The 57,671-nt window shown below is 64.8% G+C and carries 43 protein-coding genes and 3 pseudogenes (1 of these 46 running past the window's edge); 19 read left to right on the plus strand and 27 right to left on the minus strand.

All coding sequences use genetic code 11. The annotated features are described in order from the left end of the window. Positions 1 to 329: 329 nt before the first annotated feature. The 6 genes from BO1_RS19630 to BO1_RS57700 form a co-directional block, all read right to left on the minus strand. Positions 330 to 659: a DUF4148 domain-containing protein gene (locus BO1_RS19630; RefSeq protein ID WP_028219013.1), complete on the minus strand. Its 330-nt coding sequence runs from the start codon at positions 657 to 659 to the stop codon at positions 330 to 332. Positions 660 to 884: 225 nt separating this feature from the next. Then, on the minus strand, positions 885 to 2,294 hold the full coding sequence (gndA, locus tag BO1_RS19635) for an NADP-dependent phosphogluconate dehydrogenase (RefSeq protein WP_028219014.1): 1,410 nt from the start codon (positions 2,292 to 2,294) through the stop codon (positions 885 to 887). Between the two features lie 245 nt (positions 2,295 to 2,539). Then, positions 2,540 to 3,178: a DUF938 domain-containing protein gene (locus BO1_RS19640; RefSeq protein WP_043285508.1), complete on the minus strand. Its 639-nt coding sequence runs from the start codon at positions 3,176 to 3,178 to the stop codon at positions 2,540 to 2,542. Positions 3,179 to 3,208: 30 nt separating this feature from the next. Next, a complete protein-coding gene (locus tag BO1_RS19645) occupies positions 3,209 to 3,826 on the minus strand; it encodes a pyridoxamine 5'-phosphate oxidase family protein (RefSeq protein WP_028219016.1) in 618 nt (205 codons plus the stop codon). 113 nt (positions 3,827 to 3,939) lie between these two features. After that, positions 3,940 to 4,806: an NAD-dependent protein deacetylase gene (locus BO1_RS19650; protein ID WP_028219017.1), complete on the minus strand. Its 867-nt coding sequence runs from the start codon at positions 4,804 to 4,806 to the stop codon at positions 3,940 to 3,942. Between the two features lie 86 nt (positions 4,807 to 4,892). Beyond that, complete coding sequence (locus BO1_RS57700; RefSeq protein ID WP_084688055.1) at positions 4,893 to 5,243, minus strand: oxidoreductase-like domain-containing protein; 351 nt, start codon at positions 5,241 to 5,243, stop codon at positions 4,893 to 4,895. Positions 5,244 to 5,774: 531 nt separating this feature from the next. Here BO1_RS57700 and BO1_RS19655 point away from each other — a divergent pair. Then, on the plus strand, positions 5,775 to 7,247 hold the full coding sequence (locus BO1_RS19655) for a tetratricopeptide repeat protein (RefSeq protein WP_043285510.1): 1,473 nt from the start codon (positions 5,775 to 5,777) through the stop codon (positions 7,245 to 7,247). 48 nt (positions 7,248 to 7,295) lie between these two features. Here the strand turns inward: BO1_RS19655 and BO1_RS51835 are convergent. The 3 genes and pseudogenes from BO1_RS51835 to BO1_RS19675 form a co-directional block, all read right to left on the minus strand. Beyond that, a pseudogene (locus BO1_RS51835) lies at positions 7,296 to 8,354 on the minus strand (IS5 family transposase); the annotation flags it as partial. Positions 8,355 to 8,412: 58 nt separating this feature from the next. After that, the gene (gene ltrA / locus BO1_RS19665) at positions 8,413 to 9,906 is read right to left on the minus strand and encodes a group II intron reverse transcriptase/maturase (RefSeq protein ID WP_028219084.1); all 1,494 of its coding nucleotides are present in this window, start codon (positions 9,904 to 9,906) and stop codon (positions 8,413 to 8,415) included. 362 nt (positions 9,907 to 10,268) lie between these two features. Next, a pseudogene (locus tag BO1_RS19675) lies at positions 10,269 to 10,532 on the minus strand (transposase); the annotation flags it as partial. On the opposite strand from BO1_RS19675, the gene BO1_RS61875 reads away from it, so the two are divergent. Beyond that, on the plus strand, positions 10,488 to 10,832 hold the full coding sequence (locus BO1_RS61875) for a SymE family type I addiction module toxin (RefSeq protein ID WP_084688059.1): 345 nt from the start codon (positions 10,488 to 10,490) through the stop codon (positions 10,830 to 10,832). The pseudogene BO1_RS19675 and the gene BO1_RS61875 overlap by 45 nt on opposite strands. Positions 10,833 to 10,885: 53 nt before the next feature. Here the strand turns inward: BO1_RS61875 and BO1_RS19680 are convergent, their stop codons facing one another. The 6 genes and pseudogenes from BO1_RS19680 to BO1_RS19700 all read right to left on the minus strand — a co-directional run bounded on the left by BO1_RS19680 (position 10,886) and on the right by BO1_RS19700 (position 25,168). After that, on the minus strand, positions 10,886 to 11,386 hold the full coding sequence (locus tag BO1_RS19680; RefSeq protein ID WP_028219020.1) for a hypothetical protein: 501 nt from the start codon (positions 11,384 to 11,386) through the stop codon (positions 10,886 to 10,888). Between the two features lie 1,424 nt (positions 11,387 to 12,810). Next, positions 12,811 to 16,245, minus strand: a pseudogene (locus BO1_RS62290) (hemagglutinin repeat-containing protein); the annotation flags it as partial. 1,314 nt (positions 16,246 to 17,559) lie between these two features. After that, entirely contained in the window at positions 17,560 to 21,699 is a 4,140-nt protein-coding gene (locus BO1_RS62295) for a beta strand repeat-containing protein (protein WP_156992324.1), read from the minus strand. Positions 21,700 to 21,949: 250 nt separating this feature from the next. Continuing rightward, positions 21,950 to 22,753: an SDR family oxidoreductase gene (locus BO1_RS19690; protein WP_043285534.1), complete on the minus strand. Its 804-nt coding sequence runs from the start codon at positions 22,751 to 22,753 to the stop codon at positions 21,950 to 21,952. An 85-nt stretch (positions 22,754 to 22,838) separates the two neighbouring features. After that, entirely contained in the window at positions 22,839 to 23,723 is an 885-nt protein-coding gene (locus BO1_RS19695; protein ID WP_028219022.1) for a LysR family transcriptional regulator, read from the minus strand. A gap of 17 nt (positions 23,724 to 23,740) precedes the next feature. Beyond that, positions 23,741 to 25,168, minus strand: coding sequence for a DUF2252 domain-containing protein (locus BO1_RS19700; RefSeq protein ID WP_028219023.1), 1,428 nt, complete (start codon positions 25,166 to 25,168; stop codon positions 23,741 to 23,743). Positions 25,169 to 25,427: 259 nt separating this feature from the next. On the opposite strand from BO1_RS19700, the gene gltS reads away from it, so the two are divergent. From gltS to BO1_RS19715, 3 genes are all read left to right on the plus strand, one after another. Next, positions 25,428 to 26,675, plus strand: a complete 1,248-nt coding sequence (gltS, locus tag BO1_RS19705) for a sodium/glutamate symporter (RefSeq protein ID WP_028219024.1) — start codon at positions 25,428 to 25,430, stop codon at positions 26,673 to 26,675. A 109-nt stretch (positions 26,676 to 26,784) separates the two neighbouring features. Continuing rightward, the gene (locus tag BO1_RS19710) at positions 26,785 to 27,405 is read left to right on the plus strand and encodes a LysE family translocator (RefSeq protein WP_028219025.1); all 621 of its coding nucleotides are present in this window, start codon (positions 26,785 to 26,787) and stop codon (positions 27,403 to 27,405) included. Between the two features lie 177 nt (positions 27,406 to 27,582). Next, positions 27,583 to 28,560, plus strand: a complete 978-nt coding sequence (locus tag BO1_RS19715) for a 2-dehydropantoate 2-reductase (protein ID WP_028219026.1) — start codon at positions 27,583 to 27,585, stop codon at positions 28,558 to 28,560. Positions 28,561 to 28,702: 142 nt separating this feature from the next. Here the strand turns inward: BO1_RS19715 and BO1_RS51850 are convergent, their stop codons facing one another. Next, positions 28,703 to 29,746 carry a LysR family transcriptional regulator gene (locus BO1_RS51850; RefSeq protein WP_063744694.1) on the minus strand — a complete coding sequence of 348 codons (1,044 nt, stop codon included), beginning with the start codon at positions 29,744 to 29,746 and terminating at the stop codon, positions 28,703 to 28,705. 28 nt (positions 29,747 to 29,774) lie between these two features. Beyond that, entirely contained in the window at positions 29,775 to 31,103 is a 1,329-nt protein-coding gene (oxlT, locus tag BO1_RS19725; protein WP_028219027.1) for an oxalate/formate MFS antiporter, read from the minus strand. 371 nt (positions 31,104 to 31,474) lie between these two features. Here oxlT and BO1_RS19730 point away from each other — a divergent pair, with 371 nt between their 5' ends. Further along, a complete protein-coding gene (locus BO1_RS19730) occupies positions 31,475 to 32,419 on the plus strand; it encodes a LysR family transcriptional regulator (RefSeq protein WP_028219028.1) in 945 nt (314 codons plus the stop codon). A gap of 140 nt (positions 32,420 to 32,559) precedes the next feature. Here the strand turns inward: BO1_RS19730 and BO1_RS19735 are convergent, their stop codons facing one another. The 5 genes from BO1_RS19735 to BO1_RS19755 all read right to left on the minus strand — a co-directional run bounded on the left by BO1_RS19735 (position 32,560) and on the right by BO1_RS19755 (position 37,351). Beyond that, positions 32,560 to 33,561 carry a hypothetical protein gene (locus BO1_RS19735; RefSeq protein ID WP_028219029.1) on the minus strand — a complete coding sequence of 334 codons (1,002 nt, stop codon included), beginning with the start codon at positions 33,559 to 33,561 and terminating at the stop codon, positions 32,560 to 32,562. Positions 33,562 to 33,741: 180 nt separating this feature from the next. Beyond that, positions 33,742 to 34,575, minus strand: a complete 834-nt coding sequence (locus BO1_RS51855; RefSeq protein ID WP_043285516.1) for a fumarylacetoacetate hydrolase family protein — start codon at positions 34,573 to 34,575, stop codon at positions 33,742 to 33,744. A 159-nt stretch (positions 34,576 to 34,734) separates the two neighbouring features. Continuing rightward, on the minus strand, positions 34,735 to 35,982 hold the full coding sequence (gene frc / locus BO1_RS19745; RefSeq protein ID WP_028219030.1) for a formyl-CoA transferase: 1,248 nt from the start codon (positions 35,980 to 35,982) through the stop codon (positions 34,735 to 34,737). Between the two features lie 423 nt (positions 35,983 to 36,405). Beyond that, positions 36,406 to 37,134 carry a GntR family transcriptional regulator gene (locus tag BO1_RS19750; protein ID WP_028219031.1) on the minus strand — a complete coding sequence of 243 codons (729 nt, stop codon included), beginning with the start codon at positions 37,132 to 37,134 and terminating at the stop codon, positions 36,406 to 36,408. Then, entirely contained in the window at positions 37,115 to 37,351 is a 237-nt protein-coding gene (locus BO1_RS19755; protein ID WP_028219032.1) for a hypothetical protein, read from the minus strand. Before BO1_RS19755 ends, BO1_RS19750 begins: the two co-directional genes overlap by 20 nt. 478 nt (positions 37,352 to 37,829) lie before the next feature. Here BO1_RS19755 and BO1_RS51860 point away from each other — a divergent pair, with 478 nt between their 5' ends. Further along, the gene (locus tag BO1_RS51860; protein ID WP_043285518.1) at positions 37,830 to 38,216 is read left to right on the plus strand and encodes a DUF2917 domain-containing protein; all 387 of its coding nucleotides are present in this window, start codon (positions 37,830 to 37,832) and stop codon (positions 38,214 to 38,216) included. A gap of 168 nt (positions 38,217 to 38,384) precedes the next feature. Here the strand turns inward: BO1_RS51860 and BO1_RS19770 are convergent, their stop codons facing one another. Beyond that, complete coding sequence (locus tag BO1_RS19770; protein WP_028219033.1) at positions 38,385 to 39,548, minus strand: porin; 1,164 nt, start codon at positions 39,546 to 39,548, stop codon at positions 38,385 to 38,387. A 570-nt stretch (positions 39,549 to 40,118) separates the two neighbouring features. On the opposite strand from BO1_RS19770, the gene mprF reads away from it, so the two are divergent. The 3 genes from mprF (at position 40,119) to BO1_RS19785 (ending at position 44,520) form a co-directional block, all read left to right on the plus strand. Further along, positions 40,119 to 42,731 carry a bifunctional lysylphosphatidylglycerol flippase/synthetase MprF gene (mprF, locus tag BO1_RS19775; RefSeq protein ID WP_043285520.1) on the plus strand — a complete coding sequence of 871 codons (2,613 nt, stop codon included), beginning with the start codon at positions 40,119 to 40,121 and terminating at the stop codon, positions 42,729 to 42,731. Next, entirely contained in the window at positions 42,728 to 44,113 is a 1,386-nt protein-coding gene (locus BO1_RS19780; RefSeq protein WP_043285522.1) for a virulence factor family protein, read from the plus strand. Before mprF ends, BO1_RS19780 begins: the two co-directional genes overlap by 4 nt. A 122-nt stretch (positions 44,114 to 44,235) precedes the next feature. Further along, positions 44,236 to 44,520, plus strand: coding sequence for a HigA family addiction module antitoxin (locus BO1_RS19785; protein WP_028219036.1), 285 nt, complete (start codon positions 44,236 to 44,238; stop codon positions 44,518 to 44,520). Between the two features lie 94 nt (positions 44,521 to 44,614). Here BO1_RS19785 and ahpF read toward each other — a convergent pair whose 3' ends face one another. The 3 genes from ahpF to BO1_RS19800 all read right to left on the minus strand — a co-directional run bounded on the left by ahpF (position 44,615) and on the right by BO1_RS19800 (position 48,272). Continuing rightward, positions 44,615 to 46,216 (minus strand): alkyl hydroperoxide reductase subunit F, encoded by a 1,602-nt coding sequence (gene ahpF / locus BO1_RS19790; RefSeq protein WP_028219037.1) that lies wholly within the window; start codon positions 46,214 to 46,216, stop codon positions 44,615 to 44,617. Between the two features lie 180 nt (positions 46,217 to 46,396). Beyond that, the gene (gene ahpC, locus BO1_RS19795) at positions 46,397 to 46,960 is read right to left on the minus strand and encodes an alkyl hydroperoxide reductase subunit C (protein ID WP_028219038.1); all 564 of its coding nucleotides are present in this window, start codon (positions 46,958 to 46,960) and stop codon (positions 46,397 to 46,399) included. 403 nt (positions 46,961 to 47,363) lie between these two features. Next, positions 47,364 to 48,272, minus strand: a complete 909-nt coding sequence (locus BO1_RS19800; RefSeq protein ID WP_028219039.1) for a LysR family transcriptional regulator — start codon at positions 48,270 to 48,272, stop codon at positions 47,364 to 47,366. Positions 48,273 to 48,422: 150 nt separating this feature from the next. Between BO1_RS19800 and BO1_RS19805 the strand changes: the two genes are divergently transcribed. The 6 genes from BO1_RS19805 (at position 48,423) to BO1_RS57715 (ending at position 52,853) form a co-directional block, all read left to right on the plus strand. Then, entirely contained in the window at positions 48,423 to 49,148 is a 726-nt protein-coding gene (locus tag BO1_RS19805) for a pirin family protein (protein WP_028219040.1), read from the plus strand. Positions 49,149 to 49,281: 133 nt separating this feature from the next. Beyond that, positions 49,282 to 49,695 (plus strand): DoxX family protein, encoded by a 414-nt coding sequence (locus BO1_RS19810; protein WP_028219041.1) that lies wholly within the window; start codon positions 49,282 to 49,284, stop codon positions 49,693 to 49,695. A gap of 254 nt (positions 49,696 to 49,949) precedes the next feature. Continuing rightward, positions 49,950 to 51,314: an aspartate aminotransferase family protein gene (locus BO1_RS19815; RefSeq protein ID WP_028219042.1), complete on the plus strand. Its 1,365-nt coding sequence runs from the start codon at positions 49,950 to 49,952 to the stop codon at positions 51,312 to 51,314. Between the two features lie 102 nt (positions 51,315 to 51,416). Further along, complete coding sequence (locus BO1_RS51865; protein WP_052409524.1) at positions 51,417 to 51,974, plus strand: FUSC family protein; 558 nt, start codon at positions 51,417 to 51,419, stop codon at positions 51,972 to 51,974. Positions 51,975 to 52,252: 278 nt separating this feature from the next. Next, positions 52,253 to 52,390 carry a hypothetical protein gene (locus BO1_RS59310; protein WP_156992325.1) on the plus strand — a complete coding sequence of 46 codons (138 nt, stop codon included), beginning with the start codon at positions 52,253 to 52,255 and terminating at the stop codon, positions 52,388 to 52,390. Between the two features lie 43 nt (positions 52,391 to 52,433). Next, positions 52,434 to 52,853, plus strand: coding sequence for a rubredoxin (locus tag BO1_RS57715; protein ID WP_084688056.1), 420 nt, complete (start codon positions 52,434 to 52,436; stop codon positions 52,851 to 52,853). A 77-nt stretch (positions 52,854 to 52,930) separates the two neighbouring features. Here the strand turns inward: BO1_RS57715 and BO1_RS19835 are convergent, their stop codons facing one another. Further along, on the minus strand, positions 52,931 to 53,794 hold the full coding sequence (locus BO1_RS19835) for a helix-turn-helix transcriptional regulator (RefSeq protein ID WP_028219045.1): 864 nt from the start codon (positions 53,792 to 53,794) through the stop codon (positions 52,931 to 52,933). 176 nt (positions 53,795 to 53,970) lie between these two features. Here BO1_RS19835 and BO1_RS19840 point away from each other — a divergent pair, with 176 nt between their 5' ends. From BO1_RS19840 to BO1_RS51875, 3 genes are all read left to right on the plus strand, one after another. Next, positions 53,971 to 54,804, plus strand: coding sequence for a carbon-nitrogen hydrolase family protein (locus BO1_RS19840; protein ID WP_028219046.1), 834 nt, complete (start codon positions 53,971 to 53,973; stop codon positions 54,802 to 54,804). A 201-nt stretch (positions 54,805 to 55,005) separates the two neighbouring features. Further along, entirely contained in the window at positions 55,006 to 56,379 is a 1,374-nt protein-coding gene (locus BO1_RS19845; RefSeq protein WP_028219047.1) for an APC family permease, read from the plus strand. Between the two features lie 445 nt (positions 56,380 to 56,824). Further along, positions 56,825 to 57,671, plus strand: the 5' portion of a protein-coding gene (locus BO1_RS51875; protein ID WP_245643847.1) for a DUF2242 domain-containing protein. The gene runs 269 nt beyond the window's last position; only the first 847 of its 1,116 coding nucleotides appear in the window; it begins with the start codon at positions 56,825 to 56,827; the stop codon falls past the right edge of the window.

A 57,671-nucleotide genomic window follows, 5' to 3' on the forward strand; every position in this document is an offset into this window, starting at 1 on the left:
ATGCACCTTCTACTGCGTACCGCAACTTCTACTACCGACTGCGTACTGCAACTGCCTACTGCATAAAGCAACAACCACTGCAACTTCTACTGCGCACTGCAACTGCCAGCTACAACCGCTTTGCTTACTGCACCTTCAACTGCTCACTACAACCGTTTCAACCGACTGCGTACTGCCACCACCTACTGCGCAAAGCAACAACCACTGCAACGTCTACTGCGCACAGCCAACTGCAACTTCCACTACCCACTACTCACAACGACTTCCAACCGCCACAGGCGCGGAGCCGCTCGATGCGACTTCGCTTCAACCAGCGGCCACTGCGCGGCTTAGTGGCCGAAATAGACCGATTGCGACGGGGCCACTTGCTGCGGCTGCAGCACCGGTGCACCCGACTGCGACGTGCCAACAGCCGGCGCGCCATAACCGCTCGTATCGCCGTTCGCCAGCTTTTCCTGGGTCACGCGAGCCTGTGCGGCCTGAATGTTCTGCGGATAATTCAAATCATCGCCCGACGGGTTGTAACCCGCCTGCTCGAGCTGGACGAGCTCTGCGCGCACCTGGGCGCGGGTCAGGCCTTGCTGGCTCGACTGGGCAAACGAAACGGCCGGGATAGCGAGTGCTGCGGCCACGATAACTGCGGGGAAGAGCTTCTTCATGATCCGACCTCCATCTGTTTATGTCCGCTTCGAACTCGGTGTTCGTTAGCGCTTGATGAAAGTCTAGGCGTTAACCCTGACCAGGGAAAACCCTAATTACGCAATAGATCGTTGCAAAACGGGTAATAAAAAAAGGGGAACTCGGTGGTTCCCCTTTTTATTCGAGCTCGACCTGTAACTGCAATGCGGTCGAGCGCCGCAGTAAGCACTAACTTCGTGCGCGTCTTACGACCAGTCAGCGTGGAAGCTGCCCGGCTTGTCGATGCGCTCGAAGGTGTGCGCGCCGAAGAAGTCGCGCTGCGCCTGCACGAGGTTCGCGGGCACGCGCTCCGAGCGATAGCCATCGAAATACGCGATCGCCGACGAGAATGCCGGCACCGGCACGCCCGCGCTCACCGCCTGGATCACCACTTCGCGCAGCGCGGCCTGATAGTCCGCAGCGATGTCGCGGAAGTAGGGATCGAGCAGCAGATTGTCGAGCTGTGGGTTCTTTGCATAGGCGTCCGTGATCTTCTGCAGGAAGCGCGCGCGGATGATGCAGCCCGCGCGGAAGATCTTGGCGATCGTGCCGTACTGGAGATCCCACTTGTACTCGTCCGAGGCCGCGCGCAGCTGCGCGAAGCCCTGCGCGTACGAGATCACCTTCGAGAAGTACAGCGCACGGCGCACCGCTTCGATGAACGCCTTGCGATCGCCCGCGAACGGCTTGGCGTCCGGGCCCGCGAGCACCTTGCTTGCCGCCACGCGCTGCGTCTTGAGCGATGAGAGCACGCGTGCGAACACGGCCTCGGTGATGAGCGGCAGCGGCGCGCCCAGATCGAGCGCGTTCTGGCTCGTCCACTTGCCGGTGCCCTTCTGCGCGGCGCGGTCGAGAATCACGTCGACGAGATACTTGCCCGTCTCCTCGTCCTTCTTGGCGAAGATCTTCGAGGTGATCTCGATCAGGTAGCTGTCGAGCTCGCCCTGATTCCACTCGGTGTAGACCTGGCCCAGCTCGTCGTTCGAGAGGCCGAGCACCTGCTTGAGCACCGCGTAGCTTTCGGCGATCAGTTGCATGTCGCCGTACTCGATGCCGTTGTGGACCATCTTCACGTAGTGGCCCGCGCCGTCCGGACCCATGTAGGCGACGCACGGCTCGCCATCCGGCGCCTTCGCGGCGATCTCGGTGAGGATCGGCGCAACCAGATCGTAAGCATCGCGCGGGCCGCCCGGCATGATCGAGGGGCCCTTGAGCGCGCCTTCCTCGCCACCCGAAACGCCCGTGCCGATGAAGTGCAGGCCCGCCTTCGCGAGCTCCTGATTGCGGCGGATGGTGTCGGTGAAGTGCGTGTTGCCCCCGTCGATCAGGATGTCGCCCTGATCCAGCAGCGGCTTGAGCGCCGCGATGGTGGCATCGGTGGGCTCGCCCGCCTTCACCATCATCAGGATACGGCGCGGCTTCTCGAGCGACTCGACGAACTCTTCGAGCGTGTACGTCGGCACGAGCTTGCGCTCGGGATACTCAGCGATCAGCTCATCGGTTTTCTCGCGCGTGCGGTTGAACACCGACACCGCATGGCCGCGGCTTTCGATGTTGAGCGCGAGATTGCGCCCCATCACGGCCAGACCCACCACGCCGATTGCCTGTTTGCTCATGTTGAATCTCCACTTCAATCGATTGGGGCAATGCCGCGCGGCTACGCGCGCGGCATCGATCGTGCAAGGATAAGGGAAACGTTCTCGCGGCGTGCCGCAGCGTACATTTTGCGCGCACCGGCTTGTGGCGGACCCCGGCGGCAACCGGAGTTCGCCCGCGTGTTCGTTTCCATGCGCGCATTATTGCGCGCTTGCGTCTACTTCCCTGGTCTCCCCCGCACCTCCTCGAGGGCCGCGATTATCGCTTACTCGCCAGCCGCCGCTGGCTGCTTGCGAAAAACCACGCTGAAATTGTTGGCCGGCATCGGCACGACCGCCTCGCAGACGAAGCCTTCGGCCTGCGCGAGCGCCTCGACTGCTTCCAGATCGCGCACGCCCCACGCCGGGTCGCGCGCGCGCAAATCGGCGTCGAAGGCCTCATTCGAGGGGGCCGTATGCGCGCCGCCGCGCCGGTACGGACCATAGAGGACCAGTGCACCGCCTGCAGCAATGCGCGCGCCCGCACCTTTCATCAATGCAACAGCCGCCTCCCAGGGCGCGATGTGAATCATGTTGATGCAGACGATGGCGTCCACGGCGGCCACCGGCCAGGGCTCGCGGCGCACGTCGAGATCGAGCGGCTCGCGCAGGTTCGCAAAGCCCGTGTGGGCACGCCACGCGGCAATGGACGCGCGGGCGCGCGGGTCGGCATCGCTCGGCTGCCACTCGATGCCGGGCAGCGCCGCCGCGAAATGCGCGGCGTGCTGGCCCGTGCCGCTCGCGATCTCCAGCACCGTGCCGCGCGCGGGCAGCGCGCCGCGCAGCACCTCGAGGATCGGCGCCGCATTGCGCGCGGCGGCGGGCGCCGTGAGGCGGTGGATATCCGGGTCTTGGGGATCGTTCATCGTGTCGTGGGTTTGAGTCGCGTGGATCGGTCAGTACAGGCTCTTTTTCATGCGCTCGGCGAGGTCGGCCTCGTAGCGTTCGACGTCGAAGGTCTCGCCGTATTGCTCCGTGTTGACTCGCTTCAGCATCTCGCCCGCGCTCGGCAGCTGCGAGCGCTCGACGTGGCGCGCCGGGTCCCAGAGGTTCGAGCGCGCGATCGCCTTCGCGCAGTGGAAATACACGCTTTGCACCTCGATCAGCAGCACCGAGCGCGGCGGCTTGCCGTCCACGGCGAAGCTCGCGAGCAGTTCGGGATCGAGGCTCACGCGCGCGCGGCCGTTCACGCGCAGCGTTTCGCCCACGCCAGGCACCATGAATAGCAGGCCGATTTGCGGCGCGGCCACTACGTTGTGCAGGCTGTCGACGCGGTTGTTGCCGGGACGGTCGGGCAACGCGAGCGTGCGCGAGTCGAGGATGCGCACGAAGCCGGGCGCGTCGCCGCGCGGCGAGCAGTCGAGACCTTCGGGGCCACCCGTCGCGAGCACCACGAACGGCGAAAGCTCGATGAAGCGGCGGTAATCCGCGTTCACGTAATCGATTTCCTTGCGCAGCGAGCGCTCGTTCGGCGCACCGTAGTGCGCTTCGAGCTCGGCGGTCGTGTTCGGCATGGGGTTTTCCTTGGGGTTACGTTAGGGCTTCGTTGTTGGTGCGTTGCGGATTCGTTGGTGCTTCGTGATCGGTGACGTGGCGGGTTGCCCGAAATCGCGGCGCTTGCGCTGCCTCACGCCGAAAGGCGCGCGGCCAGTGCTTCGAGCGTGGCCGCGCACGGCGCCGCCACTTTGAGCGCGAGCAGCGGATCGGCGCGCGTCTTGCCGAGGTTGATCGCCGCCACGGGCTTGCCACGCTGCTGCGCCCAGGCGCAGAAGCGGTACCCCGAATACACCATCAGCGACGAGCCGACTACCAGCACCGCATCCGCTTCGTCGAGCGCCGTCGAGGCCGCCGCCACGCGCTCGCGTGGCACGTTCTCGCCGAAGAACACCACCGACGGCTTGAGCGTGCCGCCGCACGACTCGCAGGCAGGAATCTCGAAGGCCTGCTCGCCGTCGAAGTCGAGGTGCGCGTCGCCATCGGCGGCGGGCTCGGCGTTCGCGCCCGCGAGCGCAGGGTTGCCCGCTTCGAGACGCGGCTGCAGCGACGCGCGCGTGTATTGCGCGCCGCAGTCGAGGCAGTGCACGTGGCCGATGCTGCCGTGCAGCTCGATGACATCGGGGCTGCCCGCACGCTGATGCAGACCGTCGACGTTTTGCGTGACGAGCGCTCCTACGCGCTGCGCCGCGCCGAGCTGCGCGAGCGCGCGATGCGCGCCGTTGGGCTGCGCGAGGCCGACCGTCGGCCAGCCGATCATGCTGCGCGCCCAGTAGCGCCGCCGCGCGCTTTCGGATCCGAGGAATTCCTGCAGCGTGATGGGCGGCGAGCGCTTCCAGGTGCCGTTTTCGTCGCGGTAGCCGGGAATGCCCGAGTCTGTGCTGATGCCGGCGCCGGTCAGTAGGAAGAGGCGCGGATGGCGTTCGGCGAATGCGTGCAGCGCGTCGAGCGCGGCAGGGTCGGGTTGGGTGGCGGCGAGGGGCAAGGCGGGATCGGACATGACGGGGCGGTGGGGATTCGGGGTACGAAGGTCGTCGATGTTGACGATGGCGGTATTGCTGGCGCGATGGCGCGCAATTTCAGGCGCTATCCGGGTGTTTCGGCGGGGCGCTTCGTGGATGTTCCGGCATGTGCTTTCGCTTTGGTGGATCCGGCGGGTTGACCCGATCCGTGCGTCTTCGTCCTGGCGGCTCCGCTCGCCGGTGCCTTCGCTGCCGAGGCTTGCTTGTGGCCCTTCTCGTGACCCTGCGCAGCCGCCGCCTGGCGCGCGGCCTCGCGAGTTTCCCAAGCCGTTAAGGCGGCGCGCCAGCGGTCCACCTCTTCGTCGTAGAGATCGAAGATGCAGGGACTGCAACCGCTCTGGCAGCAGTCTTCGTTACTGGGCCGCTCGGGCGGCAAGGGACGCGGGTCGTCCTCGGGACGTGGGGGCAAAGACATGGAGGCGCGGACGTTGTGGCGGTTTGGCGCGTTCAGTATACGGGAGCATGAGAACGCGCGTGCGGTGGCGCGGCGGTGTTGATCTGGCCACACGCGATGCAGTCGCGCCGCTGGCCGGGCGCCACGGGCTTCTGCAGGACCGCGCTCTTCGACTTGTGTCGAGATGTAGATGCGCACCGAGCCCTTCGAAACGAGTTTGCAGTCCGGCGTTTAGACAAGGACAGCTTTGACCGTCTTCAGGTCCCGCGCGAGAGGTTTTGGATCCGTCGGATCCCTCACACGCTTTATCGATGCGCTGCGGAACATCGAAGTCTCGCGGCTGAGATATGCGTGTTTTTGGGACGAGAACAGTTACTGCAATGCTAGATTGCAGGCGCTCTCCGCTCAGGGGCACGAGAGCTCGCAGTTGTGAGATAAAGCGACTCGCCTCTACGTCCGCCGCCCTGAACGGTCTGGACAAAGCCGCCCGCTTTTCCCACCGGTCCAACGTATCCGCTGAAAACCCGGTCTACCTGCATGAAGATATCTCGCTTGAAACAATCCTGCCTGTGCGTGCTTGCCACGTTGACTGCCAGCTATTTTGCGAATGCCGCTCTGTTGCCTGGGGACACGGGTACTGCCGCGAAACAGAATGTGCAACGCGCCTTGTTGGGGAGCGCAGTTGCTCCAGAGTGTCAGAGCGCAAAGGATTTCAAATTCGAGTGCCAAGCCACCGCGCTGGGCCAATACTCGGATGCGCGCCAGTACCTCGACCAAGCGATAGCGAAGAAAGGCGATGCTGCAGCGGGCATGGTTTCCCGAGGTAACGTTGAGTTTCGGCTTCATGAATACGATAAAGCGGTGAACGATTACACTTCAGCGCTGGAACTCCGGCCACACGACGCCGGCGTTTTGTCTCAACGTGGGGTCGCGTTCTTCAAACTGCACGACTATGCGCGTGCTTTAGCAGATTTCAACGCGGCTCTTGCGATCGACTCAAGTTTGATGGACGCTTTTCTTGGGCGCGGCCTCATCTACTACGACCAGCAAGAGTATGGCAAAGCCGCAGACAATTACGTGAAGCTAGCCAGCCTGAGGGCCGCCGCGAATCGGGAAGACGCTATCGCGTCTTACAAGACCGCAGCATGGTTATATGGTCAGGTCAACCGCGAGGCAAATGCTAGGGCCAGTATTAACGCCGCACTCGCACTTGCACCTGATAGCGCTGCGCTGTACGCGACGCGGGGTCGGCTCGAGCGCGAACAGGGTGATCTGGTCGCCAGCTTTCATGACTACTCCCGCGCAGTACAACTGGATCCGGACGATGTTGATATACGCGATGGGCGCTCGGCGGTACTGGAACAAATGGGACAGTACGAGGCCGCGCTCGACGAGATGGACAGGATTCTGCTGACGCCACGTCAGGATCCCGAGTTGTACATCGACCGTGCAAACATCCTGATGGACTTGGGGCGTGATGAGCAGGCTCGTGCAGATTTTGAAACGGCGGCGCAACTAAATCCGGACTCCCCTCGCCTTCTGAATCAGCGGATGCGACTATGGTTTTATCTCGGAGATTATGGCGCTGCTGCAAGTGATGCAGATCTGTGGCTGGCGACAAAGGGGAAAGTGGATTCCGACAAGAATGTGCAGTACATCCTCTTGTGGCGCCACATTGTCATGCAACGCCAAGGGGTTGACGACAGGGAATACATGTCGGCTGCGATGGCGCGCCTGTACAACCGTGACGTGTGGCCCTATCCGTTGATGGAGTATTCGATTGGCCGGCTGGACGAGCGACAAATGAAGCGCGCTGCGTTGTGGGGTGATCCGCAGAAGCAAAATGAGCGCGATTGCGAGGCCGCGGCGTATGTCGGTGAAAAATACCTGGCACACGATCTACCGGACCAGGCAGCCGAAAATTTTCGCATCGCACTTCAAATCTGCCCATTCGACTTCGTTGAGCGCAAACTTGCCACGCACGGGCTGCGACAGATCACTACTGCTACCGAAAAGCATCGGTGAGCGCCAGTTAGTCCGGCCTGAATAATTCGTTTTGCGCGGCGCTAGCCGTCATACCTTGAAGACGACAGTGGTCGAGCGGTTGAGCAAAGCCAACAGAACAAGGGCGCAAAAAAGCCGCAGCTTTCTGAGGATCATGCGCAGGTTGTGGCCGGCACCACACAGCACAGCGTGAATCGCATCACCGAGCGCGCCTTTGAGCCAGTTTCGATCGAGTTTACCGTCCGTCTTCATGTGGCCAATGGCAGGCTCGATTGCGCTTCGTCGCCGGATCATTGCGCGCAGCTGGCGCGTGATACCGCGCCGCAATCCCGGGTGATAGATCTTCACTCCCTCGACAGCGACACCCTTGTAACCGCGATCCACGATGGCGACTTCAGGCTTCACATCGCTCAGGATCGCCGCCTGCTCCAACGCTTCAGCCAGCGTGTGACCGTCGTATGGGTTACCCGGCATCGAGCGGGCGCCAACCACAAGCCCTTCCTTGTGGGTCGTCGTGATCGACACTTTCACACCGAATTCGTAGGGTGTGCGAGCCTTGCCTTTCGCCAAACATTCGACTTCTGGCGCATACAGTGCGTACAGCTTGTTTTTGTCCTTCTGCTTTTGCGACAGGATCCGCTTCGTGCGACCGATCAACTCCTGCAGCGCGATGCGCTCAGTGTTGGCGACTGAATCAAGCTGGCGCTCCACATCACGCATCACCCGCCCGACGCGCGAGCGCAACGTGCGAAGCGCCTTTTTCATGCGCTTGTACTGCTTCGCATGCGCGTAGCGGCCAATTTGACGCGCCAGGTGCGGCGCCTCGCGATTGTAATTCTGCCGCAGCTTCAATCCGTGCCGTGCCGCGGCCTTCACCAGATGTTCGCGACACCGCTCAAGCAGGCGCGAATCGGTTGGATGGGCGATCGCCTTTTGCATGACCGTCGTGTCAACGATTACGCGTTTTGCACTTGAGGCCTTGATCACGCCGGCGCGCTTCGCCGCTTCGATCGTCTCGGCCAGCAGTTCTTCTACTCCGGCTTCGCCCAGACGCTTGCGCCAGCAGGTCAGGCTCGACGGATCAATCGGCGGCTCAGTCTGCAAAAATGTTTCGCCAGTGAAGACCTGATTGCGGTAGGAATACCAGTTACCCGATACCCCCCGCTTAGATCCGAACGTGCCCAATTCAGGCATTCGGCTCCCACCTCGGGTGATTGACGGCAAATCGGTGATCTGGCCAGGCATGAAGAATCTGCGGTTGAGGCAACCACTCGTCTGCCAGACGCTGAATACGCTGCCACGTCATCGTGTCCTTCTGACTGCGACGCCGGAGCGTCCGCCGCCAGATGTTCATAATGCCGTGCCTGAACGCACGCAGCGACCGGATATTGGTCGGAACGGCATGGTACGCAAAGTAGCCCCGAACGATCTGCGCCAGCCAGCGCCCTTGTGAGGCGATCGGCTCGTGCATACGCAGGCGCATTTGCTCCTTGACCTGCTTGAGCTTCGCGCGCAGCCGGTCCTTGCGGCTCTTGCGCTTGAGCTGGAAACTGCCGTTGAGTGACGTTCCACTTATGTGGGTGAAACCCAGATAAGCAAACGTCTCCGGCTTGCCCATGCCCTTACGCCTTCGCCGCTCGGCTGCATACCGACCAAACTCGAGCAGACGGGTCTTCTCCGGGTGCAGCGTGAGGTCGAATTCCTCCATGCGTTGCCGCAGTTCCTTCATCGGCAGCAGCGCATCTGCTTCGTACTGGAAGCCCACTACCGTATCGTCCGCGTACCGCGACACAATCACCGTGCCGCGGGCCCGCTGACGCCGCCAACGCTCTATCCACAAATCAAAGACATAGTGCAGATAGATGTTGGCGAGTAATGGGGAGATCACTGAACCCTGGGGCGTACCGGCCTGTACGGACATCAGCCTGCCATTGTCCAGCACCCCAGCATCAAGCCATTTGCCGATCAGGCGAATGACTCTCGGGTCCGCCACCCGATGCTTTACGAAACGGATCAACCATTGCCTGTTGACGGTGTCGAAAAAGCTTCGAATGTCGGCGTCCAGAATCCAGTTCACCGGTCGCCACTGAATCGCGGCAGCCAATGCGTCGAGCGCATCATGCTGGTTACGACCCGGGCGAAACCCGTACGAGAAGCCGAGGAAGTCTTCCTCATAAATGGCGTTCAGAACATCAATCATTACGCTCTGCACAAGCTTGTCTTCCAGTGCAGCTATACCCAACGGCCTGAGACCTCCGTCGCCCTTGGGAATATAACGGCGCAGCACTGGCAGGGCACGGTAGCTCCCTGTGTGAACCCGCCTGTGCAGGTCCCGGAGATTGCTCTCCAGTCCCGCTTCATAGCTTTGCCACGTCATGCCATCAACTCCCGGCGCCGCCTTACGTTTGAGCGCATAGAACGCAGCGCTCAGCCGCTCGACTGTGACGTGGTGCAGCAACGTCGTGAAACGCATCTTCTTATGCTGTCTCGCCAACTGCCGTACGCGATCCAGTCCCTGTGACACGCTTCCCCGGTTCTGCGCCCGGCGCGTGTGATTCTGGTTCGCGTTTCCCTCGGTCCCCGCCCTTGGCTCCACCCACTCCGCAGCCGGTTTCCCGACCTTGTTCGCAGGCTTCTTCGCTACTACGGCGGAGTCTGACTTCTCACGTCCGTACATCATCGGCTTCGGCTCCTCACCTTCCCGACGCGGGCCTGGCTAATACCGCTACAACGCCAGGTCAGACGTGAGATCTCCCGGTTCCCGTGCAAGGCGCTTGCGTGCATGCCAGGTTCTGCGACCACGCCGGATCGGCAGGCACTCGCGATGTCGCGCCCGCTCGTATTGCCTTCCACGTACTGGAGCGCGTCGGCATCCGGGATATAAACCATTTCGTGGCTCCATGGCTGGCCTACACATTCCCCTGCCGACGCTTCGCTGACCTCCTCACGGATGCCCGCGCACGGCTCGGGGGCGATGTGGCTCGCTATGCCTTCATCGTAGTGGACTCTCACCACCTACGCCTTGCCGGTCTCCCGGCGCACCCAATAAGGATTCTCCACCCATTGCCAGACCACTTCCTCGTCCGACAGATCGAACGCATGCTGGAGATACAACAAACCAGCAATCAGCCTCGGTGATGTGGCCGGCCGACCTTTGTGTGAGACGAAGCTCGCGCTCATCGACGCATTCAATCCATCCCAGTTGATCAGATCGGCCAGACGCACCAGCGGATGCTTCAGGTTGATCTGCTCGCGCAGAGGATGCCGGAACAAATCGCCTTCGCTCACCGCTGTCTTCGGACCCATCCAGACCTCGACAGAATTTGCAGGAAACCACCCATAATCTGCCAGGATCCTGCAAATCCATCAACAACTTTCCGCTCTAAACCCTTGCCGCACAGGGCTCTTCGAATTTTTCAGACCCGACCAGTTAGCATCCAGCAGTCGCGGCGATACCGGCGCATCAATGCGCGCGCCCGCAGCGAGCCACCGCTTTATCCGTGGATCAAGCTCTTGGGACGGTGGCTTGAGCTTGCAGGCTTTGCAGCCGGGCAGCGCGTGAGGATCGAGGTCCACCACGGCAGGCTCGTCATCACGCACGATTGAAGTGCGCTGCAAACAATAAACCCAGCTCGAAGCTGGGTTTATTGTTCATGGCACTACCGGAGCCAGAATGGCTTGCCCTCCAAAGCGTCATACTCCGCGAGCGGCTTGTTCTTGTCCCGTGCAAAGCCGGCAAGGTCGGAGATCACCACTCGAACCGGCTGGTAAATATTAAAAGCATCGAAGAATGACTTCGCAGAACCGCAGGCGCCCGCGAAGTTCTCGAAGTACTTGCTGAACACATCAGCCAATGTCGACTGCTCAGGATTCAGCCAGCTTTTCTCCGGGTTCGCAAGCATTGCCGCGTCCCACTCAACCGATGTCTTGGCTGGCCGTTTTGCAAATATCTCTCGCACTTGATCCATCATCGCCAATGCGGGCCCCAACTCCTCCCAGCGAAGGTAGCGCCGGTATAGGCGATCCGTCAGCAGGCTCCAGTCTTGCTCGTGGTTGGCCTCTTCCGTGTATGCATTCAGGCAGTCGAAGAACAACGCAACATCTGGTGCGGGTCCGAGTTCATATATCGAATGCCCTCCATCAAATCCAATCTTTCTCATCACTTAAACCTTATGGATGTAGGACTAATAATCCCATTGGACTTCTGCACAATGCCTTGGATGATGGATATTTTCTGCGCATCTGTCACCACCTGACCACGCGTATCAATCACCACCTGCTGCTGCATTCCATCAGGCAAGTTGGCTTGGCGCTGAATCACCTGCTTCGCAACGTTATCAACCAATCCGCTCGAATTCGTAGCGATATTGTAGTTCTTAACCTCGAAGCTCGAGCTTCCATCCTGCGCCACGAAGTCCGGCCGCACACTGCCTGAGGTGCCATAGGACACCTGCTTGCCGTCCTTGTAGCTCACTTGCGGATCGTGCCCCGGACCAAGGTCCGAACCCACATCATTTTCCGACTGGCGCGGTGACGGGCGGTCACCACCACCGTCAGCGAACGTCGCATTACCCGGCCCATACCCCGCCACCGAACTGCTGGACGACATGCCCGCGTCCGTTGCCTGGCCCACCGCCGAATCAACCAGCACCGCTCCCGGACTCGCCGCCGGCGGCTTGCCGCCTCCTATGCCAACAACGGCGTTTGCACCGTTCGCAATACCCTGGGCTACCTGATCCGAATGCGGTTGCGCGATCTTGGCGTTTGCATCGGCTGCCGCCTGCGAACCGAACTGCCCGGCCCATCGCATCACGTCATCAACCGGATGACCGTAAGTATCCGCGAACCAGCCCGTCACGCTGTCGAGCAACTGGCTGCCCGTGCCGCCCTGGCCGCTGGCATTGCCAGAGCTCCGGTTATACAGGTCCGCATTCGACGCCGCCGCCGCACCCGCTCCGCCTCCAACCAGCGCACCACCCAGCCCCGCCAGTACGTTCGCCGCTATATTTCCGGCCGTCATCGAACCGGTCGCACCACCAATATCGTCGGCCAGACCGTTCAGCTTGCCCGCAAACGCCGACGCCACCCCAGCGCCCGCCGCTCCGGCCGCCGCCGATCCAATCCCGCCACCACCAAGACCACCAATCAGCGCGCCACCCGCAATATGCAGCTCCGTGCGGTTCGTCCCTCCCTCATCCCACGACTTCGCATCAGCCATCGCCGCGTTGTAGGCGTCCATGTCGCCCGCGTCCTTCGCCGTTTTCGCCGCATCCAGCGCATCGTCGCGCTTCTTGTCCGCATACGCCCCAATCCCCTGCGCCACCACCTGACCCGCCGCCTGCGCCGCCGCCATCGTGTCCGCCTGCTGGTTCAGGATGGCGTTCACGTCCGGCGTCTTCGACACCTGCCCGTTCGTGTCCGTCGTATCCCGGCTCAGGGTGGAGATGTCCTGCGTCTGGTGCGTCGGGTCCGTGAGGCTGATCGTCCCGGCACTGATGGCGCTACGCGTGGTGGCGCTCTGGTCCCCACTGTCGTTCTGCGCCATCATCGGCACCACGCCACCACTTCCCGGCACCGACGCAGGACCCACCGCCTTGTCCGACACAGCGCCAGGCGACAGCCCATACGACCCGCCCATGCTGTTCGCGCTGTAGTGGCTCTTGTTCCCGATATCGCTGAACGTCAGCGTGCCCGTCGTCAGGCTGTTCTTTTCCGCATCCGCCGTGCTCGATATCACCGCTCCCGTCAGCCCCGTGTTCCCCTTCACGTTGACGTTAAAGCCACCGTCGCCCGCGTAAATCCCCGCCTGTTCGCCCACCTGTGCGTAATCGCCGTCCGCGTGACCCTTCTGCGCCGTCACGCTCGCATTCGCTCCGCCGTACTGGCTGATCGAGAACCCACCGCCTGCGCTGCTCTGATGCGCCGCGCTCGTGGTCGTATCCTGAATCGAGCTGATATTCAGGTTACCGCCAACATCGGCCGTCACCTGTTTTCCGGCTATTTGCGAACCCGTAATGTTCGTGTCGCCACCGCTTATGATCGTCGCGCTGTTCGCCGCGTTCACATGCGACGCGTTCTGCATCTGCGCATCGCTGTTCGCATCTCCGTGCGCGTTGCTCATCGCCGCCGACACACCAAACCCACCGCCCGTCGTCCACTGCACACCCACGCTCGCACTACTGCTGCTGTTCGAACTGCGGGTTTGATCAGTATCCGTCGCGTTTCTTATGTCGACCTGATTCTTCGCCGCCAGCACCACGTCGTTTGCGCTGACATTCGAACCGGCAACCGTCAGGTCACCCTGGGTTGCCACGAACGTGGCCGTACCGCCAGCCTGCACGTTCGAACCGCGGTTGATCGTCTGGTCTTCCGACGACTGGCTCTGACTTTGGCTCGAGCCCACGCTGACCTGCACACCGATATCCGGCTTGCCCTTGCCGGTGATGGCGTTCTTCGCCCCGATGCCCGCGAGCGTCGCATCGCCCGCCGCCGCAATGGCGTGCAGGGCGCCCGCACGGTCATTGCCGCTGTCCACCGAGCGGCCAACGGCTTGCCCCTCCGAATACGCGTTGTTGATTGCATTGCCCATGCTGCCTGCGAGACCAATCGTCAGTCCGCTGCTGCTCGTCTTCTGCGTCTGCGCCTGATGCGCCGTATCGGTCGCCGCATCAATGATCACGTTCGCCGCAGTGCCCGTGACATTACCGCCCGCCACAAGATCACTACCCGTGACATGCAGGTTGTTCCCCGCCTGAATCGAAAGATTGCCGTCAATCGACCCAACCGTGCTCGCATTGTTCGTGACGCTCGATTGCCGGTCGGTCGTCGCAAGCTTGTTGCTGCCAACCGTCACCGTCAGGCCGCTCGTGCCAAGCCCCGTCGACTTTTCCTGATACGTGCCCGACGACTGCATGGTGTCCTGCGTCGTGGTGATGTTCACGTCATGCGCTGCGCTGAGCGCAACATCGTTCGTGCCGACGATGGTGCTGCCCGCCACGTTGATGTCGTTGCCGCTCGCAATCGACACGGCATCGGCCGAAACCAGGCTGCCCTGCGAGAGGGTCGTCGTGGTATCGCGCGAGCTCGACACCTCCTTGCCGCTCACCACATTGCTGTGGCTATGCTGCTCCTGCGAATTATCGACATGCGTTTCGCTAGCCGCCCCAATATTCACATTACCCGTTGCCGCCAGCGTCGCCGTTCCCTTGTCGAGACTGATCGCGCTGCCCGTAACGTTGATATCCTTGCCCGACACCACGGTGAGCGAATTGCCTGCATTCAGCGTGGTCGCCGTAAGCGTGTCGTCGGACCGGTGCAGCGAGTCCGAATAACTGCCGTGGCTGTCGCTACCCGAACTGTTGCTGTCGATGGTCGAGGTGGCCTTCGCCGCCTCGAGCGTCACGTTGCCGTTCGCCGCGAGCGTGCCACCACCGCCCAGGTTGAGCTTCGCGCCCGTCGCCGTCAGGTCGCCGCCCACGCCGATCTGCGACACGCCGCCAACGGTCACCGAACTGCCCGTCACCTGGTTGATGTTCGTGTTCGACACCCCGTTCGCGCGCTCGACCACCTTCTGCTCGCCGGTCTGCACCGTGCCCAGATCCCAGTTGCCACCCACGGCCATGCCCAGGTTGCCGCCCACGTTCAGGCTGCCCGCGTGCTGCTCGAAGTTGCCGCCCGTCACGATTGCGGCGTCGCCCGCCACATTCACGCTCGCGAGGGAGCCGAGCGTGGTCATGGTCCGCGTCGCGCCTGTCGCGCTGATCTGGTCGACGCTCTTCGCGGCGGTATTGAGTATCAGGTCCCCGCCCGCGTTCAGCGCGAGGCTGCCGGCCCTCACGCTGGCCGACGTCAGGTCGATATTGCCGCTGGTCGTCAGCGACATCAGTCCGCCGCTTTGCAGCGCGCCGAACGCGTTGTCGATGGACTTGCCGTCGATCGACAGCGTGTTGCCCGCCTGCACCGTGCCGCTGTTCGTGAAGACCTGCGCGTTCTTGAGATCGATGTCGGTCGCCGCGATCAGCGGCCCGTTCATGTTCTGCTGGCTGGCCTTCGCGAGATAGACGACCGGCACCAGCACGGACTGCCCGTCGACGATCTCGGTCTGCATGATGACGACGTTGCTCGTGAGCGCCGCCACCTGCTCGGCCGACAGGCCCACGCCAAATGGCAGATTGAGCGATTGCGCGAGCGATGCGCCCGCGGCGAGCAGCGCCTGGTACATCGCCTGGGTGTCGGTGTACGGGCCGAGCACCGCCTTGCCGGTGAGCGACGTGATCTGGTTGCGCACGAGCTGCTGCTCGTAGAAGCCATCGCCAAGGCGCTTTTCGGTGGTCTGCGGATTCAGGCCGATCTGCTGGAGGTAGTAGTCGCTCGAAATGAACGTCTTCTGGTTCGTGAAGGCCGGATTCGTCTCGATCAGGTAATCGGCCCCCGGAGTGCTCACAGGACGGAACAGGCCGCCCTGCGGGATCGTGAGGTTTTGCAGGACGTTCTGCGCCGTCGCGCTGGCAATGACCGGGTTGACCATGCCCGAGCCGCCGCCGACCGTGGCCGTCCCGGCGCTCGTGCCACCCGCATTGCCCTGGACTGAGGAGGCGCCGCCCGTATTCGTGCCGCTCGCGCTGCCCTGGATCGAGGACGTCCCTCCCGTCGTCGTACCGCTCGCGCTGCCGCCCGGCCCGCTGATCACCACTCCGGAGAGCGCCTGGCCGGGGGCGAGACCGAGTGACGGAATGCCCGCATTGCCGGCCGTGTTGTCGATACTGATGCCGGTGCCGGAAAGCGTGCCGCCCGCCACAAAGGTCGATTCATACCCCGGAAGCCCGTAATCGCGGATATCGGCCGGCGCCGCCTGCGTGTAGCCACCGGGCCGCGAGCCGATGAACGGCGCGTCGCCGAACGGGAGGGTCCAGTCCGCAATGCTGTGGTCGTAGTTCGTGTAGTGGTAGTAGCCGGAATACGTCACCTGAACTTCGGGCGCGGTTTGTCCCTGCCAGCTGTTCTGGTCGAGCGTGACCGGTGCCGTGATGTTGCCGACTGACGCGACCGCGCTCCAGTAGTTCTGGAACAGGCCCACGTTCGTGGCGTCCAGGTTGCCGCCGGCAATGATCTGAGCCTGCGGACTGATCGACGCGATCAGGTTCGCCACCGCCACGCCCGTGTAGGTCGTGTACTGGTAGCCGCTGTTCCACTGGCCGCCGTGTGGCGGCGTAGTGAAAACGCCACCGATGGCATTGGGATCGCCGGTCAAGACCCAGCCGACATAGGGATGACCTGGATCGCATGCCGCCGCGACAATGGCCGTACACCCCGACATGCTGATGCCAAGCTGCTCCAGCAGCGCCGGATCGACCGGCTGCGTCAAGCCGGTCGTGGTCACAGCCGTCCGCGTGTTCGTCACCTGGGCGGCGTCGAGCTTCATGTCGCCCGCCGATTCGATCAGCCCCGACTGGTTACGGATCAGGTTGGCGCGGGTGTAGTTGCCGTTTGCATCCTTGCCGCCCGCCAGCACCACGTTACCCAGACCGTAGATCGCGGTGCTCGCCTGCGTATCGGTCATCGTGGTGTCGTCGCGGTTCTCGATATCGGCCGCGAGCAGCTCGAGCGTCCCGTTGCTGTCCGTTGCGCCAATCAGCGCGGTCGGCCCGAGATTCGTGATCGATTGCGTGGCATTGAGCGAGACGCTGCCCCCCACTATCACGCCCGTATTCTCCAGCGTGTTCGAGTGCGTGGTGAGCGTGCCGCCCGCCATCATCGTGCCACTGTTTTCGATATCGCCCGCGTTGATGCCGAGGTTGTTCACCGCCTCCAGCAGCGCGCCATTGCTGAACGTGCCGGGCAGCGTAAAGGTGAGATCGTGGCCGGCGGCGAACTGCAGATCCGGCGTGGGCGCGAAATCGCCCTGGACGCTCACCGCGACGTCGTTGGCCGCGCTGTATGCGCCGCCGCCCGTGAGTGCCGCCGCATTGACGGACAGGTCATGTGTCGCGCCGATCTGCCCGCTCGTGTTCGTGACCGCACCGGTCGTCGTAATCGCGACGTCACCGTTCGAGCCGGTCAGGTTGCCAATCTGGCCACTGCTGTTGTCGACGGTATCGCCTCGCACCGTGACGTTCGCGCCGCTCAACTGGCCGCCCTGCATATTCAGGAATGCAGAGGTATTGACGGTGACATTCCCGTTGCCAGTAATCACGCCACCTCGGTTGACGGTCTGACTGCCACCCTGCACGGTCGCATCGCCGCTGCCGAGGTCACTGATGAGGCCGTCCGTATTGTCGACGGACGCGGCCTGAACGACGAGTGTGCTCGTTTCGTCCGCCGTACCCGTGCCGGACTAGATCTGTCCGTTCGTGTTCGTGAGCGCGCCGCCGCTCGCGAGCGTCAAGGACGAGAGCGAGCGTATCGCGCCCTGCGTATTGTTCACGTCGCCCGACACGTTAGCCGCAATGTTCCCCTGTGCGGCGAGTACGCCATTCGCGTTGTTCAGGGTCCCGGCCCACGCCGCGATCTGGCCGGCGGCAATGATCTTGCCGCCCACGTTCGAGAAGGTGCCCGCACCACTGCCTGGTGCGATCGTCAGCGTGCCCGTTCCGGCGTCGAGGATCGTGCCACCGTCATTGATGAGCGCACCCGGCGCGAGAGTAAGGTCAGTGCTGTTGGTCTGAAGCGCACCGCCGTTCGAGTTGTCGAATGTGCCGCTGACGTTGAACCCCATCGTGGGGGTGCCATACTGTGTAATTGCACCGCCATGATTGATCAGGTCCGTCGCGCTCAACACAAGCTGGTTCGCCTCGATATCGCCACTGCTGTTGTCGAGCGTGGAGTCAATCATGAGCGCCAGATTCGGCGCGACGATCGAGCCGCCGTTGTTCGTGAGCGAGCCGCTGTGAATGGTTTCGTCCGAGCCCGCGCCGATCTGGCCGCCATCGTTGTTCAGCATGCCGCTGACGAGGCTCAGGTCCGTATTCGATAGCAGCTTGCCGCTGGTGTTGTTCAGCGCGCCGCCGACCGTAGCCGTCAAGCCGTTCTGGCCGATGATTGAACCCGCCGCGTTGTTGAGCGCACCGGCCTGCGCCACGATCTGCCCGTTGCTCTGGATTGTGCCGCCAGCGTTCGAGAGCGATCCCGCGCCGCTGTCTGCATCGATCGTCATCGTGCCGTGACCGGCGTGCGTAATCGTGCCGCCGTCATTGACGAGTGAACCCGGGGCAAGCGTGAGGTCCGTGCTGTTGGCCTGGAGCGTGCCACCGTTCGAGTTGTCGAACGTGCCGCTGACATTGAAGCCCATCGCCGACGTGTCGTACTGCGTAATCACGCCGCCGCGGTTCAGTACGTTCGCCGCGGCCAGTGCAAGCTGGTTCGCCTCGATATCGCCGCCGCTGTTGTCGAGCGTGCCGCTTGCCGCTACCGTGAGGTTCGGTGCGACGATCGAGCCGTCATGGTTCGTCAGCGAGCCGCTATGGATCGCTACGTTCGAGCCCGCGCCAACCTGGCCGCCATCATTGTTCAGCATGCCGCTGGCGAGGTTCAGGTCCGTGTTCGAGAGCAGCTTGCCGTTGCTATTGTCGAGCGCGCCACCGACCGTCGCCGCAAGACCCTTCTGGCCGATGACCGAACCGGCCGCGTTATTGAGCGTTCCGGCCTGGGCCACGACCTGCCCGTTGCTCTGGATCGTGCCGCCGGCGTTCGAGAGCGATCCTGCGCCGCCACCCGCGTTGATCGTCAGTTTACCGTTGCCGGCGTGCGTGATCGTGCCACCATCGTTGTCGAGCGAGCCGGACGCGAGCGTGAGGTCCGTACTGTTGGCCTGGAGCATGCCACCGTTCGAATTGTCGAACGTGCCGCTGACATTGAAGCCCATCGCCGACGTGCCGTACTGCGTAATCACGCCGCCGTGGTTCAGCACGTTCGTCGCGGCCAGTGCGATCTGGTTCGCCTCGATGTCGCCACCGCTGTTATCGAGCGTCGAGCCGATTGTGAGGGCGAGATCAGGCGCGACGATCGAACCGCCATGATTGGTCATCGATCCGCTGTGGACCGTCACGTTCGAACCCGCGCCAATCTTGCCGCCATCATTGTTCAGCGTGCCGGTGGCAAGGCTCAGGCCGGTATTCGAGACCACGTTGCCGTTCGTGTTGTTGAACGCGCCGCCAACCGTTGCCGCAAGACCGTTCTGCCCGATGATCGAACCCGATGCGTTGTCGAGCGCACCGGCCTGCGCCACAACCTGCCCGTTGCTCTGGATGGTGCCGCCAGCGTTCGAGAGTGATCCCGCGCCACCGCCCGCGTTTATAGCGAGCGTGCCGCTACCGGCGTGCGTGATCGTGCCGTGGTCGTTGACTAGCGTGCCAGGCGCGAGCGTAAGGTCCGTGCTATTGGTCTCGAGCGTGCCGCCCGCCGAGTTGTCGAGCGTACCCGATACCGCAACGCTCATCGCCCCCGAGCCCGTCTGCGTAATCTTGCCGCCTTCGTTCACGAGGTTACCCGGCGTCGAGACGGCGACCGTGGCCCCGTCGATCTCGCCCTTCGTGTTGTCGATGGACGCGCCGCTAGCGGTTGTCAACGTACTCGAGAGCGTGCCGCCAGCGTTGTTCAGTGCGCCAGTCGCGTTCGCCGTGAGCGAACCGCCCGCGGTAATCTGCCCGCTGTTGGCGAGGTTCCACGCCTGCAATACCGCGTTGGAAAGCGCCGAGATCTGCCCGGCGTTCGTGAACGAGTAGGCGCTCGCACTGATGTTGCCGTTACCACCGATTACGCCGCCCATGCCATTGAGCAGCGTTCCGGTCAGCCCCAGGTTCAGACCGTCGCCGTTCAGCGAGAGGATATGACCGCCCGTATTGTCGAGCGACGCCCCTGACACCGAGAGACCGGCAGCACTCTGCATCGTCCCCTGGTAGTTGGCGATGGCGCCGCCGCGCACCTGCATCGCGCCCTGCGAGACGAACGTGCCCCCCTGGTTCGCAATCTGCCCGGCTACCTGCGCGACGAGCGGCCCATGTGCGGAGACTGCGCCGCCCTGGTTCGACAGGTTACCCGCGCTGAGCGTCACGCTATTGCCGCCGGTTAGCGTGCCGCGGTCGTTCAAAAGCGTACCCGCAGCGTTTGCCGTCACCGCGCCCCCGGCGCTCGTCGTCGCACCCGCGAGATTCAGGTCGCCTGCGTTCGCCGTCATCGACAGATTGCCGTTGGCCGCCGTCTCGCTGCCCGCGAGATTCACGCTGCTGCCCGAGAGGTTCGCGTCGCCGCCCGATACGTTCTGGCCGGTGGCGGTCAGCGCGCCCGCGGCGGTCAAGTTCAGGTTGGCTCGCTGCGTGACGTTGCCGTTGCTGTCCACGCCCGAAGCGAGCGATCCCGTCGATGACACAGCACCCGCGCCCACATTCACGGCCTGCTGCGCGGCCAGTGTGCCGCTGTTGACCAGTGTTCCTGCCGTGTTGGCCGAGAGCGCCTGCTGTGCGTACGTGGTGCCGGTGTTCTCGATGCCCTGCGAGGCGTTGAGCGCCACATTGCCGCTCGCGCTGGTCCTGCCCGAGAGCACGAGCTTGCCGTCCGCCTGCAAGGTCAGGTCGCCCGACTGTGCCGCGAGCGTTCCGGCATTGCCGACCCCCACCCCGTGCTCGTTGCTCACGAGCAGGATTCTCCCGGCGTACATCCCTCCCAGCTGGCTGACGTCAATCGAGACGGGCGAAGGGACGCCGTTGCCCGCGATGGGCGTGGCCGCGAGCGTGTCGTGGTTGACGTTGTTCGCACCCGCGATGACGTTCAGGGTGTTCGCATAGATCGCCGCATTGACCTGCACGGCTCGCGTGATCAAGTCCACCTGATCGACGTTCGAGCCGTTGAAGCCCTGGCCCTGCACGGCGATGTTGCCGCCCGTGACGTTATAGCCGGTGAGTGCGCCGTTTGCGTCGATGAGCGGCACGCCGGTTGTCAGGACCGCGCGCGAGGTATTGATAAAGGAGCCGCCGTTCACCGACAAGCCCGACGGATTGGCGATGACGACGGTCGCCCGCTGGCCTGCAACTTCGAGCGCCCCATTGAACTGCGAGGGATTCGGGCTATTGACCTGGTTGACGATGACTCTGGCGGACTGGCCCGGCGCAAAGTTCGGGTTGCCGTTGATGTAGCCCGCCTGCTGCGTCTGGACGAGGGTCGGCGAGTTGTTGAGGATCGCGCCGTTCCTCTGCACGTCGAACTGGCTGTACGTATTCATCGATACGCCAGCGCCGCCCGGTCGATTGATGTCGACTTGAGGCAGACCGTTGGCGGTCTGCTGCACCTTCGGCGCGTTTGCGCCGGACGGGACGATCTGCGCGAAGGCCCCGAGCGGCACGCCCGCGAGCAGCGCCGCCGCGACGGTTGCCGTCACAACCGTTTCACCCCGCCCCCCCTTCCCGCTTGCGCTCGCCGTCTCTTCCACGGCCACGAACATCCCGCGCAGACGGCTGTATACCAGCCTGTAGTTTTGATTCACCGACTTAACCCCGCGTAGCGTTTATTACGCAAGCCTGACGGCGGGGTAATCTCAAAACTCGTCAAATATTGTCAAAGCCGCTCATGCAGCAGCGACTCCAGATTTATCTCAAACGATTCAAAGCGTGATGGCTGTATCCGTGGCGCGCTTACAACGCCCATACACCGCGCGCCACGGTGCGTGACGCGCGTAAAACGCAAATCGTCGCGGTAAGGCGGCGTCCCGATCCTTCGCGCGCCCCGCGCCGGGATCAGCCGCGCCCCACGAACGGCATCTTGGTCGCCATGATCGTCATGAACTGCACGTTCGCCTCGAGCGGCAGCTGCGCCATGTGCAGGACCGCATCGGCGACGAGCTCGACGTCCATCAGCGGCTCGACGGCGATCTCGCCGTTCGCCTGCGGCACGCCGCGCGCCATGCGCTCGGCCATCTCGGTGGCCGCGTTGCCGATGTCGATCTGGCCGCACGCGATGTCGTGGCGCCGCCCGTCGAGCGACACCGACTTCGTGAGGCCCGTAATCGCGTGCTTGGTGGCCGTGTACGCGATGCTGAACGGCCGCGGCGCGTGCGCCGAGATCGAGCCGTTGTTGATGATGCGGCCGCCGCGCGGGCTCTGGCGCTTCATCAGCGCGAACGCCGCGCGCGTGCACAGGAACACGCCGGTGAGATTCGTGTCGACCACGGCGCGCCAGTCGTCGACGGAAAGCTCGTCAATCTCGACCGCCTTCGCGCTGCGGCCCGCGTTGTTGAACAGCAGGTCCAGCCGCCCATAGTGCGTCTGCACGCTCTCGAAGAGCGCGTCCACCGAGGCGGCATCCGCGACATCGCACGGCACGGCCAGCGCCTCCTGGCCGGCCGCGCGCGCCTCGGCGGCGAGCGTCTCGAGCGGCTCGGCGCGCCGGCCCGTGAGCACCACGGCATAGCCGTTCGCCAGCAGCTTGCGCGCACAGGCGCGCCCGATGCCGCTGCCCGCGCCGGTCACGAGCGCCACTTTGCGCGCGGGATGCGCGGCCGTACCCGTTGCCGCGCCTTCGTTTCGATTCGCTTCTGTCATGATGTCTGCCTCGTTGCGATCAGTTTCAATCGATTCCATCGTACAAGTCGTTGCCCTGGCGCGATGGGCGATTTGCAATGTGCGCTCAGCGCGCCGCCAGCATCGCGCGCAACACGTCCACGAACGCGCTGCCCGCCTGCGAATCCATGCCGCCGTCGCGCCATACCGCGAACACGCCCACGGTCAGCTCCGGCTCCACGCGGCGGATCGCGACCGGCTCGCCCGCGCTCCTCGCGGTGATCTCGTCGAGCAGCACGCGCCCGATGCCGCGCGCCGCCAGCGAGCGCGCCACGTACCAGGTCTGCGCCTCGACGGCGGCAAGCCGCCCATCCACGCCCTGCGTCTCGAGCAGATGGCCGATGGTCTCGCCCAGCGGGTCGACATTGCCGATGCTGATCCAGTCGCCATCGACGAATTCCTGCAGCGCGAGCGGCACGTCGGCGGGCGTGGGATCGTCGGGCGGCGCCACGCACACCACGGCCGTGCGGCCGAGTTCGAGCGCTTCGATGCCGGGCCGCGCGGGCGGGTTGAGTGCGACGCCCACGTCCAGCTCCCGTGTGAGCAAGGCGTTGAGCAGCTCGGCCGTATGGCGCGTCTGAACCTTGAGCGAAACGGCCGGGTAGCTCGCGCGAAACGCCTGCACGGCCTGCGGAATGAGACTGAGCCCGAGGCTGGGCAGACAGCCGATGCGCAGCAGTCCTTGCGGATGCAGCGCGAGATTGCGCGCGAGGTCGCGAATGCTGTCGAGGCTCGACTGGAGCTTCTGCGTTTCGGCGAACAGCAATTCGGCTTCGCGCGTGGGCTGCAGGCGGCCGTGCGTGCGCGCGAACAGCTTCAGGCCCGCGCGTCGCTCGGCATGCGCGAGCACCTTGCTCACGGCGGGCTGCGAGACGCACAGGAGCTCGGCGGCCTTCGAGAGCGAGCCCGTGCGCATGATCGCGTGGAAGACTTCAATATGACGTAGACGCATGAGACGCGAACGCAAAATCAGATGCGGAAATCGGCGGCCATGTCCTCGTCGCTGCGCGCCACGATCTCACCGCTGCGCGCGGCCTTGATGAACGCCTCGTAGTCGCGCTCCACCTGATCCGCGTAGCTGGCCGCATAGCCCGCGAGCGCCTCGGCGAACGGGTCGCCGCGCCCGATATACGCAGCGATCTCGATAGCCGCATTGCCCGACTTCGCATGCGCGCGCGCCATCGCCCAGCCGCACATGCGCGCGTAGCCCGCGAGCAGCGTGCTGTCGAGCAACTCGAGGTCCACCGAGAGCTTCATGTCGCGCAACTGGCGGAAGTAGAAGTGGCGCCCCGAAGGCCCCGTGGACCAGCCGAGGAAGAGATCGCTCGCGGCCTGCAGCAGGCGCTGCCCCTGCACCACGCGCGCGCCCTCGTGCTTGAAAGCGGGCGATTTGAAGTACTGGGAAATCACGGATTGGCGCGCTTCCTTCAACTGCAGGAAGAGCGGCTTGCCGTGGTGATCGACGAGCAGCATGACGAGGCAGCGCGTGCCCACGCTGCCCACGCCCACCACCTTGAAAACGAGATCCTGGATCTCGAAGTGATCGAGCAGCTCGCGGCGGTCGGGCGCGAGCGTCTTCAGATAGGCCTCGTAGGTCGGCGTGATCATCGAGCGCCAGTCGCCGTGCGTCAGCCAGTTGTCCTCGTGCTCGTAAAGCGAATTCGGGCCGTGCACGTGAAAGAGCGCGGGCGGCGCGTCGCGGATCGTCCAGTGCGTGTTGGCTTTGCCTTCGCGCTCGTCGCGAAAGGCGAGCTTTTCGAGCATGCTCTCGTGCGTGCGGCCCGCGGCCTTCTCCATGCCGCGGCGAATCAGGCGGCGGCCCTCGGGTGTGAGTGCAGTCTCCACCATGCGGTCGAACGTGATCTTGTCGTACCAGAGTTCCAGCGCGCCGAATTCCGCATACTGGCGCATGCGGTCGCGATAGGTGGTCACGGCCGTCATCACGAGGTCTTCGGCCACGCCGCGCGAGTAGCGCATGTGCCGCGCCGCCACCACGAGACTCGCGACGAGCCGTTTGAGATCCCACTCCCAGGGACCGGGCGCCACTTCGTCGAAGTCGTTCAGATCGAACACGAGCTGGCGCTCGGGCGTGGCGAAGCCGCCGAAGTTGAGCAGATGGCCGTCGCCGCAAATCTGCATGACCATGCCCGTGTTCTGCACCTGGGCGAGATCGTGGGCCTGCAGGATCGCGCTGCCGCGAAAGAACGTGAAGGGCGAGACGATCATGCGCCCGTAGCGCAGCGGCACGAGGCTGGGCACGCGCCCCTCGCTGTTCTGCTTGAGCAGCGCGACCGGATCGCGCTGCAACTCGCCCACCTGCCTGTGGCTCGAGCGCTTCGCGCGCTCGCGCGCGGCGCGGCCGGCCGCCTCGCGTTCTGCTACGGTCCTTCCATTCATGAACGGCTCCATTTCTCGAGGATGTTCGTGGATGCTCGTAATGCACTCCGCATTGGCTTGCAAGGATAGCCTGACGCGCCGATCATATTTAAGCGTGCGGCCCCTTTTTGTGCAAGCCGGCAGGTCGCCCGCGCAGTGAGCGCGCACGGCGTGCGCCGCTCATGTACCGTGCGCTCTGGACGCCACCCGTCAACACGATGGGCGGGTAGCGCCCCGGGGATGCGTCCGGGCCCGGTCCTCACCGCATTACGAGGTCACCATGAACGTCGATGTCTACGGAACACTCGTCGCCGCGTCGCTCGTGCTGTTGCTCGGCAACCGCCTCGTGGCCGCGCTGCCGCTGCTGCGCAAATGGACGATTCCCGAGCCGGTGGCGGGCGGCCTCGTGGCCGCGCTCGCCGTGTTCGGCCTGCATTCGTTCGCGCACGTCGACGTGCGCTTCGACGTCTCGCTGCAAACGCCGCTCATGCTCGCGTTCTTCGCGACCATCGGACTGAACGCCAGGCTCGCGAGCCTGAAGTCCGGCGGGCCCATGCTCGCGCGCTTCCTTGCCGTGGTGGTCGGGTTGCTCCTGCTGCAGAACGCGGTCGGCATCGGGCTGGCGTACGCGCTGGGTGTCGACCCGCTCTTCGGTCTGCTGGGCGGCTCGGTCGCGCTCTCGGGCGGACACGGCACCGGCGCGGCGTGGGGCAAGGTCTTCACGGAGCGCCACGGGCTGCAGTCGGCGACCGAGGCCGCCATCGCCTGCGCGACGTTCGGGCTCGTGATGGGCGGCATCCTCGGCGGCCCCGTCGCGCAGCGGCTCGTCAAGCGCCTCGGACGCAGCGAAGCGGCAGCGGCGCGCGCGGCCGCAGTCGATGTCGATGCCGATGGCGAACACCATGCTCCCGCCGCCCAGGCCGCCCCGCAGGCGTTCGAAGAACCGCAGGCCGAGCAGCCGACCACCGCCGCCGCCTTCATCGAAACGCTCACGCTGATTGCCATCAGCCTCGCCGCCGGCAACGTGCTCGCGGGCTGGCTCACGGGCACGGCATTCGAGCTGCCCGCCTTCGTGTGCGTGCTGTTCGTGGCGGTGCTGCTCGCCAATGGCCTGGCCGTGCTCGGCCTGCCCGCGATCGAGCATGCCGTGGCGCTGATCGGCAATGTGAGCCTCGCGCTCTTTCTCGCGATGGCGCTCATGACCCTGCGCCTGTGGGACCTCGCCGCGCTCGCGTTGCCGGTGTTCACGATCCTCGTCGCGCAGGTCGTGCTGATGGTGCTCTACGCGAGCTTCGTCACCTTCCGCGTGATGGGCTCGAACTACGACGCCGTCGTGCTCTCGGCAGGCCATTGCGGCTTCGGACTCGGCGCGACGCCCACCGCCATCGCCAACATGCAGGCGGTGACCGCGCGCTTCGGCCACTCGCATCTCGCGTTTCTGGTCGTGCCGATGGTAGCGGCGTTCTTCATCGACATCGCCAACGCCATCGTCATCAAGTTGTTTCTCGCGCTGCCCATTTTTCACTGAGTTTCACTGGGCGGCCTCGCGCACGGGTCCGCTGATCCGTAGCGGCTGGACTTCGCGCTAAAATCGCGCGATGCGCCCCCCCGCGCGCTGCACTGCATCGAGTACGAACATGTCCCTCACCGCCTGGCTCTTTTTCCTGCCCGCCTGCTTCGCGCTGAACATGGCGCCCGGGCCGAACAACCTGCTGTCGATCAACGTGGCCGCGCGCCACGGCTTCATGCGCGCACTGGTGGGCGGCACGGGCCGGCTGGTCGCCTTCGCCGCAATGATCGCGCTCGCGGCCACCGGTCTCGCATTCGTGCTGCGCGCCTCGGAGGCCGTGTTCTTCGCCATCAAGCTCGCGGGCGCGGCCTATCTCGTGTGGCTCGCCGTGCAGCTCTGGCGCAGCGACGCCGCCCCGATCGGGATGAAGCTCGACGACGACGTCACCCTCGCGCGCATCGCACAGCGCGAATGCCTCGTGGCGGCGGGCAACCCGAAGGCGATTCTCGTGTTCACCGCGTTCCTGCCGCAATTCGTCAATGTCGCCAAGCCGATGCTGCCGCAGTTCGGCGTGCTGGGCGCGAGCTTCCTCGTGCTCGAATGCGTCGCCATCGCGCTCTACTCGCTCGCCGGCATGTACCTCGGGCGCTGGCTCACGCGCGCGAGCGTGCGCCGCTGGTTCAACCGCGCGTGCGGCGCGTTTCTGGGCGTCATCGGCCTGAGCTTCCTGCTCGTGCGCCGCGCCTGATCCCTCGCCTTTTCTTCGTCTCTCAGCACATCGGGAAAACACGTAGTTCATAACGTATTCCTGATGATTCAGCCGAGAAACTTTAACTGTCGTTAATCGACGGCAGCCCCTATGCTCGAACCATCGTCCGCATCGCCAATGCGGACACGCGGTTTTCAACGTCATTGGGGAATCCATATGAAGATCTGCATCTTTGGAGCGGGCGCCATCGGCGGCATGATGGGCGTGCAACTGGCCCGCGCGGGCGCCGACGTGAGCTTCGTCGCGCGCGGCCCGCATCTGGCCGCGATGCGCGAGCGCGGCGCGCGCCTCTTGATGGACGGCCAGGAATACGTCGCGAAGGTCCGTTGTACGAACGATCCGCGCGAGCTGGGCGTGCAGGACGTGGTGATCATCACGCTCAAGGCGCATTCGGTGGCGGGCGTGATCGACGCGATGCAGCCGCTGATCGGCAAGCACACCGCCATCGTGACGGGCACCAATGGCATTCCCTACTGGTACTTCCACCGCCACGGCGGCAAGTTCGAAGGCTCGCGGCTCGACAGCATCGACCCGGACGGCTCGCAATGGACGCGTCTCGGGCCCGAGCGCGCGATTGGCTGCGTGCTCTACCCCGCCGCCGAGATCGACGAGCCGGGCGTGATCCGTCACGTGTACGGCAAGAAGTTTCCCATCGGCGAGCCCTCGGGCGAGCGCACCTCGCGCATCGTGCAGCTGCACGAAGCCATGACGGCGGCCGGCTTCGACGCGCCGATCCGCGAGAACATTCGCGACGAGATCTGGCTCAAGCTGTGGGGCAATCTCTGCTTCAATCCAATCAGCGCGCTCACGCACGCGACGCTCGACGTCATCACGGAGGACCCGGCCACGCGCGCCGTCGCGCGCACGATGATGCTCGAAGCGCAGCGCATTGCCAAGCAGTTCGGGGTGCATTTCCGCGTGGACGTGGAGCGGCGCATCGACGGCGCGGGCGCGGTGGGCGCGCACAAGACTTCGATGCTCGTCGATCTGGAACAGCGCAGGCCGATGGAGATCGATCCGCTCCTGACCGTCGTGCAGGAGATGGGGCAACTCGTGGGCGAGGCCACGCCCGCCATCGACACCGTGCTCGCACTCGTGAAGCAGCGCGAACGGATGGCGCAGCTGGCAGCCTGAAAGCAGGCAGCAAGTGGTCAATCGGGCCGCGTGAAAGCGCGGCCCGTTTTGCATTTACCGCCAGTTTTTTGCTTCGCGGAAGAGGGAAAAAAAACGCGCTCGAGTATTGCGCGAATGGTCGTCGACAATCAGCCGGACGGGATCAGCCGATACGCACCAACGCGGGGGCATCACGCTGGACGCCGTCCGCTACGTGCGCATCGTGGTTTGTCGGGCCATTGGCATCGGCGTCCGTCTCAGCGTGCCCGTCCGCGGCGAACTGGGACCACGCCGCTTGCGCGCAAGGACGCAATGAACGCGTGCGCCGCCTCACGAGCATCGTGCTCACCATCACGACGGGATGCAACACGCGCGCGACGAGCGGCCCCGCCGGCATGGGCCAATGGCACGCCGCGCCCGCCGCATCGCCCTGCGTCGCACGCGTGCCGCCGCTGTCGCCACTGATGGGCAGGATGCCGATGCCCATCCCCAGCTGCGCCATGCGCGCAACGCCCTCGACGTGGGCGAGCTCCTGCACGGGTCGCCCTTCGGGCCGCAGCCCCTCGAGCACGCGCATGACCACGCCACGGCAGCCCGCCTCGCGATTGAGCGTGACGAGCGGCTCGCGCGCGAGATCGTCCCAGCGCAGCGCGCCCTGCAGCGCGAGCGGATGATGCGAGGGCAGCACCGCGCACAACGGCGCGGCGGCGAGCGGCTGCACCTCGAGGTTCGCGCTCGCGAACGGCAAGGCTTGCGCAATCACGCCAAAATCGGCCTCGCCCTGCTCGACGGCCTGCAAGACCGCGTCTTGCGGCAAGTCGCGCAATTGCAGCGCGAGCGAGGGAAACGCCGCGGCACAGCGCGCGAACGCGGCGGGGACCCAGCCCGACGAAAGCGCGGGATTGCTCGCCACGAGCACGACGCCGCTATACGCCTGATGCGCGTCGCGGCCTTCGTTCAACACCATGTCGATTTCGTCGAGCAGTCGCCCGATGCGCCGCTCGAAACCGCTGCCCGCGAGCGTGAGCTCGACCTGGCGCGTGGTGCGATCGAAGAGCTTCAGATCGATGGCCTCTTCGAGATCGCGCACGCAGCGGCTGACCGCCGACTGCGTGAGCCCGAATTCGCGCGCGGCGCGCGTGAAACTGCGCTCGCGCGCCACCGCGACGAAGACCTTGAGTTGCTGGAGCGAAACGTTCATCGACATGGTCGGGCCTGTTCCCCTGGCGCGCGGCTCATTCACCCGCCTGCTTGGGCCACGGCTGCAGGCCGGCCGGATTCGCCGCGGGCACGGCGCCGTGTTCGTCGCTGCGCTCGATCAGGCGTTGGCGCATGGGCGCCAGGATGAACTTGGCGCTCACGCCCGCCGCGATCGTGATGACGGCAGCCGCAACGAACACGGCGCTCCAGCCGCCCGTGGCCGAGAGCACGGAGGCCACCGGCACGAGCAGCGCGGCCGTGCCCTTCGCGGTATAGAGCGTGCCCGCGTTGGCGGCGGCGTACTTGCTGCCGAAGGTGTCGGCGCAGATCGCCGGGAAGATCGAGAAGATCTCGCCCCAGAACAGGAAGATGAGCGCGGCGAACGTGATGAACGCATACGGGTTCGTGCCGTACTGCATCATGCCGAGCAGCGCGAGGCCTTCGCCCACGAAGATGAAGAACATGGCGTTCTCGCGGCCGATCTTGTCGGAAATGAAGCCGCACAGCGGCCGCGTGAAGCCGTTGCAGACGTTGTCGATCGACAGCGTGAGCGTGAGCAGCGGCAGCGTCGCGCCGAACACGGTCATCGGCAGGCGTGCGAGGCCCCAGTCCTTCGCGATCGGGCCGATCTGCGCGGTCGCCATCAAGCCGCCCGCGGCGACGGCAACGAACGCCAGATAGATGACCCAGAACACGGGTTGCCTGACCATCTGCCCCGGCGTGTAGTCGATGCGCGTGACGAGACGGCGGCCCGCCGCCATCGCGGCGCGCGGCACAGGCTTCACGAGCAGCAGCGCGAGCACGAGGATCGCAACGCCCTGCAGCATGCCGAAGACGAGGAACGTGTGCTCGTAGCCCGAGCGCGTGATCATGTTCGCAATTGGAATCACGGTGACAGCAGCGCCCGCGCCGAATCCCGCTGCCGTCAGACCCGCTGCCAGGCCGCGGCGATCCGGGAACCACTTGAGCGCATTGCCCACGCAGGTGCCGTACACGCCGCCCGCGCCCACGCCCGCGAGCACCGATCCCGCGTAGAGCATCGGCAGCGTCGTGGCATACGAATAAAGCACCCATGCCAGGCCCGCACAGACGGCGCCGCCCATGACGACGGGGCGCGGGCCGAACTTGTCGACGAGCCAGCCTTCGATGGGGACGAGCCAGGTTTCAGTCAGGATGAAGATCGAGAACGCCAGTTGAATGGACGCTTCTCCCCAGTGATGGCGTGCGTTCATGGGCGCGACGAACAGCGTCCACGCGTACTGCAGATTGGCAACGAGCGCCATGCATAGCATGCCCACCACCAGTTGACTCCAGCGGTTCGTCCAGAACGGACCGCCCTCGCTCCTCTGACTGATTGCATTCATCCCGCTTGTCTCCACTGGTTTCCACTATCCATTCACGGATTGCAGCCGCTTTGCCGGCATGCATAGATATCGACTTATGATCCTGAGTCCGCCCTCTTTTAATGCTCTTTCTTATTCGATCCGGCTCACGACAATTCGAATGAGAACTCGTAATTCCACTTTCATTCGATTCATTCATGGAGTGCTTGAGAAGCCCATCCGTCGGGCTTTCTGGTACGGGTTTTCCCGCTGAAAAGCGCCTTTTCCAGGCGTTAACCCGCACGCCAACACACGGCATTCGAACGGCTTTCAAATCATGTTAGGGTGATTACTCGATTACTAATAATTAAAGTTTGTTATTATCTTGATTCAGCATCCTTTATGGATCGGCCATGACCATGCGAAACGCCACGCTGCGCCAGTTGAAGGTCTTCGAGACCGTGGCGCGCCACCTCAGTTTTTCGCGAGCGGCGGAGGAGCTTCATCTCACGCAGCCGGCCGTCTCCACCCAGGTCCGGCAGCTCGAAGACCATGCGGGCCTGCCGCTCTTCGAGCAGCTCGGCAAGAAGATCTATCTCACGCCTGCCGGCACGGAGATGCTGCACTACAGCCGCTCGATCATTCAGCAGTTCCATGAAGTCGACGAGGCCATGAGCCAGCTGAAGGGCGTCTCGGGCGGCAAACTGAACGTGGCCGTGATCAGCGCGGGCGATTACTTCTTTCCGCGCCTGCTCGCCGAATTCACGCGCCGCTACAAGGGCGTGCAGCTCAATCTCTCGGTATACAACCGCGAGCAATTGCTGCAACAGCTCGCGACCAACCAGACCGATCTCGCGGTCATGGTGCGTCCACCGCACGCTACCGACGCCATCAACGAAGCGTTCGCCCCCCACCCCTACGTGATCGTGGCGGCGCCCACGCACCCGCTTGCCCACAAACGCAGCATCAAGCTCAGCACGCTCGCGAACGAAGCGTTCATCGTGCGCGAACGCGGCTCGGACACGTGGAATTCCATGGAGGAAGGTTTCGCAGGCAAGATCACGAACCTGAAGATCGCGATGGAGATCCAGAGCACCGAGACGATCAAGCAGGCCGTGATCGCGGGCATGGGTATCGCCTTTCTCTCGGCGCATACCATCAGCCTCGAATTGCAGGTCGGGCACCTCACCGTGCTCGACGTCGAAGGCTTTCCGGTCATGCTCAACTGGTACGTCGTACACCGCAAAAACAAGCGCCTGCCGCCCGTCGCACTCGCCTTCAAGCGCTTCCTGCTCGAGGAGGGCGCGCAGCTCATCGAGAACATTACACGGGTGTCAGAATTGACAGTACATAAGTAAGGTTTGATGGGTCGATGCAAAAGCATCAGGCGTAGTTGATCCTTCGCGTCCCTCGCCGCCGGATAGTGTTGCGCCAGACGGCGTTGCCAAGGGGTGCGAATCGATGCAGCGCGCTTCCCCGACTATCTGAATGACTTGCTTCAGTGCGGCCCCTGGCGCTGCCGGAGCGCGCCATGGCGGCTTCGATTGCGCCTTCGGCGCGGCAAGTCCTGCGAGGCATGATGCGATGCACGCGGCGCTTCGCAGGGCGGGTCGCAGTCCGCGAGCCAGATGTCGAAGCACGCATGCTCGAGGGCGTCACGGCCACCCGCCGCGACGAGCCATTGACGAGGCACACCCACGAAGTAAGCTCGCGCGGGCGGCTTGGACGTGATCTGCGAAGGAGTGGCCTGCGCACCGGCGGTCGCGCGCACGGTGCCCGGACGCGGCGCGGCAGGTCGGCGCGCGCCGCCCATGAGACGCACGCCGAGCGCGGCGGCCAGCACGCAGGCGGCCACCAGCACCGAGATCCCGAATTCGGCCGAGGCCATACGCACCGCCGCAAAACCGTAGCCCAGCATCGCGAACAATGCGAACGCAACGGCATGGACCACACGATCGCCCTGCCGGAGCGGCAAGCGGCTGCGCTCGCTCATGCGCGCACCGCATAGGAGCGCGTTCGCAGCGGCGCCTGAGAGCACCGCGCCGAGCGTCGCCGTGATGTAGAGCGCGGCGCGCCCGGATGCGGGCAACTCAGGCAGCAGGAGAAAACTGGCGAACGCGACGCAGATGGAGGCCGCACCCACCATGCAACCCGCCGCGGCCATTGCCCGTGCGCGCTTCGCGAGGTCGCGCCGTGCGCCCAGCCACAAGCCGGCAAGCGCGCCGCATTCCGCGGCGGCGAGCGCATCGGGCACATGTGCAACGAGCGCCGCCAGCAAACCCGGTGGCACGGTCAAGAGCAGTGCGAACGATATGGCGAGCGCGTTGCGCGAACGCGGCTTCGCCTCGCGCGCACGCCTGCAGCGCGGCTTCGCGCGCCGCGGCGCGCGAAGCGTCCATGCCGGAGCGAACGCAGACAATTGTGCAAATGCACACACCAGCCACGCGAACACCAGGCCGCCACCCAGCCACACCAGGTCGCCCGCCAGTTGCTCCGGCATCTCTCCTCCTCGCACGCGGCGCTCAGGCCGCGCGCGTCATCAGTTCGAGCTTCGTATGCCTGCTGCGGCGCCTGCTGCCTTTGCGCCCTCGATCGGCCGTCTCGTCGCGCGATGCACCACGCCGTACATCACGCCGTGCATCGCGCCCCGCTTCGGCACGCCTTCCCGCTTGTCTTCCCGCTATGCAACCGTGACCGACTGGCGCTCGCGGCCCGCGCCCGCCGGGTCCTGCGCGTCGCCGTCCAGTCTCGGCCCCAGCGCGTTCGACAGCGTGCCAATGCCTTCGATGGAGACCTCGACCGTCGCGCCATCGCCGATCGAGCCCACGCCCAGCGACGTTCCGCACGCGATCACATCGCCCGGCTCGAGCGTGAGGTCCTGCGAAATCAGGCTCACTTGCTGCGCGGGCGTGAACACCATGTCGTCGAGCGGATAGTTCTGCCGCTCCACGCCATCGAGCCGCGTGACGACGCGCGCGCTGCGCCAGTCGAAGCCCGAGACGATGGCGGGCCCCAGGCAACAGAAAGTATCGAAACCTTTCGCGCGGCACCATTGCGGGAAGTGCGGATTTTCGGCGAGCAGGCCCGCAGCGGTCACATCGTTGACGATCGTGTAGCCGAAGATCGCGTCCTCGGCCTCGGCGAGGCTCGCGTTGCGGCAACGCTTGCCGATCACGATGCCAAGCTCGCCTTCGAAGACGATTTTTCCCGCATAGTGGGCAGGACGCCGAATCGGCACGCCCGAGCCAATCACCGATTCCGCCGGCTTGATCAGAAAGAGCGGATGCTCGGGCACCGGCTTCTCGAGCTTTAACGCGAGCGCGTGGAAGTTATTCCAGAGCGCCACCACTTTGCCCGGCGCGCACGGCGCAAGCGGCGCGAGTGTGCGCAGCGAGAGCACCGCGCCCGTGGGCACCGCTTGCTCGAGCCCTTCGTATTCATGCAGATAGCCGTCTTCTACGCGGCCGAACACGATACTGCCGTCATTCGCCATCAAGCGCATCCATGTGTCCATGCTTCGCTCCATCGTTGCGTGGCGCGCGGCACGCCTGTGCCGCGCGGTCCATCGGTTCAAAGATTCACTCGTTCATGGGCACGGGCGCATCGTTGCGCCCGCATCTATCTTTCGCGTGCCGCTTTTCACGTCACTACGCGTGGCAACTCACAGCGGCATTCAGATCGCACCCGAAGCGCGCAGCGAGCGGATATCCGCATCGCTATAGCCGAACTCGGCAAGCACTTCGTCCGTGTGCTCGCCGAGGAGCGGCGAGCGTGTCACATCGGTAGGGCTGTCCGAGAGCTTGATCGGGTTGCCGACTGTGAGGTACTTGCCGCGCACGGGGTGGTCGACCTCGACGATGGTGCCGGTGGCGCGCAGCGACTCGTCGGCGGCGATCTCCTTCATCGAGAGAATCGGACCGCACGGAATGTGCTGGCGATTGAGCACGGCCATCACTTCGAACTTGGTGCGATGCATGGTCCAGCGCTCGATCTCGGCGAAGATCTCCTTCAGATGCGGCAAGCGTGCATTGGGCGTGGCGTAGAGCGGGTCGTCGATCCATTCCTCGCGGCCGATCAGCTTGCAGATGCGGTCCCACACGGGCGCCTGCGCGATGAAATAGATGTACGCGTTCGGATCGGTCTCCCAGCCCTTGCACTTGAGAATCCAGCCCGGCTGGCCGCCGCCCGAGGCGTTGCCCGCGCGCGGCACCGCATCGCCGAAGCCGTCGTTCGGGTATTGCGGATACTCCTTCATGACGCCGGTGCGCTCGAGCCGCTGCTGGTCGCGCAGCTTCACGCGGCACAGGTTGAGCACGCCGTCCTGCATGGCGGCCAGCACCTTCTGGCCGCGCCCGGTGTGGGTGCGCTGATACAGCGCCGTGACGATGCCGAGCGCGAGATGCAGGCCCGTGCCGCTGTCGCCGATCTGCGCGCCGGAGACGACCGGCGGACCATCGTCGAAGCCCGTGGTGGAGGCGGCGCCGCCCACGCATTGCGCGACGTTCTCGTAGACCTTGCAGTCCTCGTAGGGCCCGGGGCCGAAGCCCTTCACCGAAGCGACGATCATGCGCGGGTTGAGTTCCTGGATGTGCTCCCAGCTGAAGCCCATGCGCTCGAGCGCACCGGGCGCGAAGTTTTCGACCAGCACGTCGCAGTCGCGAATCATCCGTTCGAGCACGCGCTTGCCCTGCGGATTCTTCGTGTCGAGCGTGAGCGAACGCTTGTTGCCATTGAGCATCGTGAAGTACAGGCTGTCCGCGTCGGGGAGGTCACGCAGTTGCTCGCGCGTGATGTCGCCGGCGCCGGCGCGCTCCACCTTGATGACGTCGGCGCCGAACCATGCAAGCAATTGCGTGCAGGTCGGTCCCGACTGGACATGCGTGAAATCGAGAATGCGCACCCCATCCAGTGCCTTGCCCATGTCATGTCTCCCTTGGTTAGTCGTGGCCGGGCGAGTTTCGAAAATCGGTGGACTGCGGGAACGCCAGGGCGTCCGCGGGTTACTGTCTTGCTGCGTCCTTGATCAATACAGTATGTGATATATCACAACGAAGCAAGAGGGGATTTACCGCGTGCAAATACAGGCCGAACAAGCTGAAATCCCTACCTGGTAAGGCTTCGACGGGATTTATGGGTTCTTGCCACACAACGGGGAAGGGAAAACCCCGAGTCGATCGTCGCGAGATATTTCAGATTCAGTGTGCGGGATGCGGGTGCCGAGCTTGATGCGCATAAAGTCCCGCGGGGCCACCCCTCGCCCCGATTGTCTCGCCCAAAATAAAAAAGGCGGAAGACCATGAGGTCTCCCGCCTGTCTCCCGCGGAGGACTGCCGTCTCGCGCAGTTCAGTCGAGGAAGTCGCAATGCTTCTCGACGTACGCCGCGAGATCGAGCGAATGCTGGCGCACGAGCCGCTCAGCAAGCTCCGTATCGCGCTTCTCGAGCGCCTCGATAATGCGCAGGTGATCGACGATCGAGCGCGAAGCGCGATCGCTCTGCGAGATCGTCATGCGCCGGATCGCGCGCACGTGCACGAAGATGTTCTTGATCGTGTCGAGGATCAGTTGCGACTTCGACAGCTCGACAATCGCCTGATGGAACGCGATATTGGCGTCCGAATATTCGGCGATATGCTCGGCCGGCGTGCTGTCGCGGAAATTGTCGAACATGTGGCGCAGCTTCGCGATTTCCTCGTCCGTGGCGTGGATCGTCGCGAGGCGCGCGGCCATGCTTTCGAGCGCGGCCCACATCTGGATCATCTCGACGATCTCGCGCTTGCTCTTGCGCACGATATAGATGCCACGGCGCGGCACCATGCGCAGGAAGCCTTCCTGCTCCAGCAGCGTCATGGCCTCGCGCACCGGCGTGCGGCTCACGCCGAGCGTCTCGCTCAGCACGCGCTCGTCCAGCCGGATCTCTTCGCGCGACTGATAGATATCGGCGTCGGCGATAGCCTGGCGCAACATCGCGTAAGCCTGATCGCGCAGGCTCAGGGTGGCGTTGATGGGCTGCAGCGCCAGCTTGAGCGGCGCGGCGTCCCGGGTGGCGACTGCTTCAGTGTGTTCTGACGACATTCATTGCCTCTTTAACAACCTGCACGCCGGCTCGCGGGCGGCGCTGTGCATGTTCGGCCGGCTTCGCGCGCGGCGCCTCGCCAAGACCGACATAGCGGCCGTGTTCCGCCGCCTGCTCGATGGCCGACTGCGGCAGCCATTTGGCGATCATAACCGTAGCCGCCGCGCCCAAGCCCACAACTGCCAAACCGAAGAGTGCGAGAGAAACCAAATCCATTTGAAGCTCCGCAAGATTGAGTCATCGAATGACTCAATCATATGCTGCGTCGCGACAAAAATCAATATTTTGTATGTGATATATCAAATGCAGACATTCGACATGACAAGGAGCCCATCCTGGAGGAAAGCGCCGCGCGCGGCAAGGGGCGAGATGACCACCAAGGGACAAAACAAAAGGGGGCGCCAGATCATGTTCTACGCCACCGTCGCCACTCATACTACAAATCTCGTTGACAGCGCATGCGGCGCCCCAGCACACTCGACCCATGCACACCTCCACCCCCTTCATCCACGCGAACGCGATGAATCACCCGTGCCATATGCCCAAATGCATGGCACGGGGAATGTGTGCGTACGAGCAATCCGGGTAGTCCAGTCTGTCCTTACGCAAATCACACAGCCCCGCCGACATCGACGGGGCTTTTGTTTTTGGGTGGCAGTGCCCCGTCCGTCGGCTCCCAATATTGGAGAACACGATGGATTCCGCTTCGCAGCAGGCCGATCAGGACGACGCTTTCAGTGCCCTCGCGCACGACGACGCGCTGCCGGCTGTCTCGATCCACTTTGCCGTGCCCGTTGCCGCAACGCTCACCTGGCGCGTACGCGCCGACAGCACGCTGCGTGTCTACGGCGCGCGCATCTGGCTCACGCGCGCCCGTTCGCCCTACGACCATTCGCTGAAGCCCGGCGAAACGCTGCGGGTCTATCGCGGCGAACGCCTCTGGCTCAGCGCTGACGGCGACAATGCCGCCGCGCGCGTAACGCTCACGAGTGCATGGCGGCCGCCGTTTGCGGCGGTGCGGCGCGCGGCCGCCCGCTGCGCCGGACGGCTGGCGTTGCTCACGGTGCGTCTCGCGCGCTAACGGCCGTGGCCGGTGAGCCATCGGAAGCGGGGTGCCGCACTGCAGGCCCGGCGGCGCTTCACGCCCTACCCTCATGCAAAAAAGCCGGACGCGCCGCCCATGCGGCGCGTCCGGCCTTCGCAAAGCAAAGCGCGCTAACGCATCAGAACGTGCGTCAGAACGCGCGTGTCAGAACTTGTGCCGCAGGCCCAGGTTGAACATGGTCTGCGTCGACGTTCCGTTGTAGCCGTATGAACCAATCGAAGCCTCGGCCGGCATCGAGCCGCCAGAGCCATCGCCCTGATCGCCGCTCGCGTGCTGCCAGCCCGCAGTCATGTAGACGTCGGTACGCTTCGAGAGGCTGTAGTCCGCGCCGATCGAGACCTGGTGGTAATTCGCGCTCGTGTCGCCATTGGCATGCGTGTAGGTGTAGCCAAGACCGAGCAGGAGCACCGGGCTCAACTGATAGTTCATGAAGCCCTGGCCCGTGTTGTACTTCTCGGTGCTGCGGAACACCGAACTCGCGTCCGGCGCGTATTGCGAGTTGCTGTAGCCGAGGCCGAACGTGAACAGGCCCATCGAATATTGCGCCGCCGCCCGCGCGATGGAAAGTGAGTGAGCGCTCGCATAGCCGCTGTTGATGGGGCCGTCGAAGGTGCCGTCCGAGGTGCTGCTCCAGCCGGTCGTGCGAATGCCGAGGCCGGCCTGGCTATTGGCCGCATAGAAGTAGCCGCCCGCCACCGCGATGGGCCCGTTGTTGTAGGCGACGGCCGCCGAGTACGACTGCTCGGCGCCCGTGGAGCCCGCGATGCCGCCGAACGAATACATGGCGGCGGCTTGCAGGCCGTTCCAGACCGGCGTCGTGTACTTGACGGCGTTGTTGACGCGGAAGCTGTTGTCGTAGTTGTCGACGTCGCCGGGCGTCGCGAAGACCGAGCCGAAGTAGTTGTCCTCGGTGATGCCCTGCACGAGGTCGATCAGCGGGTCGTATTGACGCCCGAGCGTGAGCGAGCCGTACTGCGCGGCGGTCAGGCCCACGTACGCCTGGCGGCCGAACAGCCGGCCGCCCTGGGCCGATTGGCCCGTCGACGGATTGAAGCCGCTTTCCAACTGGAAGATGGCCTTGAGACCGCCGCCCAGATCTTCGGCGCCCTTCAAGCCCCAGCGCGAGCCCGAGAGATTGCCGTAGCTGCTGTTGCCGAGCGTCCAGAGGTTTTTGTCGCCGTTTGCGTGATTGACGTAGGTGATGGAGGTGTCGATGGTGCCGTATAGCGTGACACTGGTCTGTGCATGCGCCACGCCGGCAGCGCCGAGCGCGACGAACGAAAGCGAAGTCAGGACGAGTCTCTTCACGTCTTTCTCCCGGCGCAGTCAAACTTCCGCAGTCAAACAGCACGTGATCAGATCAGACTACCCCCACCGACACGCGAAGTAAAAGAATTAAATAGCGTGTCTCGAATTGTTAACAGCGGGTTCAGAAAGAGGCGTGCGCGGCCGTAAATCATTGCGTCGAGCGGCGCAGTCATGCCAGGCGAAGCGAACGTTACAGTGAAAATCCGGCCATGTACGTAGCGCATGATTCATTGAGACCGCCGCGGCATACTCTTCTATTAGTCAGATAAAAGACGGTGCAACGCGCGGTAAAATCCGGGTCTGCGTTTTTTGCGTGCTCATCCAGCCCCGTTTGCGGTTTCGTCTGACGTTTATTCCAAGACCCGGTCAACCGCTCATCCCCTCCACGCGTTTGCAGCATTACCAGTCATTTACTAAGCGTTTACGTTTTGGTTCGCCGTCACGGCCCTCGCACTGTGTGTCGCGAAATCGCGCAGCAGCCGGACCAGCGTAACGAACAACATGCGATGCCGCCCCCGAGGAAGCCGGCCACGGCGCCCGGGCGGCATCTGAGAATCGCCAGGCCAACCCATGCTTGATTTGCCCCCTTCGCGCATTGCGCGCGCCGCCGTCGTGGCGCTGCGCCGCCGCGCCCGCGTCCTGCGCCTGCAGCGCTTCGTGGCACCAGCCCTGGCCATCGGCATCTGCGCGCTCCTGCTGCTGGTGTTTCAGCACCTCTCGCGTTCCGTCGATTACCGCTCGGTGATCCGCCAGCTCTGGCACCTGACCCCGACGCAATGGACGGGCGCGCTCGGTGCCACCGCTATCAGCTTCGTCGCGCTCGTCGGGCGCGACGCCATCGGCCTGCGCTACCTCGGCGCGCGCGTCTCGCGCGGCGCGCTCTGGGTCGGCGCCATCGCCGGCTCGGCGCTCGGCAACGTCACGGGCTTCGGCGCGCTCACGGGCGGCGCCGTGCGCTGCCGCGTCTATGGCGGCGCGGGCGTCACGGCCGCGCAGATCGGCCGCATGACGGTGTTCACGAGCGTCACGCTCGCGCTCGCCCTCGCGCTCATGACCGCGCTTGGCATGGTGGGCGCCGCCGACACGTTATCGGGCCTGCTGCATCTCTCTCCCGTGGCGCTGCGCTGGATCGGCGGCGTCGTGCTCGCGCTCGGCGCCGTGCTCGTCGTGGCCTGCCCCGCGCAGGCGCGCGAGATCGAGCCGTTCAAGCGCGCCTGGCTGCGCTTCGCGGTGCCCGCGCGGCGCGACCTCGTCGCGCAGTTGCTGCTTGCGGCGCTCGACGTGGCGGGCGCGGGCCTCGCGCTCTGGTCGGTGATGCCGCACGCGCATATCGGCTTCGACGACTTCCTCACCGTCTACACCGCCGCCATGCTGCTCGGCCTGATCGGCCATACGCCTGGCGGCATCGGCGTGTTCGAAGCGGCGATGGTGTTCGCGCTCGGCGCCAGCGTGCCGGCGCCCAAGGTGTTCGCCGCGCTGCTCGCCTATCGCGCGATCTACTTCGGCGCGCCGCTCGCGCTCTCGGCCGCGCTGCTCGCCGTATTCGAAGGCCGCGCGCTCAAGAATCCGCTCAACACGAATTTCGCGCGGCGCGGCGCGCTCGGCGTCTCGCAACTCGCCCCGCTGTTTCTCGCCATCGTCACCTTCGTGACCGGCAGCATGCTCGTGATCTCGGGCGCCACGCCCGCGTTCACCCATCGCATCGAGCTGCTGCAAAACTTCATCCCGCTCTGGGTGCTCGAAAGCTCGCAGTTGCTCGGCAGCCTGTTCGGCGTCTTGCTGCTGTTCGTCGCGCGCGGCCTGTTGCGCCGCCTCGACGCCGCGTGGTGGCTCGCCCTCGTGCTCGCGGTGGCCAACCTCGCGCTCTCGCTCACCAAGGGTCTCGCCTTCGTCGAAGCGGGCGTGCTGTGCGTGCTGATCGGGCTCCTGCTGGTGACGCGCGGCCGCTTCAACCGGCATTCGTCGCTGTTCGCCGAGCCCTTCACACTGGCGTGGCTCGCCTCGGTGGGCTGCGTGATCGCGCTCGCCGTGTGGGTGCTGTTCTTCGCCTTCCGCGACGTCGAGTACACGCAGCATCTGTGGTGGCAGTTCGCGTTCGACGAACGCGCGCCGCGCGCGCTGCGCGCGACGCTCGGTGCGGGTGTGTTCGCGGCCGCGCTCGCATCGTGGCAACTGCTGCGTCCGGCGGCGGGCCGTTTCGTGATTCCCGCGAGCGCGGATCTCGCCGAAGCCGCACGCATCGTGCGCGCGCAGGAACGCAGCGACGCGGGCCTCGCGCTCATGGGCGACAAGAGCTTCCTGTTCTCTTCGTCGCGCAACGCATTCCTCATGTACGCGAAGCACGGCCGCACGTGGGCCGCGCTGCACGATCCGGTGGGTCCGCGCGACGAATGGCCCGCGCTGATCCGCGAGTTCGTCTCGCTCGCGCACGCGCACAGCGGCCGCGCGGCCTTCTATCAGGTGCGCGCCGACGCCCTGCCGCTCTATCTCGACGCCGGCCTCACGCTGATGAAGCTCGGCGAGGAAGCCCGCGTGATGCTGCAGGACTTCGATCTCAAGGGCCCGCAGCGCGCGCATCTGCGCTATGCGCTCAAGCGCGGCGAACGCGACGGCTTCACCTTCGAGCACCTCGATCCGGCGCAGATGACCGATAGCCTGCCGGTGCTGCGCGCGATTTCGGACGCCTGGCTCGAAGAGCGCGACGTGCGCGAGAAGAGCTTCTCGGTGGCCGCCTTCGACGACGACTATCTCGCCGCGCAGAACGTGCTGCTCGTGCGCCAGAACGGCGCGCCGCTCGCCTTCGTCACCTTCATGACGACTGACCTCAACACCGACGCGACGGTTGGCGTGATGCGCCATCTGCCGGGCGCCTCGCCGTACGCGATGGAGTATCTGTTCACGCAGCTCGCGCTGCATCTGAAGGCCGCCGGCTATCAATCGCTCTCGCTCGGCATGGCGCCGCTTGCGGGCATGGGGCCGACGCCGCTGGCGTCTTCGTGGCACCGCCTTGCCGGGCTGATCTGGCGTTTTGGCGGCAAGTTCTACAACTTCCGGGGGCTGCGCGGCTTCAAGAACAAGTTCGCGCCGCGCTGGGAACCGCGTTATCTGGCCGCCTCGGGCTCGATCAGCGTATTCATCACCCTCGCGGATCTTTCGTTGCTGGCAGGAGGCTGGCGCTCATGATTCTTCGTATTCTCTCGCTGCCGCGCCGTGCCGGCGCTGCGGCGGGCGCCGCCATGCTCGCGCTTTGCGCGGTTCAGGCCCATGCGACGCTGCCGCCCGCAAACACCGCGGTCTCGCACGTCTCGGGCGGCCGCTATGGCGACGTCGCCGTGACGAAACCCATCGGCGCGATGCGCGGCTTTACCGTGCTGTTCTCCGCGGGCGAGCACTGGAACGCCGCCGACCAGACCCGCGCCGACGCCCTCGCGCAACACGGCGCCATGGTCGTAGGCGTCGATACTCAACGCTACGCGGCCAACCTCGCGGCGGTGAAGACCGAGACCTGCCACAAGCTCTACGCCGACGCCGAAGCGCTCAGCCATCAGCTCGAACGCCAGGAGGCGTCGAATCAGTATTTCGCGCCGATCGCGATCGGCAGCGGCGAAGGCGCGCTCATTGCGCAGCGCATGCTCTCGCAGGCGCCCGCGAACACGATGGCGGGCGCGGTGTCGCTCGATCCCGCTGCGAAACTCGATGCGCGTTTCGCCCCCTGCCCCGCCGATCCGACGCTCTCGCGCGGCAAGGGCTTGCCTGGCTTCTACGAGCAAGGCGTGACGACCGTTGCGGGCGCAACCAAACCGGCAGTAGCCGCGTCCGGCGCAACCGGCGCGACACCGCGAACGTTTTCCGCCACCGTTGCCGATACCGACAAGCTCGTCGCGCTGACCGCGCCGCATCTGCGCGTGCAGGCGGAAAACGAGGAAGACGTGTCGGACCTGCCGCTCGTCGAGCTGCCTGCCGCGAAGCCGACCGACATGCTCGCCGTCGTGATTTCCGGCGACGGCGGCTGGCGCGACCTCGACAAGACGATCGCCGAGGCCCTGCAAAAGCAGGGTATTTCGGTGATCGGCTGGGATGCGCTGCGCTACTTCTGGAGCGAGAAGACGCCCGCGCAGACGAGCCACGATCTCGCGCGCGTGCTCAAGACCTATGCCGCGCGCTGGCACGCGAAGCACATCGCGCTCGTGGGCTACTCGTTCGGCGCGGACGTGATGCCGTTCGCCTACAACCGTCTGCCCGATGCGCTGCGCGAGAAGGTGTCGTACATGTCGCTGCTCGGCTTCGCGCCCGACGCCGATTTCCAGATCCGCGTGACGGGGTGGCTCGGCATGCCCGCGAGCGAGAAGGCGCTGCAGGTGCGTCCGGAGCTCGCGAAGGTGCCGCCTGCGATCGTGCAATGCGTCTATGGCGCCGATGAAAAGGACACGCTGTGCCCGGCGCTGGCGAACACCGGCATCGAGCTCGTGAAGACGAACGGTAGCCATCACTTCGACGGCGACTACGGCGCACTCGCGGCGAAGATCATTGCGGGGTGGAAGAAGGAGATTGCGGCGCGGGGGTGAGGTGGCGCGGTTTTTTCACCGCCGCTTAACGGCGATCAGCCTGACTCGAACGTAACGCCGCGCGTTGTATGACGCGCGGCGTTATCTTTTTGTCTGATCGTCACTGAGCTGAGATAGAGGCTATGAAAAAACTCGCGAACGTTCATCCTGGCGTGGTGCTCCAGGAGGAATTCCTCACGCCGATGGAAATGAGCCAGAACGCACTCGCGCGCGCCATGAACGTGCCGCCGCGCCGTATCAACGAGATCGTGCATGGCGAGCGCAGCGTCACCGCCGACACCGCACTGCGCCTGTCTTTCGTGTTCGGCACCACGCCGCAATTCTGGATGAACTTGCAGACAGACTACGACCTCGAAGAAGCCGCGAAGCACGTCAACCTCACCGACCTGCGCCGCCTGGCCGCGTGATCCCCGCGCCTGCGGACAACCCATACAGGCAAAAAAACGCCGGCTAAAAGCCGGCGCGTTCAAAGAGAGACAAACTTGTCTGGCCTTTGGGGGCTCAAGCCTCCACGGCCGCTGCCCTGGCGTCTTCTTCCTGCTCCACAGACGAGCGGATCAGGTAGTCGAACGCGCCAAGCGAAGCTTTCGCGCCTTCGCCCACGGCAATCACGATCTGCTTGAACGGCACGGTCGTCACGTCGCCCGCGGCGAACACGCCCGGCACCGAGGTCTGGCCCTTCGCGTCCACTTCGATCTCGCCGTGCTTCGAGAGCGCCACCGTGCCCTTGAGGAATTCGGTATTCGGCACGAGACCGATCTGCACGAACACGCCTTCGAGCTCGACGCGATGCTTCTCGCCCGTGGTGCGCTCGAGATATGCGAGGCCCGTGACCTTCTGGCCGTCGCCGGAAATCTCCGTCGTCTGCGCGTTCACGTGCACCGTGACGTTCGGCAGGCTGCGCAGCTTACGCTGGAGCACTTCGTCCGCACGCAGTTGCGCGCCGAATTCGAGCAGCGTCACATGGCTCACGATGCCCGCGAGGTCGATGGCCGCTTCCACACCCGAGTTGCCCCCGCCGATCACGGCGACGCGCTTGCCCTTGAAGAGCGGGCCGTCGCAGTGCGGGCAGTACGCCACGCCCTTGTTGCGGTATTCCTGCTCGCCCGGCACGTCCACGTTGCGCCAGCGCGCGCCCGTGGCCAGCACCACGCTCTTCGCGCGCAGCGTCGCGCCGCTTTGCGTGCGTACTTCGAAGCCATTGCCCACGGCGGTGAGTGCCTCGGCGCGCTGCAGATTCATGATGTCGACGTCATAGGCGCGCACGTGCTGCTCGAGCGCCGTCGCGAACTTCGGCCCTTCCGTTTCCTTCACCGAGACAAAGTTCTCGATGGACATCGTGTCGAGCACCTGGCCGCCGAAGCGCTCGGCGAGCACGCCGGTGCGAATGCCCTTGCGCGCCGCGTAGATCGCGGCCGCCGCGCCAGCGGGTCCGCCGCCGACGATCAGCATGTCGAAAACGTCCTTCTGGTTCAGCTTTTCGGCGGCACGCGCCGAGGCGCCGGTATCGAGCTTCGCGAGGATCTCTTCGACGCCCATGCGGCCCTGGCCGAACACTTCGCCGTTCAGATAAATGGTCGGCACGGCCATGATCTGGCGCTTCTCGACTTCGTCCTGGAACAGCGCACCGTCGATCGTGACGATCTGCACGTTCGGGTTGAGCGCGGCCATCGCGTTGATCGACTGCACGACTTCCGGGCAGTTCTGGCACGACAGCGACATATAGACTTCGAACGTGAACGCGCCGTCGAGCGCCTTCACCTGTTCGATCACTTCGTTCTCGAGCTTGACCGGGTGGCCGCCCACCTGCAGCAGCGCGAGCACGAGCGACGTGAATTCATGGCCCATCGGAATGCCCGCGAACGTCACCTTGACGTCGGAGTTCGCGCGCTTGATCTCGAACGACGGGGTACGCGCGTCGCCGGCTGCGGCGCCACGGCGTTCCTCGAGCGTGATCCGATCCGAGAGCGAAGCGATGTCCTGCAGCAGTTGCTGCAGTTCTTGCGACTTCTCGCCGTCGTCCAGGTACGCAACGATCTCGATCGACTGCGTGACTTTTTCGAGGTAGCTTTTCAGTTGGGTCTTGAGATTTGCGTCGAGCATGGCGTGTTCCGGCTAGAGAAGAAGCGTTGGAATGCTAATTAATTTTTGCTGTTGCGAAAGCTTTTTGGGCCTTGCAGCGAGGCGTCCGGGCCGCAAGCCGCTAGCGTGCGGCCCGGATATACAGCTCGGTGTGATTCCAGCGTCATGCGTTTCAGGCGAAACGCATTGAATGCGCGACGCTTAGATCTTGCCGACGAGGTCGAGCGACGGCTTGAGCGTTTCAGCGCCCGGCGTCCACTTGGCGGGGCACACTTCGCCCGGGTGAGCCGCAACGTACTGAGCGGCCTGAACCTTGCGCAGCAGTTCCTTGGCGTCACGGCCGATGCCGTTGTCGTGGATTTCGCACAGCTTGATCTCGCCTTGCGGGTTGATCACGAACGTGCCGCGCAGCGCCAGGCCTTCTTCTTCGATCATCACGTCGAAGTTGCGCGTGATCGCGCCGGTCGGGTCGCCGACGAGCGGGTACTGGATCTTGGCGATCGTGTCCGACGTGTCGTGCCAAGCCTTGTGCGTGAAGTGCGTGTCGGTCGACACGCCGTAGATCTCAACGCCCAGCTTCTGGAATTCGGCGTAGTGGTCAGCCAGGTCGCCGAGTTCGGTCGGGCACACGAACGTGAAGTCAGCCGGGTAGAACACAACGACCGACCACTTGCCGAGGAGGTTCTCTTCCGAAACCGGAACGAACTTGCCATTGTGGTAAGCGGTGGCTTTGAACGGCTTGACTTGCGTGTTGATGAGAGACATCAGTTGTTTCCTCGCTCTGGGTTGGAAAAGGTATGGACGAAGGTTACGGGAACCGCGACCATTTGAAAAATTGATTACGTTGATCGCCGAAATAAAGCGGGTCTATCGATCCCCATAGCCATTCCTGATGGGGCCTGCGAAGCCCGCCAGCACGGCGTTCCACGCCCGCGTCTAGCGGCCCGAGCAACCCTCGGGGCGGTGAGCATACAACGAAATTGCGACATTGCGCCTCATCTGCCCGATGCGCGAAGGCTTCATGCCCGCGCATTCGCGCAGCTTGCCGGCCGCACCTCGCCAGCCGCACCTGCTCAGCCTCAGCGGCCGGCCGCGCCGGCAGTCTTCTAGATGCGGGCGCAACCGCCCAATCTCAAGCCCTGGGCACGCATTCCGCAGACTATCCGCGTCAAAGCGCGCCGCCGCGCGCGGTTGCCGCACGGGCAGTCAAGCGCTCGCGCAGAAATTGCGTGAACGCGCGTATGGTCACGGAAGCTTCACGATGCTGCGGATAAAGCACGTGCAGCGCATTGGGCGGCGGAATGTACGGTTCGAGCACCTCGACGAGCAGCCCCGCATCCACCGATCCCGCCACGATGAAGTCGGGCAGATAGCAGATGCCGAGGCCCGCCACGGCCGCATCGCGGAGCACCTCGCCGTTGTTGGCCCGCAGCGGTCCGTGCACCTCGAACGGCGTGCGCACCCCGTCGATCATGAATTCCCATGCGGCGCGCCCCTGCTGCCCGTACGGCAGGCAGGCGTGCTGCGCCAGCTCGTCGGGCGTTTGCGGCGCGCGGTGGCGGCGCCGGTAGCCGGGGCTGCAGCACGGGATCATGCGCACGTCGATGAGCTTCTGGGCGATCAGCGTGGAATCCGCGAGCCGCCCGATGCGCAGCGCCATGTCGAAGCCCTCGCCGATCACGTCGACGTTGCGGTCGCTCAGGTCCATGTCGAAGTGCACGTCGGGGTGCGAGCGCAGGAATTCGGCGACGAGCGGCGAGAGATGCGCCATGCCGAACGACATCGGCGCGCTCACCTTGAGCAGGCCGCGCGGCTCCGAGCGCCGCGCCGACATGGCCTGCTCCGTGTCGGCCACATCGGCGAGGATGCGCCTGGCGCGCTCGTAGAACTCCTGGCCGAGATCCGTCACGGCCAGCTTGCGCGTATTGCGCACGAGCAGGCGCGCGCCCAGATCGGCTTCCAGCGCGGCCACGCGGCGGCTCACGAACTGCTTCGAAAGCCGCAGGCGGTTGGCCGCCGCCGTGAAACTGCCCGCGTCCACGGTGTTCACGAAGATTCGCATGTCGTCGAGTTGCATGGCTATTGTCCACTCATACATGACAGTGAATCGTATTTTACGACGCTTAATCTCATGCTGGTTGACCTAAACTGACGTTCATCGCAGCAGGACATTCATCCACCTACAGGCGGCCAGAGCGAAGCGCTCTGCCCGACAGGAGAAACGAACATGATCGAACTTCGCAAGGCAGATCAACGCGGCCGTGCCGAACATGGCTGGCTCAGCTCGCGCCACACGTTTTCGTTCGCCAACTACTACGATCCGCAGCAGATCGGCTTCTCGGACCTGCTCGTGATCAACGACGACCGCGTCGCCCCGGCGCGCGGCTTCGGCAAGCATCCGCACCGCGACATGGAAATCTTCTCGTACGTGCTGGAAGGCGCGCTCGAGCACAAGGACTCGATGGGCACCGGCTCGGTGATTGTCCCCGGCGACGTGCAGCTGATGAGCGCCGGCACGGGCGTCGCGCACAGCGAGTTCAACCACTCGGCCGAACAGCCGGTGCACTTCCTGCAGATCTGGATTGCGCCGAACGTGAAGGGCGCGCAGCCGCGCTATCTGCAGAAGAATATTCCGGGCGCGGAAAAGCGCGGCAAGCTGCGCCTGATCCTCTCGCCGGACGGCGCCGCCGAGTCGCTCGAGCTGCGCCAGGACGCGCGGGTCTATGCGGGCCTGTTCGACGGTGCGGAAAGCGCGAAGATCGAGATCGGCGCCGATCGCTACGCCTATGTGCACGTGGCACGCGGCAGCGTGAAGGTCAACGGCGTGGAGCTGGGTGAAGGCGACGGCGCGCGGATTCGCTCGGAACGCGAGCTGACCTTCACCGACGGACACGATGCCGAGGTGCTGGTGTTCGAACTGCGTAATATCGAGGTGTCGGAGCTCTGGTCGTAACCGTGGCCCTGGCGTCAACCTTTCATTGAACTGGCGCCGGCGGCCCGACGCGGTCCCGCTGCGAAGCGGGCCGCGCCGCCGACAGGCGCAATAAAGCAAACAAACGACTTAAACGACACATCGGAGAAACAACATGCGATACAACCTCTTCGGCCAGGGCAACGATGTCGCCCTGCTCGTCTCGCGCATCCTGCTGGTCACCCTGTTCGTGATGTTCGGCTGGTCCAAGCTCACCGGATTTTCGGGCACCGTCGACTACATGGCGCACGTGGGCGCGCCCGTGCCCGTGATCTCGGCGATCATTGCCGTCGTCATGGAATTCGTGGTGGGCATTCTGCTCCTCGTGGGCTTCTATACGCGTCCGCTCGCGGTGCTGCTCGCGATCTACACCATCGCCACCGCGCTCATCGGCCACCGCTTCTGGACCATGACCGGCATGGATCAGTACATGAACATGATCAACTTCTACAAGAACGTCAGCATCGCGGGCGGCCTGATCGCGCTCGCCGTGGCGGGTCCGGGCAAGCTCTCGATCGACAGGAAGTAACGCCAGGCGCCCTGGAGGCGCATTACGAAAAAGCGCGATGACCTTCAAGGCATCGCGCTTTTTTGCGTCTTGTTGCGCCGTGCTGGCCGGTTTGCCCGCCATCGCCTGTGACGCATGGCCTATGCCGTATGTCCGAATGTACTTCGATGCGTGCGCATGCGAGGATCAGTCCGGATCCATACACGGTTCGCACGCGCTTCGCCTTGCACGCGCAGCGCCGAACCCAGGCACAGCCAGCCCATGAGGAAACGCCCATGCAAGACCGCCAAGGCGTGAACCGGGAGCGCGCGCAGCGCATCCTGGCACGCGAGCGCGACGCCTTTGTCGCCGCGCGCCCGAAATCGCAAAGCCTCTCCGCACAAGCCGCGCAGCATCTGCTGTTCGGCGTGCCGCTGCACTGGATGAACGACTGGTCCACGCCGTTCTCGCTCTACGTGGATGCGGCGCGCGGCGCGACCTTCACCGACGTGGACGGCCACCGCTACATCGACTTCTGCCTCGGCGACACGGGCGCGATGTTCGGCCATGCGCCGCCTGCCGTCGCGCAGGCGCTCGCGCACCAGGCGCAGCGCGGCTTCACGACGATGCTGCCGGGCGCCGACGCCGTGGCCGTGAGCACGGCGCTCGCGCAGCGCTTCGGCCTGCCGTACTGGCAGTTCGCGATGACCGCGAGCGACGCCAACCGCTTCGCGCTGCGCTGGGCGCGCGCGGCCACCGGGCGCGACAAGATCGTCGTGTTCAACGGCTGCTATCACGGCACCGTGGACGACGTGTTCGTCGATCTCGTCGATGGCCGGCCCACGCAGCGCGCGAGCCTGCTCGGCCAGGTGCACGACCTGCTGCCGCACACGCGCGTGGTGGAATTCAACGACCTCGATGCGCTCGCACGCGCGCTCGCCGACGGCGAAGTAGCCTGCGTGCTCGCCGAGCCCGCCATGACCAACGTGGGCATGGTGCTGCCCGAGCCGGGCTTCTGGCGCGAGGCGCAGGCGCTCATGAAGCGCCACGGCACGCTGCTGCTGATCGACGAGACCCACACGATCAGCAGTGGCCCGTGCGGCTACGCGCGTGAGCACGGCATCGAGCCCGATCTCTTCGTGCTCGGCAAGCCCGTGGGCGGCGGCGTGCCGTGCGCGGTGTACGGCTTTTCCGCCGAACTCGCCGCGCGTGCGCAGAAGGCGAAGCTCGATGCGCCGCCAGGCCACTCGGGCATCGGCACGACGCTCACGGCAAACGCGCTCTCGATGAGCGCGATGCGCGCGACGCTCGACGAAGTCATGACCGACGCGGCCTATGCGCATATGTTCGCGCTCGCCGAGCGCCTCGCGCAGGGCCTCTCGGCCACGATCGCACGCCATGCGCTGCCGTGGTGCGTGACGCGTGTGGGGGCGCGCAGCGAGTTCCAGTTCTGCGCCACGCCGCCGCGCAACGGCAGCGAGGCGCGCGCCGCGATGGATGACGAGCTCGAGCACATCATCCATTTGTATCTGTTGAACCGCGGGGTGCTCATCACGCCGTTCCACAACATGATGCTCGTGTGCCCCGAGACGACCGAAGCCGACGTCGAACGCCTGATCGGCGCGTTCGACGCCTGTCTCGACGAGTTGTGCACCCGATAAATAGAATCGGGCGGTAACGGCATGCGGAATTGCTATGCTTGACGGCCAGACGGCACGGCGCCCGGCCGCCTTTTTATTTTGCCCACAAGCCAGTCACAGCCGATGCAAGACCCGCAAGAAAACCTCTTCGCCTATCTCACCTCGCTGCAGCAGTCCGCGCTCAGTGCGCTCAAGCTCCTGCCGCTCAAGAGCCGCGCCGCACAAGGCGCGTTCATGGCGCTGCGCGCCGTCTGCGGTGCGGGCCTCGCCTATAGCATCGGCCGCGCGCTGCACACCGAGCAGGCGTTCTGGGCGGCGATCACGGCCATCGCCGTCACGCAGCACGATTACGCCGATACGCTCACGCAGTCGCGCGACCAGTTCATCGGCGCGATCGCGGGCGGCATCGTCGGCTTCGCGGCGGCCACGCTCGGGCCGGAAAACATGGCCGCGTACCTCGTGGCGGTGGCCGTGGTGATCGTCGCGTGCTGGTGCCTGCGCGTGAGCACGGCGGCGCGGCTGGGCGCGATCACCACCACCATCGTGCTGCTCGTGCCCAGCCACGGCCCCGTGTGGGACGTGGCGCTCTTTCGGGTGGCGGAGGTGGCCATCGGCATGGCCTGCGCGCTGCCGGTGTGCTGGGGGTTTTCGTATATCGAGCGGCGGTGGCTGCATGTTTAGGGCCGCTTTTGGCGCAGGCATGCACCCGCATCTCGCGCGCCGCTCTCAACCCTCACGAAATAATCCATCTCCCCACACTGCGTAATCAACGGCGCATTAGCGGCGATAATCAGGGCCGCCGTGCGCAATGCTTCCACGAGCCGCGCGCCCGCAGCTTCGGGTGCGGCCAGTGCGCGCGGTTAGCACCGAATCGCCCCGTGGATGCGAAAAACGTGCGAAACTCGTCGCCCCGCGCCATTTCGGGCGCAAGCAACGCATCGCACACCCATCGCACACAGATGAACACGAACAGCCGTCAATCCGTCCCCGCCAGCCCGAACGCTCCCGCGCGCAAGTCCATCTCGCTTCTGCAGATGCTCGCGCTGATCGCCTTCGGCGGCATCGCGGCATCGCTCGTGCTCAGACAGTTCGTCTGAGCGCCGCGCCGCACGGGACGCCCGCTCTACCCCGTTTTCGCTTATGTACAAGAAAGGCGTCGCCCTCGAAATCCAGTTCTCACCTGAGCGCCTGAACGACGGCGCAGGCGATCCCTACTGGATTGACCTCACCGCTGAAGAAGCCGCCGCGCTGCTCGAAACGCTGCAAACGAAGCTTGCCGCGCGCGAGAGCACCTCGGCGCCGCTCCTCGTGGCGCTCGACACACCGCGCGTGCCGTCGGCTGCCGACGGCACGGCCGCCGACGCCTTCGCCAGCCCGGCACCCGCCGACCAGGGCCTCAAGCAATGGGTCTGCGTGATCTGCGGCTGGGTGTACGACGAAGCGGCCGGCGCCCCCGACGACGGCCTCGCACCCGGCACGCGCTGGGCCGACGTGCCCGACGACTGGCGCTGCCCGCTGTGCGACGTGGGCAAGGAAGATTTCGCGCTGGTCGAGTTCTAAAGCGTTTGCCGCGCATGAGCACCTGCATGCGTGCTCATTCACGCGCACGTTATGCGCTCGCCCATTCGCGCCCTGCCTTACGCCCCTTCGCGCCCATTCGGCTCATAGAAAAGCGCAAATAGTTCAGACTGCGAACTAACGCCGAGCTTCGCGTAAATGTGCTTCTTGTGCGCACGCACGGTCTCGAACGAGATTTCGAGCCGCTCGGCAATCGCGCGCGTCGAGAATCCGGAAAGACTCTGGCGCACCACCTCGATCTCGCGCGCCGTGAGCGCCGTGCGGCCGCTTTGCCGCGCCACCGCTTCGAAGCGGCTCGCGTAATCCACGTCTCGTGCGCCCGGCGCGGCCTCGCTCGCCGCGACGGCCTCGGACTGCGGCTCACCCTCAGCAGCTTCCGCCGCTTGCGGCGCGGCAAGCGGCTCATAGGGCAGCCGCTGCCGCATCAACGCCATCACCCATGGCGCGAACATCGCGAACATCGCAATGTCGCGCTCCGTGTAATGGTGCTTTGCACCGAGCGAGATAATCAGCGTGCGGCGCGCATCGAGCGGGAGATTGAACTGCACCTCGTCGCCGATGATGTTGCTCTTGAAATAGCGCTGGTAGTAGTCCGTCATGCGGAAGTTGTCGGGCGCGACTTCGGCGAGCGTGACGAGCCCCGCGCGCGGCCTTTCGCATGCGTTGATATAGAACGGATCGAGCTGGTACATCCCCTCCAGATACGCGCGGAACAAGAGATCCACGGTGCCGTCGGGCATCGGCGACTCGGCGCAGACGAGCGGCGCGCGATCGCGTATGAAGACGAGCGCGACCCAGTTGTCGAAGGCGACGAAGCGCTCGATCACGCGCGTCATGCGGGTCCAGAAATCGGGGCCGTCGAGGGCGTCGATCAGCGTCGCGATATGGTGATGGAATGCGCGGTCCTGCCAGTCGGGTTCCATCGTTCCTCCGGGCAGGGTAACCCTGCAGGGTAATTTCTCTTCAAAAATAACGTGGTGATAATAGCCGCTCCTGAAGCTTGCGCGGCCAATTATCCAGTCCGGCTGCCCGCGAGCCCGAAAATCGAGGCCCATGGAACCCGCACAAGGCGCCATGGGACCGGAGCACGGAGACAAGTATGCAACTCGAACTCGCGCAGATCCCTCTCGTCGACGGCGTTGTCGCGCCCAACCTCGCGCGCACGCTCGACGCCATCGGCAAGCGCCGTGCGGGCACCGACCTGATGGTGTTCCCCGAAGCCACGCTGACCGGCTTTCCCACGCGCGAGAACGTGCGCGACGTGGCCGAGACGCTCTCCGGCCCCTCGCTCAGCGCTGTGCGCGACGCCGCGCGCCAGGCCAGCGTGGCCGTGGCTGTGGGCCTTGCCGAGCGCGACGGCCAGAGTTTCTACAATACGACGGTCCTGATCGACGAGCGCGGCGAAATTGCGCTGCGCTATCGCAAGACGCACCTGTGGGCCACCGACGTGGGCGTGTTCACGCCCGGCGATCGCTTCGAGGTCTGCGAATTCAAGGGCATGACCGTTGGCCTCCTGATCTGCTACGACATCGAGTTTCCCGAGACCGCGCGTGCGCTCGGCATGCTCGGCGCCGAGATGATGGTCGTCACGAACGGCAACATGGATCCGTTCGGCCCCGTGCATCGCCGCGCCATTGTCGCGCGCGCGATGGAGAACCAGGCGTTCGCGGCGCTCGTGAACCGCACGGGCGACGGCGACGACAACCTCACGTTCCCCGGCGAATCCGCGCTGATCAGCCCGTTCGGCGACGTGCTGGCCGAGCTCAAGAGCGAAGACGCGGTCCTGCCCGTCACGGTGGACCGCGCGCTGCTTGCGCAAAGCCGCGAGCACTACAGCTACGTGCACGACGCCCGCATCGCGCTGAATCTCGCTGACGAAAACAACGCGCAAGGGCGCCGCTCGCTCCACATCCGTCCCCGCTCTACCCGCTAACCCGCTGTATCGGCGACGCAGCGCTCGCGAGGGCTGCGCTCGCAGACATAACAACAAAAAAAAGATTGACGCTCACGAGGCGCGCGCTGCCCTGCTGCTGGGGCCGCACGCTCGCGTGCGGGCTTCGCCCGGCCACGCCGCAAGGCAGGCCTTAAAAAGCCCGCGCAGACCAAACCGCAGTATCCAGGAGACAACTGCATCATGAAGCCTTCCTCAACGCCGGCCACAAGCGGCACGAACGGTTCAAGCGGCGCACGCGAACCGCATCTCAAGCGCACGCTCGGCCTGCCCTCCGTGCTTCTGTTCGGCCTCGCCTACATGGCGCCGCTGATCGTCTACGGCACCTACGGCGTGCTCGCCGGCGCAAGCCAGGACACCGCCGCGCTCGCCTATCTCATCGCGCTCATCGCGATCGTGTTCACGGCGCTCAGCTACGGCAAACTCGCGCGCCTGTTCCCGGTGGCGGGTTCCGCCTACACCTACACGCGCAAGAGCTTCAACGCGCATCTGGGCTTCATGATCGGCTGGGCCACGCTGCTCGACTACTTCTTCCTGCCGATGGTGATCTGGCTGATCGGCGCGGCCTACCTGAACGCGGCCTTCCCGCACGTGCCCACGTGGATCTGGATCGTCGCGTTCATCGTGCTCACGAGCGCGCTGAACATTGTCGGCATCGAGCTCGCCGCGCGCTTCAACATCGTGCTGATGATCGTGCAGCTCGGCATTACCGCCATGTTCGTCGTGCTGTGCCTGCACTATGCCGAGGCAGCAGCGGGCCCAGGCGGCCTCATCGCCGCGCAGCCGTTCTTCCAGCCGCACGTGCCGCTGTCGGCCACGATGGCCGGCGCCGCTATCGCCGCGTATTCGTATCTCGGCTTCGACGCCGTTTCCACGCTCACCGAAGAAACCATCGAGCCGGAAAAGAACATCCCGCGCGCCATCGTGCTGATCGCGCTGGTGGGCGGCGCGATCTTCGTGATCGCCGCGTACACGCTGCAGCTCGCGCATCCGGGCGCCGTGTTCAAGGACCCCGATTCGGCCGCGTTCGAAATCGCACGCAAAGTGGGCGGTGACATCTTCGTGACGATCTTCCTTGCCGGCCTGATCCTCGCGCAGTTCGCCTCCGGCATCTCGGCGCAAGCGAGCGTGGGCCGTCTGCTCTACGCGATGGGCCGCGACGAAGTGCTGCCCAAGTCGATCTTCGGCTTCATTCACCCGCGCTTTCGCACGCCCGCCATCAACATCGCGATTGCCGGCGCAGTTGGCCTGATCGCGCTGAAGCTCGACGTGGCCACGTCCACCTCGTTCATCAACTTCGGCGCGTTCCTCGCGTTCACCTCGGTGAACCTCTGCGTGATCCGTCAGTACCTGAGCCGCGCGCCCGGCACGCAAGGCTTCGGCGTGCTCGGCGGCATCGTGTTCCCGCTGCTTGGCGCCATCACCGACATCTGGTTGCTGGTCAGCCTCGAGAAGACCGCGATCGTGCTCGGCGTGATCTGGTTCGTGCTGGGCCTCGCGTATCTCGGCTGGATCACGCGCTGCTTCCGTCGCGCGCCGCCGGAAATGGCTGTGTAAGAAAGACTGCGTGGCGGCAGCCACTCGCGCAGAGAGCGCGAGTGTGAGTCTGAGTGGCCATGCCGCTCTGCTAGCTGCCGCGTACGGTGGGATCGAATCGGGCTTTCGCTTCGCGCGGAAGCCCGATTTTTTTGTACCTGCGAATCGCGTACACACGCGCGAACCGTAATCTCCAGACGCACGGGCGCGTCGCATGTGCCGCGCAACGGCCTGCACGGTTGCGCGATTGCCCGATTGCGGGGTCGGGATGAAACAAGCGTTCGGTCACGCGGACCCGAACCGAACTACAATGCATGCCGTCCTCCGATTTGCAGGCACGTTCGTCGCCTCGTTAGTACGCACCATGCCCCGTTTTTCTAGAGTTGCCCCGTTCCTGCTGATTTCGCTCGCCGCCGCCCTCAGTGCCTGCTCGTCGACCAAACCCGCGTTTCAAGACGACCAGCTGTTGAGCAGCGCCCCGAGCCCGTTCTCGCACGGCTTCAACTACGCCAGCACCGATGCCTGTGAGGCCTCGCGCCGCGCGTTGCTGAGCCAGGGCTACATGACGACGATGACGCACAACGACACCGTCGACGCCACCAAGAACTTCCAGCCGACGATCGACCAGCATATCGTCGTGGAGGTGCATGTGGTCTGCACCCCCGCCGACGCAACGAACACGAGCATGGTGTACGTGAATGCCGTGCAAAACGGCTATGCGCTCAAGAAGAGTGCGACGTCGGCAAGCGTGGGGCTGTCGATTCTCGGGTCGGTCTCGCTGCCGATCCACTCGAACACCGACGAAATGGTGAAGGTCTCGAGCCAGACGATCCAGTCGGACGCGTTCTACAAGCGCTTCTTCGATCTGGTGGGGCGCTATCTGAACACGGTCGCGCGCAGCGAGCCGGTGCCGGGCAGCGGCGATATCAAGTCCACGCCGTTGCCGCCGCCGCTGGAGCCGGACCCGGCGCTGATGAACACGGCGGCCCCGGGCGCTTCCGCGGCGCCTGCGGCAGCGGCCACTGGGGTGGCAGTGCTGCACCCCGCCGTGCCGCCCGCGACGCCCGTGCCAGGTACGCAAACGGCGGTGCCCGCTGCCGCGGCTAGCGGCGTGCACGCAGTCTTCCCGGCGTCGCCGGCCTCGGAGGCGACGCTGCTCACGCCGGTCTTGCCGCCGCCGGCTGCATCGGCACCCGCTGCGGCGACGAGCCCGGCGACGCCCGACGCCGCGAGTGCGCCTGCCGGGGCCAATCGTGCCGCGCAGCCGGGTGCGGCTGCCGTGCCGGCCTCGGGCGCTGCCGCAACTCAAGCGG

The sequence above is a fragment of the Paraburkholderia oxyphila NBRC 105797 genome (assembly GCF_000685075.1).
GTDB classification, from domain to species: domain Bacteria; phylum Pseudomonadota; class Gammaproteobacteria; order Burkholderiales; family Burkholderiaceae; genus Paraburkholderia; species Paraburkholderia oxyphila.

Coding starts and splice junctions, on each gene's coding strand:
- BO1_RS19630 (WP_028219013.1), bottom strand. CDS start 659: ATGAAGAAGCTCTTCCCCGCAGTTATCGTGGCCGCAGCACTCGCTATC.
- gndA (WP_028219014.1), bottom strand. CDS start 2,294: ATGAGCAAACAGGCAATCGGCGTGGTGGGTCTGGCCGTGATGGGGCGC.
- BO1_RS19640 (WP_043285508.1), bottom strand. CDS start 3,178: ATGAACGATCCCCAAGACCCGGATATCCACCGCCTCACGGCGCCCGCC.
- BO1_RS19645 (WP_028219016.1), bottom strand. CDS start 3,826: ATGCCGAACACGACCGCCGAGCTCGAAGCGCACTACGGTGCGCCGAAC.
- BO1_RS19650 (WP_028219017.1), bottom strand. CDS start 4,806: ATGTCCGATCCCGCCTTGCCCCTCGCCGCCACCCAACCCGACCCTGCC.
- BO1_RS57700 (WP_084688055.1), bottom strand. CDS start 5,243: ATGTCTTTGCCCCCACGTCCCGAGGACGACCCGCGTCCCTTGCCGCCC.
- ltrA (WP_028219084.1), bottom strand. CDS start 9,906: ATGATGTACGGACGTGAGAAGTCAGACTCCGCCGTAGTAGCGAAGAAG.
- BO1_RS61875 (WP_084688059.1), top strand. CDS start 10,488: ATGCCGGAACAAATCGCCTTCGCTCACCGCTGTCTTCGGACCCATCCA.
- BO1_RS19680 (WP_028219020.1), bottom strand. CDS start 11,386: ATGAGAAAGATTGGATTTGATGGAGGGCATTCGATATATGAACTCGGA.
- BO1_RS19690 (WP_043285534.1), bottom strand. CDS start 22,753: ATGACAGAAGCGAATCGAAACGAAGGCGCGGCAACGGGTACGGCCGCG.
- BO1_RS19695 (WP_028219022.1), bottom strand. CDS start 23,723: ATGCGTCTACGTCATATTGAAGTCTTCCACGCGATCATGCGCACGGGC.
- BO1_RS19700 (WP_028219023.1), bottom strand. CDS start 25,168: ATGAATGGAAGGACCGTAGCAGAACGCGAGGCGGCCGGCCGCGCCGCG.
- gltS (WP_028219024.1), top strand. CDS start 25,428: ATGAACGTCGATGTCTACGGAACACTCGTCGCCGCGTCGCTCGTGCTG.
- BO1_RS19710 (WP_028219025.1), top strand. CDS start 26,785: ATGTCCCTCACCGCCTGGCTCTTTTTCCTGCCCGCCTGCTTCGCGCTG.
- BO1_RS19715 (WP_028219026.1), top strand. CDS start 27,583: ATGAAGATCTGCATCTTTGGAGCGGGCGCCATCGGCGGCATGATGGGC.
- BO1_RS51850 (WP_063744694.1), bottom strand. CDS start 29,746: ATGTCGATGAACGTTTCGCTCCAGCAACTCAAGGTCTTCGTCGCGGTG.
- oxlT (WP_028219027.1), bottom strand. CDS start 31,103: ATGAATGCAATCAGTCAGAGGAGCGAGGGCGGTCCGTTCTGGACGAAC.
- BO1_RS19730 (WP_028219028.1), top strand. CDS start 31,475: ATGACCATGCGAAACGCCACGCTGCGCCAGTTGAAGGTCTTCGAGACC.
- BO1_RS19735 (WP_028219029.1), bottom strand. CDS start 33,561: ATGCCGGAGCAACTGGCGGGCGACCTGGTGTGGCTGGGTGGCGGCCTG.
- BO1_RS51855 (WP_043285516.1), bottom strand. CDS start 34,575: ATGGACACATGGATGCGCTTGATGGCGAATGACGGCAGTATCGTGTTC.
- frc (WP_028219030.1), bottom strand. CDS start 35,982: ATGGGCAAGGCACTGGATGGGGTGCGCATTCTCGATTTCACGCATGTC.
- BO1_RS19750 (WP_028219031.1), bottom strand. CDS start 37,134: ATGTCGTCAGAACACACTGAAGCAGTCGCCACCCGGGACGCCGCGCCG.
- BO1_RS19755 (WP_028219032.1), bottom strand. CDS start 37,351: ATGGATTTGGTTTCTCTCGCACTCTTCGGTTTGGCAGTTGTGGGCTTG.
- BO1_RS51860 (WP_043285518.1), top strand. CDS start 37,830: ATGGATTCCGCTTCGCAGCAGGCCGATCAGGACGACGCTTTCAGTGCC.
- mprF (WP_043285520.1), top strand. CDS start 40,119: ATGCTTGATTTGCCCCCTTCGCGCATTGCGCGCGCCGCCGTCGTGGCG.
- BO1_RS19780 (WP_043285522.1), top strand. CDS start 42,728: ATGATTCTTCGTATTCTCTCGCTGCCGCGCCGTGCCGGCGCTGCGGCG.
- BO1_RS19785 (WP_028219036.1), top strand. CDS start 44,236: ATGAAAAAACTCGCGAACGTTCATCCTGGCGTGGTGCTCCAGGAGGAA.
- ahpF (WP_028219037.1), bottom strand. CDS start 46,216: ATGCTCGACGCAAATCTCAAGACCCAACTGAAAAGCTACCTCGAAAAA.
- ahpC (WP_028219038.1), bottom strand. CDS start 46,960: ATGTCTCTCATCAACACGCAAGTCAAGCCGTTCAAAGCCACCGCTTAC.
- BO1_RS19800 (WP_028219039.1), bottom strand. CDS start 48,272: ATGCAACTCGACGACATGCGAATCTTCGTGAACACCGTGGACGCGGGC.
- BO1_RS19805 (WP_028219040.1), top strand. CDS start 48,423: ATGATCGAACTTCGCAAGGCAGATCAACGCGGCCGTGCCGAACATGGC.
- BO1_RS19810 (WP_028219041.1), top strand. CDS start 49,282: ATGCGATACAACCTCTTCGGCCAGGGCAACGATGTCGCCCTGCTCGTC.
- BO1_RS19815 (WP_028219042.1), top strand. CDS start 49,950: ATGCAAGACCGCCAAGGCGTGAACCGGGAGCGCGCGCAGCGCATCCTG.
- BO1_RS51865 (WP_052409524.1), top strand. CDS start 51,417: ATGCAAGACCCGCAAGAAAACCTCTTCGCCTATCTCACCTCGCTGCAG.
- BO1_RS59310 (WP_156992325.1), top strand. CDS start 52,253: ATGAACACGAACAGCCGTCAATCCGTCCCCGCCAGCCCGAACGCTCCC.
- BO1_RS57715 (WP_084688056.1), top strand. CDS start 52,434: ATGTACAAGAAAGGCGTCGCCCTCGAAATCCAGTTCTCACCTGAGCGC.
- BO1_RS19835 (WP_028219045.1), bottom strand. CDS start 53,794: ATGGAACCCGACTGGCAGGACCGCGCATTCCATCACCATATCGCGACG.
- BO1_RS19840 (WP_028219046.1), top strand. CDS start 53,971: ATGCAACTCGAACTCGCGCAGATCCCTCTCGTCGACGGCGTTGTCGCG.
- BO1_RS19845 (WP_028219047.1), top strand. CDS start 55,006: ATGAAGCCTTCCTCAACGCCGGCCACAAGCGGCACGAACGGTTCAAGC.